Here is a 57671-nt window from a genome sequence, read left to right as displayed (position 1 = left end):
TACTCTAATGAACTCATGAGGCACCTCGCCGTCAGCCTATTCCTTGTTCTCATTCGAGGACTGTACCGACGCTCTGCAACTGATAACCAGGCAATCATGTCGGACGAGCGCATCGTGTCGATTCTGAATCATATTGAGCGAAGCTACGGCGACTGCACGCTCGAAAGCATTGCGAGCGATACGGGTTATAGCACCAGCTATCTCAGCAGCTTGATCAAGCAAAAAACCGGCAAAACGTTTTCGCAAATCAAGCTCAACCAGCAGCTCACAGAGGCGGCATATCTTCTCAACAACACCGAGCGCGGCGTGCAGTATGTAGCCCGAAAAGTCGGCATCTCCAACATGTCATTCTTTTACTCAAAATTTAAAGAAGCATTCGGCGAAACGCCAGGTGCGTTCAGGACGCATCGGTCTAATTAAAGGCGTTATTACTCAGACCGATCAGCTTCGCGCGACACGGGAATGCGCAATCGAAGCAGCGAGCGCATCGCCTCTACCAGCACAAAGCCGGCGATGCCAACCGTGACCACAACGTCGAGCGGTGTGCCCACAAACCACAGCAGCCCCATGAGATACGACCCGGCATTAAACGCAAAGTGCAGCAGAATCGTGTAGCGAAGCTTTCCGGTGGTCACGAGTACCCAACCAAAAATGAGGGCGGCGGCGCCCGCATAGCAGCCCTGCACCCAGTTCATGTGCATAAAGCCGAAGACCGCCGCCTGCAGCACGATTGCCGCGGCGACGCCCCAGGTACTCGGGGCCGCCCAGGGCACTATGGCGCCGTCCTGCGCGTTCGCGCGACGCCGGCGCTTCCAGAGCGAACGGCACTGTGGATTAAACGCACGCAGCGAAAACTCAAAGATGATGCCGCGCACCAGCAGTTCCTCGCAAAACGGCGCGCCGAGCACCGTGGTCAGGACGGCAAGAAGGCTGGTATCGCCCATGCCCGTTTCCTCGACGAGCTCGCTATAGTCTGCCGCGACCTCGGGCAGCAGCGACAGCACGCCGTCGCATAGGTAGCTAATGACCACCTGCATGGATAGGCCGATCACGACAACGCAGACAATGTGCTTCCATGCCGCGCTTGCTCCCCCACCGAGCGGGCGCTCGCCTTGCCGGCGCGCCATGAAGGAGCGGGGCCACAGATAACGCCACCACAGCAGCGCCATCAAAAATGACGCCGTCTGAGCGGCAGCCTGGAACCATTGGATATCGAGATTGTCGATCGGATAGCCCGTCAGCACCGACACGGCATCGAGAACTGAAAACAGAACCACGCTCAGGGCTATATCGGCAGCGACAACGCCAAAACAGGCAAGCGCCCACGCCATCGCATTGAGCATGCCAACCTCCTCAAAACCCGGCACTTAGGGACGTTCCTTAACTGCCGGCAGAAAAAGAACGTCCCCAAGTGCCGGCAGTTTGGAACAGTCATTGTTGATGAGAATCGGGCGCAGCGCCAAAGGCCCCGTTGGGCGAAATGTCGAACGGGAAGGTGCCACAGCGATTGAAAGCGGCGATGAACATGCGGATGGCGTTGGACGGCGTGGTGCCCACGAGCTGGGTTGCCGCCGCGAAGGCCGCCTTTTCCTCGGGCAAAACCTTCGCGACAACCGGGGTCATGTGTTCTGCCATGGCGCTTCCTTCTTGAAACGACGGTGGTGCGGATGGATGCGGGCCACGCGGCTGGGCGACGGGCTGTGAAGGCAACCTGATTGGCCCGCATCTGGAGTTTGTTCTACGGCGTTGGTATTACTTGGTATTCCTAAGTATTACCCCGTAGATAGAATACCATACCCGACCCCATGGGGACGGAGAAAAAACGGATCAATTTGTTGCTGAGTAAGTCTTTAGAGCGTGATGATGTCCGAGATATTGAGGGCCCGAGCGTCAGCGGAATCGTGCGTGGCAAGCAACAGCATACGGCCGTCGAGCAAGTCGAGCACGACCTCGGTGCATGCGTCGCGCGCAGCGATGTCTAGACCGGTAAAGGGCTCGTCCAGAATCACTGCGCCGCCCGGACACAGCAGGGCTCGGGCAATCTCGACACGACGGCGCTGCCCGCCCGAGAGCTCGGCCACGCGGGCATGCACATCGATCCCCGGTACCAGCAGGCGCAACAAGGCAGCGGCACTCGAGGTATTCACGCGTGCATCGGCGCACACCAGCACGTTATCCAAAGCGGAAGCGTCCTCAACCAGGCGCGTATCCTGAAACACCATCGAGCACGGCGCGCACTCCCCCGCTGTCAACGAAAGCAGCGTCGACTTGCCCACGCCTGAAGCGCCCATCACGCAGATACGCCCGCCCGCGGGCACGTTGAGCACCAGACCATCCAGCGCCGGAGCCCAGGGTGCCCGGTCACCCACGGCGAGCGCAAGCTCCGCCGCAGCCCCGCCACCAGCAGAGCCGCCCGCACGCCCGCGCAGTCCATGCCCATGTGCCCGCACGGCCGCGCGCCACGCCACGGGTCCCGAAACCCGCAGCAGCCACACCAGCACGCGCTCACACGCCCACGAGGCGGCAACGACCAGCACGGTCCACGCCAGCAGATCAGCCGTCTCAATCAAAAGCTTTGCCTGATAGATGCGCTCACCCACGGTGCCCACCGCCATGCCGATCAGCTCCGCCGCCACGCCGGCCTTCCAGCTCATGCCAATCACGGCGCGGGAACACGAAAGCACAAACGGCAGGACCTCGCGCCAGGTGTGGGCGCAAAACAGACGCCAACCCCGCACGCCATGCAGACGAAACATCTGCTCCAGCGGCTTATCCACTTGCGCCAAGCCCTCGACCAGCGAAAAATACACGCCCGGAAGTGCCATCAAAAAGACCGCCGCAATGCTCACGCGCGCCGACCCCAACCAAATGAGCAGCAGGACCACCACGCAGGCAACCGGTGTCGCCTTAACAAACGAAAGCGCCGGCGCCACCAAGCGGGCAAACGTCAGCGATCGCACCGAGACTCCCGCCAGTACGCCGCCGCACACCGCGGCAAGCGCCAGCCCGCCCAAGATTCGCGCACCCGAGCCTGCCAGAATCGCCCATGTGCCGGCATCGCATACCAGTCGCAGCAACGCCACCACGACAGCGCCCGGCCCCGGCAAAATCAACGGCTGCGCCACGAAACCCGCCATCAGCACCCACACGGCAAGCCAAAAGGCGGCAACGGCACCTGCTGCCGCCACCGCCTTCATACGCTCTGTCATTTGTCGAGCAAACGCACGCACGGGCTACTCCATGTAGTAGAAATCGTCAGCCGGGAGCTTGCCGCCCACGGCGCTCGCGTCCGCATCGGCCAGCACCTGCAGGTACCCACCGAGCGCCGCCTTCATATCCCTCCCCGTCTGGCACACGAGCATGCACCCGGGAATCGCCTTTTCGGCAATCGCGGCGTTATCCACGATACCCGCATCGACCACGGCCTGAGCCCAGTCCGCCGGCGCCGCGTTCACGGCCTCAACGCTCGCAGCATGGCAGCTCAGGAATTCCGCCACGGCCTCGGGATGCTCCTCGGCAAAGGCACGGCGCACCACGGTCACGCCCGTCAGCAGGCGCGAGCCCGTGTCACCCGCCAGCTCGTCCCACACATCGGTCAGGCTCACCGGTGCCGACAGCTTGCCCTCGCTCTTTGCGATGGCAGCGGTCTTGAACGGCTCGGGTAGCACGCCCACGGCGGACGGGTCGACAAGCAACGCCGACAGCACCTCGGTGGGCTCGCTCTTAAACTCAAGCGCCACCTGGCCGGTCAGGCCCGCGCGCTCCAGCAAGTAGTTCATGACGTACTCCGGCGTGGTGCCCTTGCCCGTCATATAGACGGTATGGCCCGCCAGATCGCCAAACGAGGCCACATTCGCGTCGCCCGTCACAACGTTCAGCACGCCCAGCGTGTTGATGTCGATGACCTGCACCGCGCCCTCGGTCTTGTTGTAGAGCACGCTCGCCACGTTGGCGGGCACCAGGGCGATATCGATATCGCCCTGAATGACCTTGGGCACAATCTCGTCGGCGGCAGTGTTGATCGCAAAGTCGAACTTATTGTCCGTCTCGCCATCGGCAGCCTGGTCCATAAACTGCACCAGGCCAATCGAGGTCGGCCCCTTGAGCGAGGCGACGTGCACCTCGACGGGCTCCGCGGCGGTCGCCGCACCACCGGCAGCCGAGCCCGCGGCAGACCCGGCACCGGCAGCCCCGCCGCCACAGCCCGCGAGCGCAAGCGACAGGGCGCCCGCGGCGAGCGCCGAGGCAAACCCCCGGCGCGACATCTCAAAATCAAACGCGCGCATCGCTAGCACGTCCCCTCGTTAGGCATCGACCAGGCATGATGGTCGGTATGCAGCAACTCCTCGGCCAGCGGCGAGAGCGGCGCGCCCAAAAACTCGCGGTAGCACGCCTGGACATCGGGATTCTCGTGCGAGAAACGAATGTCCGCCTTCGCATCCAGGCTCCACAGCACCTGGCCACGCTCAGCCGCCAGCTCGCAGCCGTCGTGGATGGGCTGACCGCCGCCACCGACGCAGCCGCCCGGGCACGCCATGACCTCAACAAAGTCATATCTCACACGGCCGTCGCGAATCGCGTCGAGCAGACGGGCGGCGTTGCCCAGCCCGTGCGCCACGGCGACGCGCACCTTGGTACCGTCGATATCGGCCACGGCCTCCTTCCAGCCCTCGAGTCCGCGCACGTCAGTGAAGAAGTCGGCATCCGGGTTCTTGCCCGTCACCAGGTAATATGCCGAGCGCACGGCGGCCTCCATCACGCCGCCCGTGGCGCCAAAGATCACACCCGCGCCCGTGCCAAAGCCCAACGGCGTATCGAGCGGCTCCTCGACCAGCGTGTCAACGCTCACGTGGCTCGCGCGGATCATGCGCACCATCTCGCGCACCGTCAGCGCAACGTCCACGTCGGGCGCGCCGCCCTCGCCCATCATGCTCGGCAGCGCACACTCGGCCTTCTTGGCCGTGCATGGCATAACGGACACCACGAACAGACGCTCGGGCTCCACGCCCAGCACCTTGGCGTAGTAGGTCTTGGCGATAGCGCCGAACATCTGCTGCGGCGACTTTGACGTGGAGAGCCTGTCGACAAACTCGGGGTAACGTGCCTTCACAAAGCGTACCCAGCCCGGGCAGCAGCTCGTGAACATGGGCCAGCCGCGGCTGTCACCCTCGCCCTTGGCGGCCTTACCCAGGCGCTCGAGCAGCTCGGAGCCCTCCTCCATAATGGTGAGATCGGCCGAGAAGTCGGTGTCGAACACGTACTCAAAGCCCACGCGGCGCAGCGCACAGGCCAGGCGCTCGACGGTGGCCTCCTCGCGCGGAATGCCGAGCTCCTCGCCCCAGGCGCTACGCACGGCCGGCGCAATCTGCACCAGCACGATCTTGTCGGGATCGGCGATGGCATCGAACACGGTCTCGGTATCGTCACGCTCGCGCAGGGCGCCCGTCGGGCAATGCGTGATGCACTGGCCGCACGCGACGCAATCGGTCTTGCCGATCGGCGCACGCCCGCGGGTGCCCACGGCGGTATGCGTGGCGCGGTTGGTCAGATCCCAAATCCCTAAGCCCTGCACGCTCTCGCACACCTTGATGCAACGCATGCATTTAATGCACTTGTCGTTATCGCGGATGATGGGGAAATCGAAGTCCCAGCCCTCGCGTGCCAGGTGCTGCTCGTACGGCAGATAGAAGATGCCCAGGTCGTTGGCGATGGTCTGCAGGTTGCAGTTAGCACTGCGCACGCAGCTCGTACAGCGCGAGTCGTGTTGGGACAGTAGCAGCTGCACGTTGGTGCGACGCGCCTCGCGGGCCTTGGGGCTGTTGGTGTGGACCACCATGCCGTCGAGCACGTAGTTGTTGCAGGCGGCAACCAGCTGGTCGCAGCCCTCAACCTCGACCACGCACGCGCGGCAGCCGCCGATCTCGTTTAGATCGCGCAGGTAGCACAGGGTGGGAATCTGGATACCGACGGACTTGGCCGCGTCCAGGATCGTGGTGTGCTCGGGCACCACGACCTCGCAATTATCGATAGTGAGCTTGACCATGTTGAGTGCTCCGCTTTCGGTGTTGTCGCTGACAGTGGGGTTGTTGGGCTCTACCATTCCAGGTTCCTCCCTCCGCGGAACGCGCCAAAGCCAAAGTGGTCGCAACGCAGGCAGCGGCTTGCCTCCTGGCGTGCCTCCTCCTCGGTGAGGCCCTGCTCGACCAGATTCCAATCGTGGATGCGCTCGCCGGCCTCGCGCTCGCCCAGCTCGCAGCGGCCGCACTCGTGCTTGCCCTTAAACTGCACGGTCGGCAGCTCCACGTCGAGCTTTATCTTGTGGTCAAAGCCCAGGTAGCGGTCGATGTTTGCCGAAGCAACGCGACCGGCGTTGATCGCCCGGATGACGGTGGCGGGACCGGTCTGGCAGTCACCGCCGCTAAAGAGGCCATCGAAGTCGGGCACGGCGCCATCCGAATCGGTGACGATGCAGCCCCACTTGCAGGCGATGCCCATGTCCTCAAACGGCTTGGAATCGATGTCCTGGCCAATGGCCACAAACACGCGCTCGCAGGGAATGACGCGCTCGGGCGTGGCTGCGGCACGCGGGGCCGGACGTCCACGGCGGGGCTCGCCGATAATCTGCGGCTGCACGCGCAGGCCACTCACGCGACCGTCCTCGCCCGTCTCGATAGCGAGCGGTGCGGTGAGCTCCAGAACCTCGCACCCCTCGGCCTGGGCGCCGGCGATCTCGGCATCCTGGGCCGTCATGTCGCAGATGCGGCGGCGGTAGACGATGCTCACCTTTTCGGCACCGCAACGCACGGCAGAGCGCGCCACGTCCATGGCCACATTGCCGCCGCCGATGACGCACACGCGCTGGCCGCTCAGGTCGGGCAGTTCGTCGTCGCCGATGGCACGCAGCATCTTGACGGCCGACTCCACGCCGGGCGCCTCTTCGCCCGGAAGGCCGAGCTTCTTATCGCTGTGGGCGCCAATGGCTAGGTAGACGGCATCGAACTCGTCGCGCAGGCGGGCAAGCTCCTCGCCGTTGACGGAGTGGTCGAGTTCCACGTCGATGCCGGCGCTCAAGATCCAGTCGATCTCGGCCTGCAGGCGCTCGCGCGGCAGGCGGTAGCTGGGGATGCCGTAGCGCAACATGCCGCCCAAGTGATGACGCTGCTCAAAGATCGTCACCTTATGGCCCATCACGGCCAGATAGTAGGCACAGGAAAGGCCGGCCGGGCCGCCGCCGATCACGGCAATGCGCTTGCCGGTGTTGTCGGCCACGCTGGGCTTGTAATCGTTGAGGTCGCTGTGCTCAACGGCAAAACGCTTGAGGGCGAGGATGTTCATGGGATCGTCGACCATGCCGCGACGGCAGTGCATCTCGCAGGGATGCTCGCACACCAAACCGCAGACGAGCGGCAGCGGGTTGTTCTTGCGGATGACCTTGACGGCATCGGCATAGCGGCCGGCCTCGACCAACGAAATGTAACCGGGAATGTCGACGTGCGCCGGGCAGCCCGAGACGCACGGGACGCGGGCCTCGCGGTCAAAGCCACAGGAGTGCTCGCGGATATGGTGCTCAAAATCATCGCGGAAACCGCGGATGGCGGTGAGTGCCATGGCGCCGGCCTCGTAGCCGATGGCGCAGTCGCTCGAAAGGTAGATGGTGCGGGCCGTGCGCTCAATCAAGTTGAGCGTGGACTCGTCGGCGCGGCCCTCGAGCACATCGGCGAGCAGGTCGCTCAGCGCGCTCAGGCCCACGCGGCAGGGCGTGCACTTGCCGCAGCTCTGGGTGGAGCACAGGTTGACGAGCGCCGCCGTAAACTCGACGGGGCACGGGGCGAGCGAGCTCACCGCCAGACGACGTCCGAGTGCATCGTGCAGGTCGTCCATGACGGCCTGAGCGTGGCTGCGTTCCATTACGTGCAGTCGAGCCATAAGATCCCCTCTCACATGGCAGCCCGGAGGCGAGGCCGGGCGAAATTGCTACACGCACAACACTGACCTAAAAAGTTGTGAGGTCTCCATACGGTTCGGCAGGCGGTATAAAATGTCACCCTCAGCGGTGAAATAGAACATTACCGCAGATAAATGCCATATTTGATAAAACGCGTTACCAAACGACAATGCCCCGCCCACGCAATCACGTGGGCGGGGCATTGCTTCAGGCATGCGGCCAGCGACCCTGTTGCTTTTACTTAAGCTCGGGCCAGTAACCCTTGTTGGCCTCGATCATGTCGTCGAGAACCTCCTTGGCGACCTTCATCGACGGCACGGTCTTGTTGAGCGTAAAGGCCTTGAGCGCCTTCTCGTACGAACCCTCGATCGTAGCCTCGACAATGAGCTTCTCGGAGTTCAGCTGCTGCATCATGAGGCCCTGCTGGAACAGCGGAATGTTGTCGCGGCTGATGACCTCGGGGCCGTTCTTGCCAATGTAGGCAGGCAGCTCGACCATAGCGTCGTAGGGCATGTTGGGGATGGCGCCCTTGTTCTCGCAAATGACCAGGAAGCGCTGCTTGGTGTCGTTCTTCAGAGCGATAGCCAGATCGGCAATCCAGTCGCCGTGGCTGCCCGCATAGAACGTGCTCTCGTCGATCTCGCCCGTCTTCTCGTAATGGTCGATACCATCAAAGAGGTTCTTCTCACGCGTCTCCTCAACCTCGTTAGCACGGGTGCGCTCGGGGTTGGAGTGCTCGACGAACTCCTTCTGCTGCAGGTAGTAGTTCAGATACGTGTTGGGCAGGTACTCCGGGAAGCACTCCATGATCTCGTACTCGCCCTTCCAGACGTAGTACCAGCTGCCCTTGGTGTGGCGGTTCTGCTCGGGGTGCTCGTCGACGGCCTCCTCGGGCTTCTTTGCCATGAGCGAGCCCATGCCCTTGAGGTAAGAGTCGGGCAGCAGAATCTCATGCTCCTTGATGTACTCGCGCAGCTGCGGGAGCACCTCCTCGCCCTTGTGGCGAATCGAGGTGAACCAACCAAAGTGGTTGAGGCCAAAGTAATCGTACTCGACATCCTTCTTGTCGATATCGAGCGCGGCGCAAACCACGTCGATGATCGCGATCGGCATGTCGCAGATGTTGATGATGCGAGCGTTGGGACGCAGCACGCGGCAGCCCTCGGAGACGATGGCGGCAGGGTTGGAGTAGTTGAGAATCCAGTAGTCCTTCTTGGCGTACTTCTCAACGTCATCGATCAGCTCGACCATGGGGAAGATGGTGCGCATGCCGTAGGCAAGGCCGCCGCAACCGCAAGTCTCCTGACCCACGCAGCCGTGACGCAGCGGAATCTTCTCGTCCTGCTCGCGCATGGCGTAGCCGCCCACGCGCATCTGGGCAAACACGAAGCTCGCGTCGGTAAAAGCCGTCTTTTTGTCGGTGGTCACCGTGAGCTTGATGTCCAGGCCGAGGTCCTCGTGCAAAATCCAGTCCACGAGCACGCCGATCTTGCGCTGGCGCTCCTCGTTGATGTCGTACAGACGAATCTCGTCAACGTCGAGCTCGTCCTTGCGCAGGGCGATGGACTTGACGATGCCGGGGGTAAAGGTGGATCCGCCACCACACAGAGTAATGATCATTGTTTACTGCTCCTTCTCAATTGCGTTTTCGACCTTGTCGCGCATCTCGGCGACCTTCATGCCAAAGATGATCTGGATATTATTGCCGTTGCGGTTGATGCCGCTGTTGGGCACGTGGTTGATGAGGTCCTCATTGATGAGGTCCGGGTTCTTAACGTTCACGCGGAGACGCGTAAAGCAGTTCTCGAGCTCCTCGATGTTGTCCTTGCCACCAAGACCTGCAACCAGGTCGGCAATGCCCGCATCGACGCCCTCTGCGGGAGCCGCGGCAACAGCGCCCTGCTTCACCGCGACAGACGCGGCGGCCTCGCCCTCGGCAACGGACTCGGCGAGCTCGGACTCCTCCTCGCGACCAGGCGTGTGGAGGTTGAGCTTCTTGATGAGGAAGGTGAAGAGGAAGAAGTACAGAGCGGAGTTGACGACTCCAAGCAGCAGCATAACCGGCCAGTTGGTCTTGTCGACACCGAGGACCAGGTTGGAAACCACGATGTTGATGATGCCGCCTGCAGTCGAAGCGGGCACGGAGAGGACCTTGAGCAGGACCAGGAAGATGCCGGAAAGAACCGAGTGAACGACAAAGAGCACGGGAGCGGCAAAGACAAAGAGGAAGTCCATGGGCTCGGTGACACAGGAGAGCACGGCGGTGATGATCAGCGGGATGATAACGGCCTTGGTCTTATCCTTGTTCTCCTTGTAAGCGGTGACGATAAAGGCGAGACCGATACCGATGTAGGGCCACAGGTTGTTGAAGGTGTAGCTGTTGAAGTAGGTGCTATCGGAGAAGGGCTGGCCCGTCATTGCCATCTCGGCGACACGGATGGGGTAGGCACCGGCGATAACCTGATCGCCCAGCGTCAGGGTGCCACCCATATCGGAGAACTGGAACGGGGTGTAGATGAGGTGGTGCAGACCGGTGGGAACGAGCAGCTTGTTGAGCATGCCGTAGATAAAGAGGCCGATGTTGCCCGACTCCTTAATGATGCCGGCAACTGAGGAGATGGCACCCTGAACCGGAGGCCAAACGATGCAGAAGCCAGCGCCCATGATCCAGGAAATGATGATCATGATCAGGAACGGGAAGCGAACGCCCGAGAACATCGAAAGGGCAATGGGGAACTGCTTGTTCGAGTACTTGTTGAACACGGCACCGGTGATGCAGCCCAGGATGATGCCGCCAAACACGCCGGTATCAAGCACCTGGATGCCCATAACGGTGGCCTGGCCGGTTCCGGTAAGGCCGAGCATGCCGCTCGCATCGGCAAGAGAGCCGGTGGCGTTGAGCACGATGTTGTTAGCCTGCAGGAACAGGAAGAACGACATCAGGGCGATCAACGAAGCATGGCCCTTGTTCTTCTTTGCCATGGCGCCGGCGATACCCACGCAGAACAGAATCGAGAGGTTGTTGATGATAAACATCAGCGACTGGTAGACAACGGCGCCCACAAGCTGGAACGGACCGGAGCCCAGTACGGGAACCAAAGCGCAGATGGTCTTGTTGGTCAGAATGATGCCCACGATGAGCAGGATGCCGGCAACCGAGAGATACATCATCGGCTGAACGATCGACTTCGCGAACACCTCCAACGGCGCTTTGAAATTGAACTTCTTTTTTGCGGTCATAGCGGTACTCCCCTTCCTTTTCCGCAAATTAAGACAGATGTGCCCTGGACAAGACCGTGAGCCTTGCCTTATATCAATCGATGTGTGGGCACGTTATGCCTAGAGACCAGGTTCTCCAAGCAGGTTAACAATGTGATATGCGAGATAACTCTTCTCGGCATCGGTAACGACAACGTTATAGGTAGACGACAAGTGGGCGGCTATGGCGTCCGCGCACGAGAATGCGCACGGATACGCCGTTTCATCGATTCGGAACAGCGCGTCTCCGTTGATTTGCCCGGCCGTAGGATCGAGCGTTCGCCGTGCGAAAAACTGCAGGTGACGAACGAAACGTTCGTAAGGCAGCGAGGTGTCATCGAGGGTCGTAGCATAGCGCTTGGAAACAATCGCGAGCACGTCGCGAACAAGCTGGACCGAAACAATCAAACGATCGGAGCGTTGCGGCATGGTGGCGTTGACGATATGCAGCGTAATAAAACCCTGCTCTTCTTCGCTCATCTGGATGCCCATATACTCCTTGATAATCTGCAGTGCACGGCCCGCAAGTGCATACTCCTTGCGATAGAACTGCTGGATCTCGAGCAGCAACGGATTCTCACAGGAGATGCCCTTGCGCTCACGCTCCAAAGCAAGGCTGATATGGTCTGCGAGAGCAATGAGAATCTTGTCGTTGATGTCGACATTGAGCTCTCGACGAAGCATCTGAACGATGTCCTCGGAAATCACGAGGTTGACGGTGGGGATGGACTCCAAAAGATGTGCCAAGCGGTCAATCGTACGCGAGTCCTGAGAAGTTCCCTCCTGCAACGCGTAGGTCTTTTCGACCGACGCCTCATCGATGGCATCGCCGGCATGACGGCCAAAGCAGAGGCCTCGACCGATGACGATGAGCTCGGAGCCATCGTCCGAAGTGACCATTGCGACGTTGTTGTTAAAAACTCGCTTGATAACCACGGCACCCACCACAAGAATTTACTCGGAAAGCCAGATAACAGGCTCTTTAACAGCAACAGGGCCGGAAGCATGCTCACGAAGAGTCGAGTTCTCCGAACGCTCGCACACGATAACGAAGACCGTGGGATCGAAGCCGGCGGCGCGGACCGCGCCGAAATCGACCTCGACGAGGGGCTGGCCCGCGTCGACATGGTCACCCTGGGCAACAAGCGCATGGAAGCCCTTGCCCTCAAGCTTAACAGTGTCGATTCCGATATGCAGCATCACCTGAGCAGAGCAGTCGTCGGACATGATGCCCAGCGCGTGCTCAGTCGGAAACAGCGCCGCGACGGTGCCGGAAACAGGAGCGCACACCGTTCCCTCTTGGGGAACCACGGCAACGCCATCGCCCACGGCACGGCTGCTAAAAGCAGGGTCATTGGTATTTTCCAGATGAACAAGCTCGCCGGAAACGGGAGCGAGGATTTCGAACTCGGAAGCCGCAGTCGTCTGCTCATCCGAACCGCCCATCAGGCGAGAAAAGAAACCCATGGTGGCATGTCCCTTCATAAATATAGCCCAACCAAAATCAATCGAATGCACCCCTTGAGACGCACGCGATCAAAGACTTTGGTTAGGCCCACGTCCAAGGGACTCGGTAACCTTCCGCATTTCTTTTCACTGAGGTTATTGTAGACAAGCCCAAAGCCGGAACAATCATTATGACCGGCGAACGGTATTTTTTCTCCGATAAACGGTATTTATGCGGCACTTAGGGACGTTCCTTTTCTGCCGGCACTCGGGGACACTCCTCACTCTGGTGCATTGGGGACAGGTTTGTTTGCACCAGGTTGGTGCAGATTAGCCTGGTCCCATTGCACCAATTTCGTATGCGCTAGATGAAGAGCTCGCATTCCTTCCGCACGGCGCAGACCTTGCTCAGCATCTGGGAAACAGCGGATAACTTGTTGGGATCAAGCTTGCGAGCGCCTCGCGGACATACGGCGATGCAGCGCATGCAGGAGATGCACGCCTCGCCAGCTGTTCGCTTGGGGTCGCCCTTTTCGATAGCACAAACGGGGCACGCCGCGGCGCATGCACCGCAGGAGACGCAATCCTCTGTTGCCTCGGGTGCCATGCGGTGACCTCCAGCTTGTTTATAAGGACGATTGCCGGGGATAGAGGGCTCGGACGCATCCTCAGCCAACAGCTTTTGCTGAATTTGCTGCACAAACTCTGCGAGCTGCGCCGCATCCTGCGCATCCGGACGACCGGCAGCAAACTGTCGCGCGATGGAATGTTCTGCAATGGCTGCAACTGCCGCGATCACCCGGAATCCCGCATGCTTCGCAACGTCCTCCAGCTCTACGAGCGTGTCCTCAAACGCGCGGTTTCCGTATACACAAACCAAAACTGCCCGAGCCCCGTTGCCTCGCACCATGCCCAACCGGTCAGCCACCACAGCCGGGATTCTACCGGCATACGCCGGCACAGAGATTACGGCCACGTCGTCCTCAGTCATCGAGACAGCGCTGAAATCTAGCCCGCTATCGGTAAGATCGACGGTAACGGTATTCTTGCCCAGTGCCCCGGCCACAAGGCCAGACACCTTCCGCGTTCCGCCCGTCGGACTAAACACAATTTCGAATACGTTCATCTAGACACCCTCCCCCTACGCCTGGCAACGCGTCAAGCCGCTTTCACATCCAGCCAGAGTATACGGCACGTGGGGTCCCCGTTTTGATGCACCAAGCACCCCAATGCACCCACCCTACGCTGTCTGCCTCTTCGTTTTGTATAAATTACGGTACAAATTGTATATATTTACGGGATACCGCTGTGTTCTCCTGGGGTACCCCATCCTAGCCCGTGCAAAAAACGGAGTATTCTGCAACGTAACCACGCCAGCACCGCCGCGGGTGGGCAAAACTGTAGGGCGCCGTATCATTCTAAGTCCCGATATGGCGAGAATGACGCGCCCCTGCTCCGGAAAACGGCGAAATCTGACTCAGAACGCTCGCCAGGGATATCCGAAGGCCACCGTTGGCGACGTCGGATCATATGCAGACAACTCGAACTGCAGAATACTCCAAAAAATGCACGGCGCACCCCATGGGACCCATTGCCGCATGGCAGAAAACAGGTCCACGGCATCCTCTAGATGCATTCCCGAGGAAATCACATTTGAACTAGCGATCGGATACGACAAACAAAAAGGGCCCCGAGCGTAGTTGCTCGGGACCCTTGGTTCACCTCGCTCTAGCGGGCGATGCGTATGTTACTTGCGCTTGCCGCCGCCGTCACCGGGACGACGGGAGCTGCTACCACGCTTGCCGCCACGGCTGTTGCCATAGCTGCCGCGGTTATCGCGACCGCCGGCGCGGCCGCCACGGGAACCGGCCTGGTTGCCGCCGCGACCACCACGGTAGCCGCCGCGACGCTCTTCGCGGGTATCGTCGTAGTTGCGCCAGTCATCGCGACGATCGCGGCTGGCACGCGGATCACGACGGTCGCGCAACTCGTTAGAACGACCAGCGCCGCCGCGGCCGCCATTGCCGCGAGCACCCTCGCGACGCTCGCCGCCGCGGCTACCGCGCTCTTCAAAGCGCTTGCCGCCACGGGACTCACCGCCACGGGCAGCACGCTCACCACGACCCTCGCCGCCGCGACGCTCGTCACGGCCGCCGCGCTCGTCATCACGACCGGAACGACGGCGGTCGCCCGAACCGCGCTTGCCACCGCGCGAACCGCGGCCCTCGTCCTCGCGCTCGACACGACGACGGCCACCGCGATCCTCGTCCTCGCGGCGGCGGCGATGTGCCTCGCCCTGGAACTGCTTGGCACGACGCTCGGCACGGTTGCCACGCGGGGCCTGCTCGACAGCACCGCCGCGCTCCTCGGCAGCCACCTCGCGGGCCACGCTCTCAACAGCCTCGTCCACGCGAGCCTGAACGCCTTCGCGCACGCGGGTCTTGCCGCCGCGCTTGGGACGGCTCGGACGCTCGCCATCGCCGCGACGCTCGTCGCGACCGCGGTTGGAACGACCGGCCACATCGCCGTAGTCATCGCCGTTGCGTTTGCCGTCGCGACGCGCCTGCTCAAGCTTCTTCTTGCTCTTGGACTTGCCGCGCTTGGTCTTCTTCTTCACCTTAAAGGCCGCAGGATCGCGCTCGGGGTCAACCGCGGGCGGATTGGGGCCCACATGCAGGTCGCCGGCCTCGTAGATGTCGGCGGTCTTGTCCATGAGCTTCTCGATCTCGTAGAACTCATCGACATCCTGCTCGGTCACAAACGTGATGGCCCAGCCCAGCTCGCCGGCACGACCCGTACGGCCAATACGGTGGATGTAGTCGGTCGGCTCGGCCGGCACGTCAAAGTTCACGACGTAGCGCACGTCGCTGATGTCGATGCCGCGGGCGAGCACGTCGGTCGCCACCAACACGTCGACGGTGCCGTCGCGGAAGGCCGAAAGGGCACGCTCGCGCTGGGCCTGGCTGCGGTTGCCGTGAATCGCGGCGGCCTTGATGCCCTTGCGCTCCAGACGACGGCAGCAGCTGTCGGCGCGGTGCTTGGTACGCATAAAGACGATGGTGCGCTCCGGGCCCTCCTTTTTGAGGAACTCGGGCAACAGGTTATTCTTGGCCTCGATGGACACCGGGAACACAAACTGGTCGACGGTGTCGGCGGTCGACGTGGCAGGTGCGATCTCCACGCGGGCCGGGTCGCTCACCAGGTCGGTGATCTCGCCCACGGCCTCCTCGTCGAGGGTCGCCGAGAACAGCAGCGTCTGACGCTCGGCCGGCGTCTCGCGCACAATGCGCCGGACGGCGGGCAAAAAGCCCATGTCGAGCATACGGTCGGCCTCGTCGAGCACCAGGACCTTAACCTCGTCCAGGTGGCAGGCGCCCTGCTCGATCAGATCGACCAGACGGCCCGGCGTTGCGACCAGGATGTCGCAGCCGTACTTAAGTGCCGCGGTCTGCGGCTTGTAGCTCACGCCGCCCACGACGGTCACGGCAACATGGCCGGTGACGTCGGCGATTTTGCTTGCGACCTCGTCGATTTGCTGGGCAAGCTCGCGCGTAGGGGTGATGACGAGCATCACGGGGCCGCGACCGTTGCCCTCGGGCTTTTTAGCACCGCGACGACGGTTGCGGCCGCCGCGCTCGCGCACGGGTTTGGGAGGAGCGATGTGCTCCAGATTGTTCATGGTCGGCAGCAAAAAGGCGGCCGTCTTGCCGGTGCCGGTCTGAGCGGCGGCAAGCAGGTCGCGGCCCTCGAGCACCACGGGGATGGAGCCGGCCTGCACGGGCGTCGGCGCCGTGTAGCCCAGGTTCTCGATAGCACGAAGCATCTCGTCGGAGAGGCCCAGCTCGTCAAAGGCGGGCAGGCTCTCGGTAGCGGACTCGACGGCCTGGGCAGCATTGGCCTCATCGGCGGCATCGAAGGCAGCCTGGGTCATGGCCTCGCGGGTCTCGTCCAGAATCTCGGCGTCCGTGACGTCGGATACAGAATTACGCATATGTCGTTGTTCCTTATCTGCACGCGTTATGGGCACGGCATGCGGCCGCGCGGGCGTGCTTGGTAGTGCGCTAATACATACAAAAACGGGTGCGCACAGAGAGGACGTTGCTCAGCACGCTGGCGATCGCTTTGGCAGCCCTATCACGCGCCGTCCAGACGCAGCAGCTCTAAGCGATGGAGCAGATTCGCCGCCGGTTAGTATACCCGTGCTTCGCATGCCCCCACGTAAACCACAGATGACGAGGCGGACGGGGCGGGCCTGGCTGATTGTCTCAATCTGTAACATCTACAGGGCAAATCTTCCTCTACGTGTTACAGATCGAGACAAACGGTCGACACGGCTCACAAACGTCTCAATCTGTAACAGTTAACGAGTAAAATCGGCCCTAATTGTTATAGATCAAGACAGAGGGGGATTTCCGTTCAATCCAAACCAAATCTCTCGGTCTTCCTGCAATTTCGAACATGTGGCCTATAATGTTGCTTTGGTTACGCTATATATTGCGCAACCATTTAATACGTCGCCCACCGGGGGCCATTAATTCCTATCGCCATATTGGCTAGGAAGCAATCAAAGGAGGTATCCGTGGCAGCAGAGACGCCTTGCTCGGTCCTCTATAACGATATTCGCTCGTTCGGCGGTCTTAAACATCTCGAGATCGCCCGAATGCTCATCAATGGAAACTCCTATCTCGGCAGTACCCTGCTCGAGAAATGCTCTTCCAACCGCTCGTATCTCACCCGTTACATCGTCCATCGCAAGCCTGACCAGTGCGCGCCCGCCATCTACAGCGACTTTACCGTCACCACGCTCAACCTTTCCGCGGCAATCTGCAGCAAGCTCGGCGGCGGCGAGTCCGCCTATCAGGCAATCGCCGAGCACTATCGCGGTCCGGCCGCCAACGAAATGATGTCGGCTCTCGCCAGCTACAAGCTGGACAGCCGCCTATATGCAAATGCCCTCAATCGCATCGACAACTTTGACGGCAATGCCGTGCGCGAGAAAAGCACGCTTTACCTTATGCTCTTTGTGGCAACGGGAGCGCTCGCCGATCCCGTTCAGGGCGTGGCCACCGTCGAGCGCTTTTGCGACAGCAAGACGGGCGGGCACTTTGGCACCACCGAAACTACCGTCGGACGTGGCTTTATGAGCAGCCTGGAGCAGCCGCACACCGTCGCTCCCAACCTCGGTCTGCTCAGAACCCATGCCGACAACTGCGCCGACATGCAAATCCATTCCCTCACACGCGATCCGCGCGGCACCGTGATTGGTTCTTTGCCCAAAACCTCGCCCAGCATCACCGATGTAGGCGCCGACGCCTCGCGCGAGCATCTTCGTATTTGGCTCGAGGGTGAGCACTGGTACGCCCAGGGCCTTGGATCGACCAACGGCACAGTGCTCGAATCGGGCGCGGGCGACGGCGATATTGTGATTGAGCCGCCGCGCGACCAACGCGAACCCGGCAAAGTCTATCCCCCCGTGGAAATCGCCAACAGCGACAGGCTCCATCTGGGTCTCTACACGACATTCCTTGTCATTGTGGACTAGCACGGACGGCGATCGGAAGACGGTCGCCGTCCGTCTTTCGTCTTCTACCTTCTGCGTCGTAAACGACAATACTCAGCGGCATACGTGGGCAGTGCGGCTATCATGGTTCTTTACCGATATCCGCACTGCTCACGTATACGTGCGGCAACCCATGCCAGACAAAGGAACGCCATGGATACTACCGATAGCGCCTATGGCGACAAACTCATCCGTCTTGACACGTTCGACACCGCCGTGGCGGTCGACCCCAGCGCCGAGGACGAGGCCAAGCGTCGGTTTATGACGCTTATTCTCCAGACGGCCCACCGCAACAACGGCAACATCGGGCACGTGCTGCGCGCGACCAACACGAGCGGCGAGGTCTTTGCCGTCAAGCTACTCAAGGACAACGCCATCCTTTCCGGCCAAGCCCCCGACCGCTCCGCCGAGCAATCGGCAGCGCACCTGGCCAGCACCGCCGCGCTGTTCGAGGAGTACCGTCATCTGTGTACCGTCTCGCACCTGCGCGGATTTCCGCGCGTCTATGGCTACGGATCGTGCGAGGATGACCCTCTCATCCTCATGGAGTGGGTCGAGGGCACCTCGCTCAAGCAGGCGCTGCCCCTGCTTCCGCACGACGCCTCGGGCGGGCTGACCACCCAGATGGTCGCCGCCGTCGGAAACGCCGTGCTTCGTGCGCTCTTGATGACCCAAGGCCTCGTGAACCCGGTCATCCATCGCGATCTGTCGCCCGCCAATATCATGTTCCGCACCACCAGCCGAACGCTCGAGCAGCAGATTGCTGACTGCTCCTTTGACCCCTGCCTCATCGACATGGGCTCCGCGACCATGGCTCTCGGCGACGACACGATCACCCGGCGCGCCGACATCTGGCGCTTTGCCACGCCCGCATACGCCGCGCCCGAGATGCTCACGCAGGATATCGAAGGCATCGCGGCCCTTCGCCGTTCGCCGGCAATCGATGTCTACGCGCTTTCGAGCATTCTGTACCAGCTCTACAGCGGTCGCAAACCGTTTGACTTTGAGTCGACGGACGCCGCTGCGACCGGCTCGTTCTATCTCGTAAAGACCAAGACCAAGCCGGCGCCGCTCGAGCCGCGCTGCGAGGGCGATGAAGCGCTCGTCCAAATCATCATGAAGGGTCTCTCAGTCGAGCAGTGCGATCGTCCCACCGAGCAGCAGATGCTCGAGGTGCTCTCGGCATACCTCACTGATGCCGAATCCGAGGGCCGCGAAGGCACAGGAGACGAGGCCGCGATTGATATCGATTCTGGCACGCACCTTAAGGTCGACGTCGCCGGCGAGCGCGCACGAGAGATCCTGAATCAGGCCCGCCACGATGCCATGACCCGCCGCCGCTTTATTATCGGCGGCGCTATCGCAGCCGTTGCGGGGCTCAGCGTTATCGGGGCGGCAACCCATGGCTTTGGCATCCCCGACTACCTTGACGGCATCCGCGGTTCACTTGACGACTACACCTGGGATCAGCTGCAGGAGATTTCGCTCAAGATTAAGGCCGCCGAGACCCGTAGCGAGGCACGCGAGATTGCCAAGCGTTACCACCTGCTCGACGCTGATGGGCATATCCCCTATCCGTGCACCAAGCGTGTCACGCTCACCAACGGGCTGGAGGTCGGCGCGCAGCTTGTGGGCATCCGTCACGATGAGCTTCTGGACGGTACGGGCAAGGCCGGGCTGACGTTTATGTTCGACGCGGGTATTGCCGAGCGCAACGCTGCAGCTGAACCGCCGAGCGCCGGCTGGGCAGATTGCGAGCTGCGGAAATGGCTCAACGGCGACGGCCTTAAGCTGCTGCCCAACGAGTTGCGCGCACTCATTAAAGGGGTCAAGAAGGTCTCGAACAATGTGGGCGCCGCCAACAGCGCATCGTGCCTGAGCGAGTTGCCCGCAACCCTTTGGCTGCCCGCCATGGTCGAGCTGTGCGGTACGCAACCGTCCGATTCGTTTGCCGAGGACTATCACTACCTGGCAGACATCTACAACGGCGAGGGCAAGGAGTATCAGCTCTTCCGCGAGCTCAAGGTAAGTCCGTATACCACGAACGAGATGCTGGTTCGCCGGTGGAAGGGCAAGGACACCTGCTGGTGGGAGCGCACGGTGAGCCCCGACTCATCGGAGAGCGAAGGCACGCTCTATATGAACCGCGTGGGACACGACGGCGACGTCTTTACGTACGCAACGCCTGCGGAAAAGCCAAACAAGCTAACCTGTGTGATCCCCGGGTTCTGTATCTAGGCGGCGAGCGTCTTGCCGCAACGGGACCCCTCCCCGGCAATTGTCTCGATCTGTAACAGTTAGAGGTCATTTTCCCTGCTAGATGTTACAGATTGAGATGATTGGTTGGGACGGTCCATCGGCCAACCATCCATCCTCATCTGTAACGAAATCTCATATATTATTTCTGTACTGGACACCCCCAGGGGGTATGGGTGTATAGTATCGGTAGGTTAACAATTCCAACACCGAACTACAGAAAGGAGAAGCCATGGCTCAAGATAAGTTCGACGTGGGCGGCATGACGTGCGCCGCCTGCCAGGCGCATGTTGACCGCGCCGTGAGCAAGCTCGACGGCGTCCAAAGCGTCGCGGTCAATCTACTCGCCGGTTCCATGCTGGTGGACTACGACCCCGCGCAGGTCAGCCCCGATGACATCTGCACCGCCGTCGATCGCGCGGGCTATTCGGCCTCGCCCGTCAGCACGGGCACCGATGCCGCCGGCTCAAGTGGCAGCGCGCAAGCCAGGTCCGGCGCCGCCCATATGGAGTCGCCGACCAAAAAGTTGGAGGCCGCTGCCTCTGCCATGCGCACCCGCCTCATCGTCTCGATCGCATTCCTCATCCCACTGTTCTACATAGGCATGGGGCACATGCTCGGCTGGCCGCTGCCCGGCATTTTCACCGACCATACCCACAGCATGACGCTCGCCCTCACCGAGCTCGTCCTGCTCATCCCCATCGTTTATGTCAACGACGCGTACTTTATCAACGGGTTTAAATCGCTCGCGCACGGCGCACCCACCATGGACGCCCTCATCGCCGTGGGCGCCACCGCCTCCATCGCCTGGTCGCTCTACGCCATGTTCATCATGGCCGACCAGCTAGCCGCAGGTCAGGTGCACGAGGCCATGATGACGAGCATGGACAACCTGTATTTTGAGAGCGCTGGCACCATCCTGTCGCTCGTCACCGTGGGCAAATACCTCGAGACGCGCAGCAAGTCCAAGACCGGCGGCGCTATCGAGGCGCTCATCGACTTAGCACCCAAGACCGCGACCGTCGTGGCAGAGGACGGCAGCGAGGCCACCGTCGACGTCGATGCCATTCTGCCCGGCCAGGTGCTGCGTGTGCGCCCCGGCGAGTCCATCCCCGTCGACGGCGTGGTACTCGAGGGCAGCTCGGCCGTGGACGAAAGCGCGCTCACCGGCGAATCCATTCCCGTGGAGAAGACCGCCGGCGACACTGTCAATGCGGCCACGGTCAACCGCACGGGCTCGTTTACCTTCCGCGCCACGCGTGTGGGTGCCGACACGTCGCTCGCCAAGATTATCCAGCTCGTCGAGGACGCCAACGCCACCAAGGCGCCCATCGCCCGCATGGCCGACAAGGTCGCCGGTGTGTTCGTGCCCGTGGTGTTCGTGATCTCGGCCGTGACCTTTGCGGCGTGGATGGCACTGACCGGCAGCATAAACGAGGCGCTCACCTCCGCCGTGGCCGTGCTGGTGATCAGCTGCCCGTGCGCGCTGGGCCTGGCCACGCCCGTCGCCATTATGGTCGGCACCGGCAAGGGCGCCGAGATGGGCATTCTCTTTAAGAGCGCCGAGGCGCTGGAGAACCTGCGCAGCGTAGGTACCGTGGTGCTCGATAAGACGGGCACGGTCACCCGCGGCAAGCCTGCTGTGACCGATATCGTAGTAGCCACGCGCGCCGACGGCTCGCCCGCCATGAGCGAAAAAGCGCTGCTCAAGCTGGCCGCCGCGCTGGAGCGCTCGAGCGAGCACCCGCTGGCCGAGGCGATTATGGCCGAGTGCGAGACACGCGGGATCGTCGCGCGCATGGTCGAAGACTTTACTGCCGTGCCCGGTCGTGGCGTTACGGCGCACGAGGGGCAAAACGCCATTGCAGCCGGCAACGTACGCCTGATGGACGAGCTGGGCGTTACCGTGCCCGCGGGTCTTGCCGAGCAATTTGCCGCCGAGGGCAAGACGCCGCTGTTCTTTGCCAAGAACGGCGAGCTTGCCGGCACCATTGCCGTGGCTGATGAGGTCAAGGAGACGAGCGCCGGGGCCATCGCCGCATTGCGCTCGCTTGGCGTCGACGTGCGCATGCTCACCGGCGACAACCGCGTGACGGCCGAGGCAATCGCCCGCCGCGTGGGACTGAGCAGTAAGCAGGTCATCGCCGACGTCCTCCCCGCCGACAAGGAGCGCCACATGCGCGAGTTGCAGGATGCGGGCAGCAAGGTCGCCATGGTGGGAGACGGCATCAACGACTCCCCCGCCCTGGCGCGCGCCGACGTGGGCCTTGCGATCGGCACCGGCGCCGACATCGCCAAGGAAGGGGCGGATGTGGTGCTCATGCGCAGCGACCTCATGGATGTTGCGCGAGCCATCGAGCTTTCGCGCGCCACGATTCGCAACATCAAGCAAGACCTGTTCTGGGCGCTGTTCTACAACGGCATCGGCATTCCGCTCGCCGCGGGCGTGTTCTTCCCCCTCACCGGTTGGCAACTCTCGCCGATGTTTGGCGCCGCGGCCATGAGCCTGTCGAGCGTCTGCGTCGTAAGCAATGCGCTGCGCCTAAAATCCTTTAAGCCTAAAGTGGCAAAATAGGCTCACCATTACGTCCATTTAGAACGGATTTTCCAGGTGCCCGAGATTGACCTGAAAGAGGAGCGACGCGTACTTTGGTACGCGAGCGACGGCTTGAAGGTCAAGGTCGGGTGGTTGAGAAAGCCAACACGACAGAGAGGGATACCCATGCGTTACACAATCAAAACTTCCGGCCTCATGTGCGGCCACTGCGACGCCACTGTCGAGACGGCACTGCTCAACGTGGTCGGCGTGACCGACGCCGACGCCGATCACGAGACCCAGGCCGTCCAGGTGGAGTGCGCCGACACCGTGACCGCCGAGCAGCTCGCCGCCGCTGTCGAGGCCGCGGGCGAGAAGTTCCACGCCTTGTCCGTGGCCACCGCGTAGCAGCTACCAGAAGCATTCGACCCCATCGACCAGAAACGAGGACCCGCTATGATGGCAGACCATAAATCGGTGACCCGCATGCTCAAGACGGCACGCGGTCAGATCGACGGCATCCTGCGGATGGTCGATGAGGACCGCTACTGCGTCGATATTTCCACGCAGCTCATGGCCACACAGGCGCTCCTCGCGCGCATTAACGCCGACGTGCTCAAGGCGCATATCGAGGGCTGCGTGACTTCGGCAATCGAATCGGGCGACGAAGACCTCAAAGCCGCCAAGCTCGCCGAAATCGAACGCGTCGTCGACAAACTCTCCAAGTAATTGGGGCATTGGGGACAGACTTCTTTGCACCGTCTTGGTATTCCGGGGACAGGTACGTTTGCACCACATTGGTGCAGATTAACCTGTCCCCCTTGCTCTAAATCGGGTATAAAGGCGTGCGGCATATCGAATGAAAGGCAATTTGCATGAATGACTTTATGAAGGGCCGCAATGGCGCTGACGAACTCACCATCGTGATGGGCTTCGCAGGCATTATCATCGCCATGATCGGTTCGATGGCTCGTATCCAGTGGCTCAGCTGGATTGCCATCGCCGTAATCGTGATTGGCGTGCTGCGCGGCCTGTCCAAAAATATCGATGCACGTCGCAAGGAGAACGAGGCCTTTGTCGCCGCGACTGCAAACGTACCCGGCTTGGGCAAGTTTGTAGCTAGCTTGGGCGGCGGAGCTGCAGCGGCCAACGCCTCGCGCGCAGCCGGTACTAGCAAGGAAGACTTTGAACGTGCCAAGCGCACAGCCAAGAAGATGTGGAAGGGCCGCAAGACCACGGCCTATCTCAAGTGCCCCAACTGCGGCCAGATGCTCTCCGTTCCCAAGGGCAAAGGCAAGATCCGCGTCACCTGCCCCAAGTGCCATGCCAAGATGGAGACGCGCTCATAGCCGCCATACCATGGGACAAATAAAAGCCGAGGCCTCGCACTGGGACCTCGGCTTTTTCTGATTATGACAAAAGGATTGTCCCTTTGTCGCATCGCCATATCGCGCGCTTACGCCACGCCATCGCGGGCAAGCTCCTCGGCCAACGCCTCGGCAGGCATGGCCATAATCGCGTCGAGCTCGGCGTCCACCTCGGGAATACGCTTCACCTTGAGTTTGCGCACCAGATCACCACGGCACATCACGTGCATCGGCTCACGCAGTGCGCACAGGTCATCGAGCGGATTCTTGCGCGTCACCAGGATATCGGCGGCCTTGCCGCACTCGATTGTGCCGGTCTCGCCGCCCAGCCCCAGCAGCTCGGCATTGACCTGCGTGGCCGTATGCAGCGCGAAGGCGTTACTCACACCCACGTACTTGGCAAAATAGGCCACCTCACGCCACATGTCGTACTGCGTCACGAACGGGCAGCTCGAGTCCGTGCCAAGGCCCACCTTAACGCCAGCTTCCAGTGCGGCACGGGCGCTCTCGATGATGCCCGAGCACACGATGTCGCCGTTCTTCTTTTGTGTATCGGTCGAATGGGTCTTTTCCGGGTCGAGCAATACAAACGGCAGCGCCGGGCTGATAGTGCAGGTAACGCTGGGCGCACGCCCCTCGAGCTGCGTGCCCGCGGTGCCACGGTACAGCTCCAGAATCTCGGACGTCAACGGAGCGCCGTGCTCAATCGTGTCAACGCCGGCCTCAAGCGCAACCTTCACACCCTCGGTACTCTCGACATGGGCCATGACCGGAAGGCCCATATCGTGCGCCGCCTTGCACGCCGCCGCGGCAACCTCCACCGGCATACGCAGCACGCCCGGCTCGCCCACCTCGGTCGCATCGAACACACCGCCCGTTACGAACAGCTTAATGACGTCGGCACCGCGCGCATACAGGTCGCGCACCTGTTCGGCTGCCTCGGCGGGACTGTTTGCCACCTGGGCGAACAAGCCCGCACCATGGCCGCCCGGCACCGTGACGCCCGTTCCCGGCGCCACCAGGCGAGGACCTTGATACTTGCCGGCGTCGATGGCATTACGAACGGCGATGTCGGCAAACAGTGGGTCGCCCGCGCCGCGCACCGTGGTCACGCCGCTTGCCAGTTGTTGTTGGGCGCTGCCCTTAAGAATATGGCGCACGATGGCGCGCCCCACGGGATTATCGAGCTTCTTCATCAGCGCGCCCGCATCGCCCGCCGAAACCGGCTTGCCCGAACCGCACAGATGCACATGCATATTGATGAGACCGGGCATGAGATACGCACCTGCCAGGTCGATGACCTCGGCACCTGCAGGTGCCTGCGCCACAGCACTCGGCCCCATCCACGTGATGACACCGCGCTCAACAGTCACGGCCATATCGGGTTGCGGCTCCATATGCTCCGAACCATCCAGGACGGTCGCATTGATAAACAACGTGGAACGATCGGCAGACGCCATATCGAGCTCCTCCCTCGCAATTAACTTGAACATTTGTCCATTATCACCTAATGCAGCGAACTAAAGTCAAACATATCGGTTAACGGAGGGAAGAGGGGATGTGGGGGACGGAATACGTTGCAGCCCCATCCCAGCAACATCAGGGGAATGTCTCGAACTGTAACAGGTACAGGGTTATTGGGCCCCTTGATGTTACAGATCGAGACATTCGGTCGACGTTTCAGCGGTTTGTCTCGATCTGTAACAGTTACGAGCTCAAATAACCTCTAAACGTTACAGATTGAGACAAAACCTCTCAGCGCCCATACCACCGGCATCTCCATTCCTCAGCCAAATCAGCCCGTCGCGGAATACCCGCCAGCCTCATTTTCTCGACCAGCTTCCCCGGGTCTTTGAGTTCGTTAAACGTAAACCGAAGCACCTTATGCCCGAGCATTGTCAGATGGGACTCCCGTTGACGTTCTGCCACGAATGGGTCGACCGACTCCCGACCCTCGCCGTTCTGCAAGGTGTACTTCCCCTTTCCGTCGAGCTCGCCGATGACACACGTCCCGTTCTCGAGCCGCCAAAAATAGTCGACGCGAAACACCTGGCTCGGATCGAGCGGGTCGCGAAACTCCACCTGCAGCTCCGGAACCGGAAAGCCGTACGCAATAAAGAACGCTCGGAACCGAGACTCGCCGCCGTTTTCGGACAGCCCGTCCGCATACGACGCAATCACCTGTGCCCTGCGATACCCTCGCCTGCCCTTACAATCGACGCGGAGGCGCTCGCACAAATCCCCACGCGATACGCCTTTCGCCCGCAGTGCAGAATCGGCAATCGCCAACCCGTAGGAGAACGGCGCACGCAGCAAGCAATCATCTACCGTGCGCCAAAACGGCGTCGCCCACACGCCGTCGACTTGTTCAAGCGCACCCGCCGCCTGCGGACGCAACAGCCGACATCCTGCACTCAGCGGCACCGAGCAACCTGTCTTAACAAGATAACGCGGCCCGAGCAGATCATTCGGCACCTCCAGACCCCATATCAGTGCGGCGTCATATCCCCAAAACGCCCAATCGGGATGAAATTCCGCAAGCCCTCTGATAGTCCTCAGTGCTCGCTCCGTCAGCGTCAATGCATCCCAATCATGCTGAAAACAGAACAGGTACGGCTCGGGCTCCGCAATATCGTCGGTTCCAACATGGCGTCGCAACCACATGAGCTCGGTATTGTCATGCGTTGCGAGCAGCGTACCTTGCTCGGTCGCCTCCGTGAGCCGCGCGAGCATCCTGTTCCGCGCCAACGTGTTGCGAGTCGCATGTTTGTGTTTGAGAACGGTATTAGACACTTTCATCACCACCACGTCAGACAAATGGACCATCGTCACCGTTGCCTCCGCTGACAAATGTCTTGATCTGTAACAGGAAGACCGATTTTTGGCCGCTAGATGTTACAGATCGAGATCTTTCGACACCGCGTCCAACCTTTGTCTCAATTTGTAACAGGTAGGTCGAGTTTTGGCCTGTAGATGTTACAGATTGAGACATTCCCCCCAACCAGGTGCCAAACGTCTCGATCTGTAACAGTTAGACGTTCTCCAGGGCCCTAAACGTTACAGATTTAGACAAATCAGCAGCGCCCAAGCATTCGTCTCGATCTGTAACAGGTAGACCGGTTTTTTGTCCCTAAACGTTACAGATCGAGACAAATAGACACGCGGCGGCGCTGCGACAGCCCATCCCTTACTCCCACTCCTGCTCGTAGATGTTGAGCGACTTTACGTACCGCCCCTGGGCGCCCATGATGTCGCGGACCAGACGCAAGAAGAAACTGATGCACGAGGTGTCAAAGCCATCCTGCAGGTCCTCCGGATGCACCGCACCAGGCCCATCGACCGCCGTGTCACTCAGGCGTGCGATGTCATACAGATAGAGTTGTCCCGCCGTCAGCCAGACATCGTCGACGCAGGCGAGGCGCACCGCAATCGCTCCGTCGCTCCAATGCTCCTTTTGCACGATATGCGGATCGTAGACGTCAAAGCGACGGTCGGTGCGTGTGTCCTTCAGCGCGACCATACCAGTCGCAGGATCCTTGTCCAAAATGCCAAAGCGCGAGAAATACTGCGTGTCGCGTACCTGCTCGAGCCGCTTGAGCGAGGCAGGCGAAAGCGATGCCGGCGGCTCATCAACATACAGCTCGAGCAGCGTCTTGCCATGGCGATAGGGGCGCTCGAAGAGCAGCCAATCGGTAAATGCCATGTTGTAGGCCATGATTTCGTTTTGGGAAGGCTCGGTGCAATAGCCGAGCCACGGGTCGACAATGATCTCGAACTGCTCGCGCGCCGGCTCCAAAAACTGAAACTTCCGCAGCATCCAAAAATGGGCCATGTCGGCAATATCGTTACCGACGGCTTCGGCCAGATGCGCTCGGTCTAAAACGTGGTCAGTCACGGCATCCTCCTCAAACTGATGAACCTCAATTTGAGCTTACGAGGAGGGTGGGCAGCCACTGTCAGCACGGACAAAATAGGCCTCCGGCTGCAAACCAACTGCTGACCAAACACTTGACGGGATGCTTGACCGAAAATGCGCACCGCAATAAAACCGCAGGTAAACATAGACGGCCAACCCGCCCTTTTGAGCCATATGCCCACAGCCACCACAGAAACAACAGGTGACCACAGCTCAAAAAGACGCCGAATGGACACTCGCGCGTCGACAAACGAACAAATCGGTCGCAAACCCGCAAGAAGTGTCCCCGAATGCCGACCCAAAAGGAACGTCCCCAGCATGCCGGCACTTGGGGACGCTCCTTATGTGCCGGCAGTTGGGGACAGCCCTTGACGATTCAATTGTGAACAGCCGCCTTACAGCTCCAGCGCCTCGGCGACTTCGGCAGCGCAGGCCAGGGCGTCGGCCATGGCGCTTACCACGAGCGAACTGCCATTGCGAGCATCGCCGGCCACGTATACCGGTGTGGCGCCCGCGGCGACGCCGTCGACACGCGCCGCAAGATGCGAGCCCTCGGCAGCCATCACAGGCAGCGGACGACCAGCAGTGGCAACGGACACGCCAACGGCGTCGAACACACCGTGCTCCGGGCCCGTAAAGCCGCAGGCGATGAGCACCAGCTGCGCCGGCACTTCGCGCTCGGAGCCCGCAATGCGTTCAGGCTTGCCGGCCGACCAATCCAGATCGACCACGCGCAGGCCCGCTGCCGCGCCCTTCTTATCCAGCAGTACCTCGAGCGTATCCACGCCCCAGGCACGCATCTCGCCATCCATCGCAGCGATAGCCTCCTGCTGGCCGTAGTCGGTCTTCTTCACATTGGGCCACTGCGGCCAGGGGTTGCTCGCCGCGCGCTTATCGGGCACAGCCGGCAAGAACTCAAACTGGCGCACGCTGCGCGCGCCTTGGCGCACCGCGGTACCCACGCAGTCGTTTCCCGTATCGCCGCCGCCAATGACCACAACGTCCAGGCCGCGCGCGTTCACCGCGGGCTCACCACCATCGAGCACCGAGACGGTCGAGGCCGTCAGGTAGTCCACGGCATACACCACGCCCGGGGCATCCACATTCGTAGCCGAAAGCCCGCGCGGAGCACGGGCACCAGCAGCCACCACAACGGCGTCAAAGCCATTGAGCTTGGCTGTTACCGCAGGGTCCGTCACGTCGGCGCTCAGCTCAAACACAATGCCCAGCTCGCGCATGAGCGCCACGCGACGCTCGACCACGGACTTCTCGAGCTTCATGTTGGGAATGCCGTACATGAGCAGGCCGCCCGGGCGGTCGTCACGCTCAAACACCGTCACGCGGGCACCGCGACGCGCGAGCTCCCACGCAGCCACCAGGCCAGCAGGACCGGAGCCCACCACGGCGACCGTGGGCGCGTCCTCTCCCGCCGGCTCAAAGCGACGCGGACCGCCATTTGCCCACTCATGGTCGCTGATCGCACGCTCGTTGTCATGGATCGTCGTGGGCTGGCCATCGACCGAACCCAGGTTGCACGCGGCTTCGCACAGCGCCGGGCACACGCGACTCGTGAACTCGGGCATGGGCGAGGTGAGCGACAGACGCTCGGCAGCCTCGTCCCAGCGGCCGCGGTACACCAGCTCATTCCACTCGGGAATCAGGTTGTGCAGCGGGCAGCCGCTCGGGCGTGCCTTGCCAAAGCTCGCACCCATCTGACAAAACGCCACGCCGCACATCATGCAGCGGCTCGCCTGAGCGCGACGTGCATCGTCATCGAGCTCCACGTACAGCGGATCAAAATCATGGCTGCGCTCCTCCACGGGGCGAAGCTCGTGGGTCACGCGATCGATATCAAGAAAAGCACCGGGCTTACCCATGGCACTTACGCCTCCTTCTTGGTCGAAGCAACAGAGCCGGCAGCGCCGCCCGCGACATCAAAGCGGGCAACATCAGCAGCGTCGGCGCGACCGGTCACGATGTCAAACGCCAGCTCCTCAGCCTGCGCATGCGTCTTGCCGGCAGCCTCGCCCGCGGCGACAATCGCCAGCACGCGCTCATACTCGGTCGGAATGACCTTCACAAAGTGCTTGCTCATCGTCTCAAAGCTGTAGAGCAGCTTGATGCCACGCGGGCTCTGCGTCGCGTCCACGTGCTCCTGGATGAGCTCGCGAATCTGCGCCAGCTCGCCGGCCGTCGGGGCCTTGAGCTCAACGCTCTCGTGGTTCACACGGGCATCGAGCGTGCCGTACTGGTCAAAGACATAGGCCACGCCACCCGTCATACCGGCAGCGAAGTTCTGCCCGACCTCGCCCAGGATGAGCGCCAGACCGCCCGTCATGTACTCGCAGCCATGGTTGCCGCAGCCCTCGACCACTACGGTGGCACCGGAGTTGCGCACGGCAAAACGCTGACCGGCCAGGCCGTTAATGAAGCCGCGGCCGCTCGTAGCACCAAAGAATGCAACGTTGCCCACGATGATGTTCTCGTCGAACTTGTAGGTCGCATGCGGGTTGGGGCGCACCGACACCTCGCCGCCCGAAAGGCCTTTGCCAAAGTAGTCGTTGGCGTCGCCGCACACGTTGAGCGTAATGCCACGCGGAAGGAACGCGCCAAAGCTCTGGCCAGCCGAACCATCGCAATCGATGGTGATGGAGCCGGCGGGCAGACCCTCGGGATGCGCCTTGGTCACCGCGTTGCCCAGGATGGTGCCCACGCAGCGGTTGACGTTGGCGATATCGGCGCGGAAGCGAATCGGACGCAGGTGCGCACGGGCATCGGCCGTATAGGGCACAAACAACGTGGAGTCGAGCGTCTTGTCGAGCTCGCTGTCCGCGGCCATCTGCGGCAGGAAGTGACGGCCGTCGGCACCCGGAATATGGGCACCGAACTCGCAGGTCGCGCTTGCCAGCACGGGCGACAGATCGAGCAGGTTGGCCTTGCGGTTGCCCGGGACCTCGATCTGGCGCAAGCACTCGGGATGGCCGACCATCTCGTCGACGGTGCGGAAGCCCAGGCTCGCCATGACCTCGCGCAGCTGCTCGGCAACAAAGAGCATAAAGTGCTCAACGTGCTCGGGCTTGCCGCGGAAGCCGCGACGCAGGCGGCAGTTTTGCGTAGCGATGCCGGCCGGGCAGGTATCCTGCTGGCAGTCGCGCTGCATGAGGCAGCCCATGGAGATGAGCGGCATGGTCGCAAAGCCAAACTCCTCGGCACCCAGCAGGCAGGCGACGGCGACGTCGGTGCCGTCCATGAGCTTGCCATCGGCCTCGAGCACCACGCGTGAGCGCAAACCGTTTTGCAGCAGCGTCTGCTGGGCCTCGGCAAGGCCAAGCTCCAGCGGCAGACCCGCGTGCCAGATAGAGTCGCGCGCAGCGGCACCCGAGCCGCCATTGTGGCCGCTGATCAAAATCTTGTCGGCAGCGCCCTTGGCCACGCCGGTGGCGATGGTGCCGACGCCGGCCTCGCTGACCAGCTTGACCGACACGCGCGCGCCGGGGTTGGCGTTCTTAAGGTCAAAGATCAGCTCTGCCAGGTCCTCGATGGAGTAGATGTCGTGGTGCGGCGGAGGCGAGATCAGGCCGATGCCGGGCGTGGACTGACGGACCTCGGCAATCCAGGGGTAGACCTTCTTGCCGGGCAGGTGACCGCCCTCGCCAGGCTTGGCGCCCTGGGCCATCTTGATCTGAATCTCGAAGGCGCTGCACAGGTAGCGGCTCGTCACGCCAAATCGCGCACTTGCTACCTGCTTGATCGCGGAGTTCTTGGAGTCACCGTTAGCCAGTGGGGTCTCGCGACGCGGATCCTCGCCGCCCTCGCCGGAATTGGAACGGCCGTGCAGGCGGTTCATGGCGATGGCCATGCACTCGTGCGCCTCTTTGCTGATGGAGCCATACGACATGGCGCCGGTGTTAAAGCGGCGGACGATATTGAGCGCAGGTTCCACCTCGTCGAGCGAAACCGGGGTGCGGCCGCTGGCATCAAAGTCGAGCAGGTCGCGCAGGCGCACGGCACGGCCGGTGCGGTGCAGGCGGGCGCTGTACTCCTTAAAGGTGTCGTAGCTGTCCTCACGGCAGGCGGTCTGCAGCAAGTAGACAGTCTGCGGATCGATGAGGTGATCCTCGCCGCCGAGCGGGCGCCACTTAGTCAGACCCAGTGTGGGCAGCTGATCGGGAGCCGGGCTCTTAAGGATAGCGAGCGCGGCGTCGTAGCGCTCATTCTGCTCGCGCTCGACGTCCTCGACACCCATACCGCCCACACGGCTCACCGTGCCGGCGAAGTACGCGTTGACGAACTCCGGAGTGAAGCCCACGGCCTCGAAGATCTGCGCGGAGTGGTAGCTCTGCACCGTGGAGATGCCCATCTTGGACATGATGGAGACGATGCCGGCGGTCGCAGCCTTGTTGTAGTTGGCGATGCCCTGCTCAGCTGTCACGTCCAGATCGCCGTGCGTCGCCAAGTCGCGAATGCACGCATGCGCGTTGTACGGATAGATGCCGCTCGCGGAGTAGCCCACCAGCGCCGCAAAGTCGTGCGGGGACACGGCGTCGCCACACTCCACCACGATGTCGGCAAAGGTACGCACGCCGGCGCGGATCAGGTGGTTGTGCACGCAGCCCACGGCGAGCAGCGACGGTACGGGCACCTCGCCCGCAGCGGCGCGATCGCTCAACACCACGATGTTCACGCCGTCGCGAACCGCGGCCTCAACGTCCTCTGCAAGCTGCTTGAGCGCAGCCTGCAGCGCACCCTCGCCGGCATCGCGGCGGTAGACGGCACGGAAACGGCGGGTCTTAAAGCCCACGCGGTCGATGGCGCAGATACGCTCGAACTCCTCCTCGCTCAGCAGCGGACGCTCCAGGCGCACCAGCTGGCAGGCCGTACGGGAGTCCTCGAGCAGGTTACCGTGGTTGCCCAGGTAGAGCGTGGTCGAAGTGACCATATGCTCGCGCAGGGCGTCGATCGGCGGGTTCGTGACCTGAGCGAACAGCTGATAGAAGTAGTCGAAGAATGAGCGCGTCTTCTTGGACAGGCAGGCCAGCGGCGCATCGATACCCATCGAGGCGAGCGGCGCCTTGCCCTGCTGGGCCATGGGACGCACGACTTCGTCAACATCATCCCAGTGATACCCGAGCTTGGCCATGCGCACGGCGGCGGGCACCTCGGTATCCTCGGCGGGCGTGGGCGCGACGGGCTCATCGAGCGCGTCAACGGCCAGCGTCTCCTCGGCAATCCAGTCGCGGTAGGGTTTTTCCTTGGCATAGCGGGCGCGCAGCTCATCGTTGTAGATCACGCAGCCGCGGGCAAAGTCAACCTCGAGCATCTGGCCCGGCCCCAGACAGCCGCTCGTCAGGATGTTCTCGGGGCTCACCTCGATGGTGCCCACCTCGCTTGCCAGCATAAAGCGACCGTCGCGCGTCACATAGTAGCGGGCGGGACGCAAGCCGTTACGGTCGAGGGCGGCACCCAAGGTACGGCCGTCGGTAAAGGCGATGGCCGCAGGACCGTCCCACGGCTCCATGAGCATGGACTGGTAAGCGTCATAGGCGCGGCGCTCCTCACTCAGGCTGTCGTTGTGGTCCCACGGCTCGGGCAGCAGCATGGATGCGGCACGCGTGAGCGGACGACCGTTCATGACCAAAAACTCAAGCACATTGTCCAGAATCGCGGAGTCGGAGCCCTCGCGGTTGATGATGGGCATCACGCGCTCAAGATCGTGCTGCAGCACGGGGCTGTACAGGTTGGGTTCGCGGGCGCGAATCCAGTTGACGTTGCCCTTGAGGGTATTGATCTCGCCGTTGTGGATGATAAAGCGGTTGGGGTGCGCGCGCTCCCAGCTGGGCGTAGTGTTGGTGGAGTAGCGCGAGTGGACGAGTGCCACGGCCGTTTTGACGGCGGCGTCGTTGAGGTCGATGAAGAAGCGGCGCATCTGCGTGGCAACAAGCATGCCCTTGTACACGATGGTGCGCGAGCTCATGGAGCACACATAGAAGATCTTGTCGCGCAGGGCGAACTCAGCGTCGGCCTTCTTTTCGATGGTGCGGCGGCACACGTACAGACGACGCTCGAAGGCGTCGCCCGCCGGCGTGTCGTCCGGACGGCCCAGGAAAGCCTGCAGGATAGTAGGCATGCAGGCGCGGGCCGTCTCGCCCAGGTCGTGCGGGTCGACGGGCACCTCGCGCCAAAAGAGCAGCGGCACGCCGGCCTCGGCGCAGCCCTCCTCAAACACGCGGCGGGCATCCTCTACGCCCTTGTCGTCCTGCGGGAAGAACAGCATGGCCACGCCATAGTCGCCCTCTGCCGGCAGAATCTGGCCGCACTTTTGAGCCTCTTTGCGAAAAAAATGATGCGGAACCTGGAACAGGATGCCGGCGCCGTCGCCGGTGTTCTTCTCGAGTCCCGTACCGCCGCGGTGCTCCAAGTTGACCAGAATGGACAGTGCATCGTCCAGAATCTGGTGATGGCGCTCACCGTTGATATCGGCGAGCGCGCCGATGCCACACGCATCGTGGTCGAATTCGGGGCGATAAAGGCCCTGCTGCTGAGCGGAATCTGCCTGCATCGCGATCCTCCCCTAGATATTTAGTCAGTCAGTTGAATAGGCATACTAGGAGCATCGCCGGCCCGTTGTGTTTCCCACCCGTTTCGAAACAATCGCGTAACGCACGCCCTACGAGTGGGCGCCGCCGACCTCAAGGACGACAACAAGGGCCCCAAGTTCGGTCTTCAAGCTCACCGCTTCAAACATCTCAATCTGTAACAGGAAGACCCAATTTTGGCGCCTAGATGTTACAGATTGAGACGTTTTTGAGAAACGGCTCCGAATGTCTCGATCTGTAACACGAAGGGCCGGTTTTTGCAGCTAACTGTTACAGATCGAGATTTTCCATAGGACCATTTCTTCCTGTCTCGATCTGTAACACCTAGGTCCAATTTCCATCCCTAGTTGTTACAGATCAAGACATTTCAGCAATCCCCTTTCACCATCCTATTCAAATACAACAATTTTGTTAGTCTTGGTTAACTTTTTAGCCTAAAACGGGTATCCTTTGCGGCGTCAAACAAACGGCACGCATGCCGTGCCACATTAAGGAGGCCCCTATGGCAAACCAGACAGACCAACAGACGATCCAACTCGTCCTTATCCGCCACGGAGAGTCGGAGTGGAACAAACTCAACCTGTTCACCGGCTGGACCGACGCAGAGCTCACCGACACGGGCCGCGAAGAAGCCGCCGCAGGCGGTCGAGCCCTCAAAGAAGCCGGTTTCGACTTTGACGTCTGCTACACTTCGCGCCTCAAGCGCGCGATCCACACCCTCAACATCGTGCTCGGCCAAATGGATCGCGAGTGGCTGCCCGTCATCAAATCCTGGAAGCTCAACGAGCGCCACTACGGCGCGTTGCAGGGTCTCAACAAGGCCGATGCCGCGGCGGAGCACGGCGACGAACAGGTGCTCATCTGGCGCCGCTCCTTCGATATCTGCCCGCCGGCACTCGAGCCGAACGACGCGCGCGATCCCCACACCCAGGAGCAATACCGTGATGTCGCACCCGACCAGCTGCCCTACACCGAGTGCCTCAAGGACACGATAGCCCGTGCCTGGCCTTATTTCGAAGACGAGATTCGCCCCCAGATGCTCGCCGGCAAGCGCGTACTCATCGCCGCACACGGCAACTCCCTGCGCTCTCTCGTCATGAAGTTCGAGCACCTCACGCCCGAGGAGATCCTCAAGGTCAACATCCCCACCGGCGTGCCGCTCGTCTACACCTTCGATGCCGATTTCAACGTCCTCGACAAGCGCTACATCGGCGACCCGGCGACCATCGCCGCCAAGATCGACGCCGTGGCCAACCAAGGCAAGGCGCACAAGTAGCCCAAACCTAAACCCAGGGCGTGGCGCCGCGCAACCCAAGTGCAGCGCCACGCCACCCCAACGTAGGAACCAGCCATGCTCAACCATCTCAAACAACACTTTGGCTCGCACCGCACCGGAGGCCACGGAGGTCTGGATATCGCCCGGCATATCGGCCCCGGACTGCTCGTGACCGTCGGCTTTATCGACCCGGGCAACTGGGCCTCCAATATGGCCGCGGGCTCGCAGTTTGGCTACGCGCTGCTGTGGATCGTCACGCTGTCCACGATCATGCTCATCGTGCTGCAGCACAACGCGGCGCACCTGGGCATCGCCACGGGCGCCTGTCTTGCCGAGGCCACGACACGTTACCTTCCCCGCTTCGTTGGGCGCACGGTGCTTGCCAGCGCCTACCTCGCGACCATCGCCACCGCCATGGCCGAAGTCCTGGGCGGTGCGATCGCGCTCCAGATGCTCTTTGGGCTGCCCGTGCGCGCGGGCTGCGTCATCGTGGCGACAGTATCGATGGCGATGCTCATGACGAACTCCTACAAGCGTGCCGAGCGATGGATCATCGCCTTCGTAGGCGTGGTAGGACTCTCGTTTTTGGCCGAGCTCACGCTAGTCAAGGTCGACTGGCCGATGGCCGCCGCAAGCTGGATCACACCCAGTATGCCCACCGGCTCGGCCGCGATTATCGTAAGTGTCCTAGGCGCGGTCGTTATGCCCCACAACCTCTTCCTGCACTCCGAAGTCATCCAATCCATGCACTTCGAAGGCCAAGGCAAGCAGGTTATCGAGGAACGTCTGCGCTACGAGCTCTTCGACACGCTCTTTTCGATGGGCGTGGGCTGGGCGATCAACTCGGCCATGGTCATCCTGGCCGCAACGACCTTCTTTGCGCACGGCATGGTCGTAGACGACCTCGCCGTCGCAGCGGCCACGCTCTCCCCCATTCTGGGCCCGGCAAGCTCGACCATCTTTGCCGTGGCGCTGCTATTTGCGGGGCTCTCGAGTAGTGTGACGGCGGGCATGGCGGCGGGCACCATCACCGCGGGCATGTTCTACGAGGAATATGACATCCACGACCGACATTCCTCGATCGGAGTGGCGGCCTGTTTCGTCGGCGCAGTGGCGGCGTGCCTGGTCGTCCCGAATCCTTTTGAGGGTCTCATTTGGAGTCAGGCGCTGCTGTCGCTTCAGCTGCCGATTACGGTCTTTGTGCTCATACGGCTCACCAGCTCAGCCCGCGTTATGGGCAAATACGCCAACTCGCGCCCGCTCAACGCGCTGCTCGTAGGGATCGGCGTCATCGTGACGATTCTCGACATCGTGCTGCTAACGGGGATGTAATTGGGATGGCGTGACTGTCCAGATATAACGTCTTAATCTGTAACACGTGAGACCGGTTTAAACCGTCAGATAAATCAAAAGGGTCCCGGCCGAGAATTCGACCGGGACCCTTGGACAGAGCTATGTTCGGCTTTCGCCGTGTGCCTGCGAGTTACTCCTCGACGAGCTCAAACTGATCGGGACCGACGCCGCACACCGGGCACACGTAGTCCTCGGGCAGCTCGGGCGTGTCGACCTCAACCTCGTAACCGCAAACGGTGCACACAAACTTATACGTCTTCTTCTCCTCAGCCATGATGTTCTCCTCTCGAACGTGACTGCTGGTGTACTTACTTATTAGTATATATTCTCAATAACATAATGCAAGTATTTTTAGAACATTTCTAGCCTTGATACGACGAGGCTTTGGGCGGCGTCTTGCCCTTTAGCACCTTGTGATAGTAGTCGTACGTCAGCGGCGTCTCGTCGCTCAGGCGCTCGGCATCCTCGACCTCGCCAATAAACAGCAGATGCGTGCCCACATCCACAGTGTCGATCAAACGGCAGCTAAACAGGGCCGCCGCGTGCTCGGGCACATAGGGCATGCCCAGAGCCGTCTCGCGGGTCTCGTATTTGGCAAACTTGTCATAATCGCTGCTGGTGCGGAACCCAAAGTTTCCGATGTAGAGCATGTCGGCGGTCTGATCGATCACGGTCAGCGCGAACGCTTTGGCCGATGCGATGACGCCCGAGGTGACATTGTCCTTGTTCACGGCAACCGAAATACGCGGCGGCATGGACGTCACCTGCACCGCAGTGTTGATGACGCAGCCGGCGCGCAGCCCGTCTGCCGCGGCGCTCACCACGTACAGGCCACTCGGCATGGTAAAGAACGCAGTTTTGTCCATAACGATCACTCCCCTAGCTCGGGTTGGAACCTCATGAATGTATGTACCCACAAAAAAGGCGGCACCCATAACGGACGCCGCCTTTGAGACATATGTGTCAGAACAGTAAGAAAGATAAGACGCCCGCAGTTGCGGTGAAATAGGGACTGAATAGCCCCTCAAACAGGCAAAACAGTCCGTATCTCACCGCAACTTATATAGAGCGCCTACCGGTTGCGTTCCTTGAGGGCGCGGTCGATCTCGCGTTGGACATCACGCTTGGCCATGTCCTCGCGCTTGTCGTAGAGCTTCTTGCCGCGACCCAGACCCAGCAGCAGCTTTACGCGGCCGTCGGTATTAAAGTAGAGCTCCAACGGAACCAGCGCATAACCACGGTTGCGAAGTTTGCCGTCAAGAAAGTCGATCTCCTTGCGGTGCAGCAGCAGACGACGCCGACGGTCGGGATCGCGATTCCACACGCCACCATGGCTATAGGGGTGGATATGCAGGCCGACGAGCCAGCACTCCCCGCCGCGGATCAGCGCGAAGGTATCGGTGATCTGGCAGGCGCGCTCGCGAATCGACTTGACCTCGGTGCCGCTCAGTTCAATGCCACACTCAAATGTCTCATCGATAAAGTACTCGTGATGCGCCGAGCGATTCTTGGAAATGAGCTTGCGCTCGCGCTTACTGGGCATCGCCGGCCTCCTTGGCGCCATCGGCGTTTGAGCCCGCAGCCTCGCGCTTTGCCTTGCGCTCGGCATTGAGCTCGGCATCGCTCTCGCGCACCAGTTTAATAATCGCCGCGCAGGCCTCCTCGCCCACCAAGTCGCGAGCACGTACCGTCAGGCGCGTCGCCTCCTGCTTGTCGCCGTCGCTTGCGGCATCGGTCGCGCACATAATCAGGCAGATGGCAATCTCGGCCGAAGGCGAGGTCGGAACGCCTTGCAGGGCCAGTTCACCCATCACGTGCTCGTCGCTCTCATCGGCGGCATCCGGATAGGTGGTATGGATCTTGTTGAGCAGGCGCGTCGTATGCGCATCGTTGGGCGCCAGGCGCAGCGCCAGACGCGCGCAGCCCACGGCAGCCGAAACGTTCTCGGTCTCGGGCTCCAAGAAGTACTGACCTAGATTGGCGTAAGCACGGGCGGCGCACTTGCCATCACTTGCACGCTCCAGCACCGAGAACGAGAGCGATGCCCATTCCTGCTTGTCCTCGAGTGCGCGGAACAGCTCGGCCAAATCCAAGCGATAGTTGCAGTTCATGGGGTCCCAACGCACAGCCTGCATCAGGGCATTACGAGCGCTCACATAATCCTGCTGGCGAATGTAGGCAAACGCCATGTCAGAGTACAGGCGGTCAAACGGCACCTCGACCTGCACGAGCTCGCGCGGATCCTTCTCCACGCGGCGATAGGCCAAGCGCTCAAACTTGCTATCGAAGCTAAAGAATTGGCGCTTCTCCTCCGTCTTGCACTCAGCGTCGATATACTCCTCGGCGAGCTCCACCAGACGCTCCAGCAGCGGCGTCGCCGTAGCCAGGTCGCCCTGCGCCAGATAGTTCTCGGCATACGTGATGTCTTGCAAGCTGATGGGCAGATCCATGGCTACTCCTCGATCTGAGCGAAACACGGCAGGCGCCGTATATACGGTCAATACACAAAACCCGGGTCTCTTACGAGGCCCGGGCGTTCAATTTTGGTAGCCCGTACCAGATTCGAACTGGTGATCTCCGCCTTGAGAGGGCGGCGTCCTAAACCGCTAGACGAACGGGCCATATGTAGCAAATGCAATGGCTGGGATGGAGGGAGTCGAACCCCCATTGACGGAACCAGAATCCGCTGTCCTGCCATTAGACGACATCCCAATGACTGCATCGCTGCGCTCGGCTGTGCCTTTGCGCAAGAAAGAAATATACGGGAAGTCTCGCCGTGACGCAAGCCCCAATTTTGACTTTTTTGAAATTCAGTCAAATTGGCCTAATTTAGTCCAACCCGTGAAGGACCTGTGAAGCACCAGCAACACCTACGGCGTCAAAGCCCGTAAAACATCCCACATCTACCGCTGGTAGATTACAACAATGCAGCACTCACGGCTGATGGCACAATCGAACCGTCATCATTGCACGGATATCGAGGCACCATGGACGAAGAGCTTGATTACCTATGGGAGACCCTGGGCCTCGAGATCACTGCTGACCTTTGGCCCGAACGGGACAAAATCCATCCCACACTGCGCCCCGCCATCACGGTGATGCAGGCAAAATACCGCCGTGCATCCTTTTTGATCATGCGGGTGTCATGGCACGCGGGACTCCCCGACCTTAAGCGAATCCAGGCAAGCCTCGTCGAGCTGTCCGGTATGCCGACCGTCATATCCGAGGCGCACCTGGAGCAGCGCCAGCGCGAGCGACTGCAACAGCAGCGGATTCCCTTTATCTGCCCCGGCGTTCAGGCATATCTGCCCTTTATGGACGAGGAGTACTGGAGCGGCAAGCCCAACAAGCACGTAAAGATCTACGATCCGCACGAATGGGCACAGCTTGAGGATTAGCGCATATGCCCGCCAACCGGAAAGCTCATCCCGGAATTTACGTCCAGAACGGGACGCGCTTTCCCCTAGAGGCCCCAAACGGAAACCGTATCCCAGATTTCGCGCTCAAACTGGGATACGGTTTCCGCTAGCCCCTTCAACCGGAAACTGCGTCCCGGAATCCGAGCTCAAAACGGGACGCACTTTCCGCAGCCGCTACAGCAACGCCTCGGCCCAAGCCGATTCCCTAAAGCCGGGAATCGCAAAATCGTCGCCCACCAGCAGCGGACGCTTGACCAGCATGCCGTCGGTCGCCAGCAGCTCGTAGCACTCCCGATCCGTCATGCCCGCATCCAGACGCGCCTTCAGGCCCAGCTCTCGATATTTCATGCCCGACGAATTAAAGAAGCGCCGCACCGGCAGCCCCGAACGAGCAATCCAGGTCGCAAGTTCATCAGCCGTGGGATTGTCCAAAACGATATCGCGATCGATATACTCTACCCCATGTTCGTCCAGCCATGCCTTGGCCTTCTTACAGGTCGAGCACTTGGGATATTCAACAAACAGTACGGTCATGGGATTTCCTTTCTTAGAGAAAACAGGTGTCTGGAAAACTGCACATCGACGACCACTCGCGATTGCAGCCGTTATTGTAGTCAATGTCGAAGCATAGGCAGTCGCGATGTCTCGTCTTAAGGCTAGTGCCTCGCATGGGCGCCGATCGGCCGAATCGCATGGCGCACCAACGCCGCTGCCAGCAATACCAACAGCATGGCGGTGACATAGCCCGCAGCATCGAATCCTAAATCGATAACGTCGAAATGTCTGCCGGGAACAAAGATCTTATGTATTTGATCGCCAACGGAGCAGGCGGCGCAAAAGAGCAATACGGGCACGCAACGGGAGCATACGCTCCACGGACGCCTGGAAAAGCAAACCACGACCACGGAGGCGAATAATCCGACGAAGAAAAACTCTACGGTATGGGCAACGCGACGGACGTTTGTGCCCACCCACATGCGAATGGAAGCAAGTCGGCCAGACCGGACATTCGAGGCAGCCGAATCGGCGCCCCCGGTCATTCCGTTCTCCGTCTGGGCTTCACCCGTGGCATCGGCAGCCTTGACGCCCGTAGCCTGACCCTCCACCACACGCGCGGTGGACTCGCTCAGCAACGACGTCTCCGCCGCATTTTGCTCCGTCAGCACCCAGATGCCCGCCAGCGTTGCAACGAACAGAACAATCGCGGTCCATCCGATTATTTGTTTTACGCGCGCCAAGGGCCAACCTCCTTTTTTGAATACCAGCGAGTGTACCCCAAATGACATCGTCACCGTATCAAAATTTGAATCGCAACAGGAAGCGACAAAGCGACGCAAACCCCTACCCCGCCTCGCGCATCCAGCGATCGAACGTCCCCACGCACACGCCCAGGCACTTTGCTGCCTGGCTGCGGGTAATATCGCCCGCCTCATAGCTATCGCGCACCAGCTCAAACTGAGGAGGGCACGGCTTGCGAGGTCGACCGAAACGGACCCCTCGCGCCCGCGCCGCTGCAATTCCCTCCGCCTGGCGCCGATGGATATTCTCGCGCTCCACCTGCGCCACGTAGCTCAGCAGTTGCAGCACAATATCGGCAATCAGGGTGTTGGTCACATCCGGCGCGCCGCTGGCCCTGACGCGCGTGTCAAGCAATGGCATGTCCAACACCACAATGGCAACCCCGAGCTCCTTGGTAATGCGTCGCCATTCCTCAAGAATCTCGGAGTAATTACGACCAAGTCGGTCGATAGATAGCACCACCAGTACGTCCCCGTCTCCCAGGACGTGCAGCAGCTCGCGATAACGCGGTCGATCGAAGTCCTTGCCGCTCGCATGGTCGGCATAAATATTCGCCGAGCCCACGCCATAGGCGCCCAGCGCATCCAGCTGCCGATTAAGGTTCTGATCGCGCGAACTCACCCGCGCATAACCGTACACCGTCGCCATCTCATCCCCGCTTTCTTGTAAACCTGCCAAAAAGGGACAGGTTTATTTTGGTAGGTTTTACCTCTCAAATAGCAGGTAAGCGGGCGGCCGAGCAGACGGCAAGGTAGCCACGATTCAAATGCGGAGGGCGGTCCCAAAAGGCCGCCCTCCGCTCCCCCACCATCAGTCGGGATTTGGCTAATGGATAAGCTTGAAGTCCAAGTGCCCACGCGTGGTATTGACGCGCGAGACCTCGATGATCACGCGCTGCCCCAGCTCGTAACGGGTGCCCGTGTCGGCACCCGTGAGCGTTAGCGCGTCCTCGTCGAACTCGAACCACTCGTTGCCCAGGCTCTTGATCGAAACCAAGCCTTCGACCTGCGTCAGGTCCAAGCGCACAAAGAGGCCCATGCTGCTAACCCACGAGACGGTTCCGGCATAGCGCTCGCCTAGACGGTCCTCATAGTACTGGGCAATCTTGATCTTTTGCGTCGCATGGCTGGCGGCATCTGCCGCGCGCTCGGCATCACTGCATGCGCGGCAGATCTGCGGCAGAATGCGCGGCAGCGACTCGCGTCCCTTGCCGATCAGCCGCGACGTACGGACCAAGGCGTCCTTGCCGCCGAGCTGCTCATAGGCCAACTGCAGCTTGAGTACGCGGTGCACCACCAGATCGGGGTAGCGACGGATGGGACTCGTAAAGTGGCAGTAGCACGGCGCGGCGAGCGCAAAGTGACCCTCGTTGCGCGGCTTGTACAGCGCGCGCTGCATGCTGCGCAGAAGCAGCGTGTTGACGAGCGGCGCGCTAGCCGTACCGGCGGCAGCATCAACTGCAGCCTGCAGCTCATCGGGACTTCCCAAGGCAATACCGGCTGCGCGGCGGTCATCGATAATACCCAGCTGAGCCAGTGCCACGGCGGCGCCGTGAAGGCTGTCAGGGCTGGGGTCATCATGCACGCGGTAGCAGGCCTCGATATCGCGGTCGGCCAGCCACTCTGCAACGCACTCGTTGGCGAGCAGCATGGCTTCCTCGATAAGCGACGTGGCACACGAACGCTCACGCGCCACAATCTGCACGGGCACTCCGTCCTCATCCAATAGAGCGCGAATCTCGGCCGTGTCAAAATCGACTGAGCCGCGGGCGCGACGAATACGACGGCGAAGTTCGGCGAGTTCGTTAGCGGCGACAAGGAAATCGCCGAGGTCGATGTTGTAGCCGCGGGCAGTCTCCTCGCACGCAAGACCGCGCTCAAGCGCTTCCTCGCGCGAGGCCTCGGCAGCCGCAACATCCTCGGCCGCACCCTCCAGCACCGAATACTCAACCGCACCGGCACGCACCAGCAGCGCCTCGGCGCCGTCATAGTCCATACGCACACGCGAGCGAATCACGCTGGGGTACGGATCATAATGCCGCACGCGGCCCTGCGCGTCGAGCTCAATGTCGACGGTAAACGCCAAGCGGTCCTCGTCGGGACGAAGCGAGCACAGGTCATTGGACAGGCGTTCGGGCAGCATGGGAAGCACGCGATCGGCCAGATACACCGATGTCGTACGATGGCGAGCCTCAAGATCGATATGCCTGTCCCAAGCCACATAGTGTGAAACGTCGGCGATATGCACACCCAGCTTGTAGCCACCCTCGGGCGTGCGCTCCAGCGAAATGGCATCGTCAAAGTCGCGCGCGTCGACCGGGTCGATCGTGATGACAAAGCGGTCACGCAAATCGCGGCGGAGCGGGTCCTTAAGCGCCGCGGACACATCGAGCGAAAGCCCCTCGGCCTCGTCCAGCGCGGCCTCGGGATAGCTATCGGTATAGCCGTAACGCGCCATCACATATTGAACGCCCAAATCGGGCGCGTCATCTCCGCCAATGCGGCGTTCGATCGTCACGGTGCCCGATTCCAGGCGCGTCGGGTAGGTCAAAATGCGCGCAACAACAGCATCACCCGAGTGGACACCCAGACGATCCGCCGAGGTATCCTCGGGCAGAATGAAGAAGTCGGCCTTCAGACGCGAATCGAGCGGCTCGATCACACCGAGCGGACCGGCGGTCTGGTACGTACCCACCACGCTTATGGCTGCGCGCTCAACCACGCCTTCGATCACGGCGCGCCGCTCACCGTGCGGGCTGTTCTTAATGCTCACGGCAACGGTATCGCCATCCATGATCTCGCGCTTACCACGGCCCATGACCTTGTAGTCGCCGTTTTCGGTTACAACGTAGGCGCTATGCTCATGGAGCTGCACGCGCCCGGTCAGGCTCGGACGGCGTTCGCTGCGCACCGGCCCGCGCTTATTGCGAGCTCCACGCTTATGCTTGTTATTGCGCCCCATGGCGCCTCCTAACTATCGATTGCGAACTCCAAAGAGTCTACCCAAATGATTCGCTTTCCTGCCGTCCCCTAGGAATCAAAAAACGGGCCGCCCCATAGGAGACGACCCGTTGGAAGGGATGAATTCCAGACATGCCTACACGCGCAGGTAGCGGCGCATGGCGATGGCAGAACCAAAGAGACCAATAATCACGCCGACCAGAATCAGCGCAGCATAGGTCACCAGGTAGTACTGCATCGGCAGGGCAAACGACATCCAGCCGATGCTCTCCTGCAGACGCGGAATCATCAGATTGCGCAGCAGCTCCAGAACGCCGATGGAAAGCAGCGAGCCCAAAATGGCCTGCAGCACGCCCTCGGTGATAAACGGGCCGCGAATGAAGCCGTTGCTGGCGCCGACCAGACGCATAATCGCAATCTCACGACGACGCGCCGTGATGGACAGGCGAATCGTGTTGTTGATGAAGATGAATGCGATAAAGGTCAGAAGGCCAACGAGCACCACGGCGGCGATGCGGATGTAGTTGGTCACCTGGAACAGACGGCTCACTTCCTCCTGGCCGTACAGCACGCTCGCGTTGACGTCGCCGTCATCCGCGATCTTCTGGAAATCGGCATCCTTCTTGAGCTTCTCTGCCGTGCTCTCGACCTTGGACGGATCGTCCATCTCAATTGCAAACGAAGCCGGCAGCGGGTTCTGGCCATCGAGTGCGCTCATGGTGGCGTCGGCGTTGCCCGACATCTTGCTCGTATACTCGGCCAGCGCGTCGTCCTTGTCCTTATAGGTCACGGACTTGACGTTATTCCACGTCTTAAGCTCGGCCTCAAAAGCCTGAACATCGGCCTGATCGGCGTCATCACTAATGAACGCGTTGATGACAACCTGATCCTCGACGGTGCCGATCACGGAGTTCAGCATCGCGGAGCCCATGATGAACAGGCCGATGATAAACAGCGAAAGGAAGATCGTGATGACGGCGCCGAGCGAGGTAGTCCAGTTACGGAAGAAGTGGCTGATTGCCTCTTTGAAGGAGTAGCCCACGTTAGTTGGTGCCATAGTTGCCGTAACCTCCCCTCTCCTGATCGCGGATAACGTGGCCGCCCTCGAGGGCGATCACGCGACGGTGCATGCTATCGACCATCTCGCGGTCGTGCGTGGCGACGATCACGGTGGTGCCAGTGCGGTTAATACGCTCGAGCAGCTTCATGATGCCCAGCGAGATCGCCGGATCGAGGTTACCCGTGGGCTCGTCGCAGATCAGCAGCGGCGGGCGGTTGACCATAGCGCGGGCGACGGCAACGCGCTGCTGCTCGCCACCGGAAAGCTGGTCGGGCAGCGAGTCCATCTGATCGGCCAGGCCGACCAGACGCAGCACCTCGGGCACCTGGCTGCGAATGACGCCCTTGGGCTTGCCGATACACTGCAGGGCAAACGCCACGTTTTCGTAGGCGGTTTTTTGCGGCAGAAGCTTAAAGTCCTGGAACACGGCGCCAATCTGGCGGCGCAGGAACGGAACCTTGCGGTTCTTGATCTTCATGAGGTCCTGACCGGCAACCAGGATGCGACCGCTCGTCGGCTTGACGTCACGGTTGAGCGTCGACAGCAGCGTGGTCTTACCCGAGCCGGAGTGACCGACCAGGAAGACGAACTCGCCCGGATAGATCTCGATGTTGATGTCGTCGAGTGCAGGCTTGTTGGGCTGTGCCGGATAGATCTTGGTGACATGCTCCATAAGGATGACGGGCTCGACACCGGCCTGCTTGGCCATCTTCTTGCGGCTGGCCTGCGGATCGATGGGTGCAAACACCGACGTAAAATCGGGGTTGTTGAGCGCGTTATCGAGGCTTGCGACCTCGGCGGCCTGATCGCTCTCGACCACCGGGGCAGCAGGCTGCGTGGGGTCGGGAATAGCGGCAAAGAGACCGGACTGCGCAGACTGAGGAGCCGGCGTCGCAGGGGCCATGGGGTCGGGAATGCCGGCCATGGTAGGCTGCGGCGTGGCGGCGCCAGCCTGAGGCTGCTCCACGCGAGCGGTCACGGCCTGAACGGGCTCAAAACCCGCCGTGCCGGAAAGCGCGACATCGCTGGTTGGATTGTAGGCAAAGGGATCGGATGCCGGCTGTGCCTGATCTGCCGGCTGAGCGGGGGCCTGAGCAACAGGCTGGCCCTCTGAATCCGGAGTGGCGAAACGACTGCCCTGGACGCCTGCCTGCGTCTTGGGGGCATCATCGCCCGCACCGGAGGTACGGAAGTGGTTACCCACTGGTGCTCCTTATCGTCGTGCGTTTAAACTACATGAGCGCTTTGTATTTTAGCAGCATTAGCTTTGCTGCACATAAGAAGCATGGCGTGCTTAGGGATCCCGTCGGCCGGGCACAGGGTTACTCTCGAAATCGTCCTCGGACATGTCGGAGCCCCCGCTGCGCGCTTCGCGCGGCAGGGGCTCCTCCGTCCTGCGGAAAGATTTGGAGAGTAACCCTGTACGCGGCCTGCGGCTACTAAGGGGCCGCCGCGTTTATCTTGGGGTGCTGCATATACAAAGTTGGAAGGGTCTGAATTGCACTTTGCCGATATATGCCCTTTTCCCTGATGGGACCGTGCTTGAGGGGCGTCTTCATAAGTTGCGGTGAAATAGGGACTGTTGAGCCTTTAAGCTTGCAAAACAGTCCTTATTTCACCGCAACTGAAACAGGGGCGCTCTCCAAGAGAGCGCCCCTGCCGGGTTTCCATAGTACTGGCGAAACAGTTTTATAGTTCTGGCGAAGCAGTCCTTGAGATCCGCCTTGCCTTATGCCAAGAACTCCTTGGTGGTCGCCACGATGTTGGCGGCATCCAGGCCATACTTGTGCAAGAGCTCGGCACCCGGGCCAGACTCACCGAAGGTGTCGTTGACGCCGATCTTCTTGAGCGGCGTCGGGCACTGCTCGCACAGGACGTCGGCAACGGCGCTGCCCAGGCCACCGATCACGGAGTGCTCCTCGACGGTCACGACGTGGCCGGTCTTGGTGGCGCTCTTGACGATCAGGTCGGCATCGATGGGCTTGATGGTGTGCATGTTGATGACCTCGGCGTCGATGCCCTCGGCAGCGAGCTGCTCGGCGGCCTCGAGAGCCTCGCCGACCATCAGGCCGCAGGCGATGATGGTCACATCGGCGCCCTCGCGCATGACAATACCCTTACCCAACTCGAACTTGTAGGTCTCGGGATCGTTGATAACCGGCGAGGCCAGACGGGCGAAGCGCATGTACACGGGGCCGTCGCACTCGTAGGCGGCGCGCGTCACGGCGCGGGCCTCCACGTCGTCGGCGGGAACAATCACGGTCATGCCGGGGATAACGCGCATGAGAGCGATATCCTCGCAGCACTGGTGCGTGGCGCCGTCCTCGCCCACCGAGATACCGGCGTGCGTGGCACCGATCTTAACGTTAAGGTGCGGGTAGCCGATGGAATTGCGGACCTGCTCAAAGGCGCGGCCGGCGGCGAACATGGCAAAGGTGCTCGCAAAGGCAACGCGACCGGTGGTTGCGATACCGGCGGCAACACCCATCAGGTTGCTCTCGGCAATACCCACATCGAAGAAGCGGTCGGGGCAGGCTGCCTTGAACTTGCCGGTCTGCGTGGCGGCGGCCAGGTCGGCGTCGAGGACCACAAAGTCATCGTGCTCGTTGGCGAGCTCGACGAGGGCCTCGCCGTAGCTTACGCGCGTGGCGATTTTCTTGACGTCTGCCATCCTAGAGCTCCTCTCCGGCGGCCGTGAGCTCTGCCATGGCCTGCTCAAACTGTTCATCGTTGGGGGCCTTGCCGTGCCAACCCACCTGGTTCTCCATAAAGGAAACGCCCTTGCCCTTCATGGTCTCGGCGATAATGGCGGTCGGCTGACCCTTGGTGGCGCGGGCCTCGGCAAAGGCGGCGCGGATCTGATCGAAGTCGTTGCCGTCGGCGAGCTCCACCACATGGAACTTAAAGGCGCGGAACTTGTCGGCGAGCGGCATGGGGTCGTTGACCTCCTCGACGGGACCGTCGATCTGCAGGCCGTTGTGGTCGACGATCACGCAGAGGTTGTCGAGCTGCTGGTTGCCGGCAAACATGGCGGCCTCCCAGACCTGACCCTCCTCACTCTCGCCATCGCCCAGCAGGGCGTACGTGCGGTAAGTATCGCCCCAGTGCTTGGCGGCAACAGCCATGCCCACGGCGGCGGAGATGCCCTGGCCGAGCGAACCGGTGGACATATCGACGCCCGGGGTGTCGTTCATGTTGGGGTGACCCTGCAGGTGGCTGCCGATATGGCGCAGCGTCTCGAGATCCTCCTTGGGGAAGAACCCACGCTCGGCGAGCACGGCGTACAGGCCCGGAGCGCAATGGCCCTTGGAGAGCACAAAACGGTCGCGATCGGCCTTGCGGGGGTCGGCCGGGTCGACGTTCATTTCCTCAAAGTACAGATAGGTCATGATGTCGGCAGCGCCGAGCGAACCGCCCGGATGGCCGGACTTGGCAGCGTGCACGCCGGTGACGATGCCCTTCCTTACCTCGTTGGCAACCTTTTTGAGCTCTTCGTCGCTCATTGTGCCTTCCTTTCATCCTCATTAGACAAAATGCGCACGGCACGGAAAGGTAGTCCCAACACAGCCGCAATGCACGTACGTCATTTATTATGCTGGAAACTGATGGCTTTACCAGACTTTTTATCATTATTTGAACAATTGAGCAGGCAGAACCGCTGATGAAACGGTTTACCAATGTGAACGTCTTTTGGATGCGGCAGCTGCCTCTCGCCCCGGCACAAAAATGATCCGTTTCCCTCCGTCCCCTACGGATCACCTGATCCCTTGGGGACGGAGGAAAACGGATCATGTCCGCAAGCCGAAATTCAGTCTACGCGCTAATGTCCTTGAATCCCTCACCGAAGGCTTCCGTAACGTCAGCGACCGTCACAATGGCGTGAGGATCGCGCTCGCGCACGATCGTCTTGAGGGTATTGAGCTCTCGACGGCTCACGATGACCATAATCACCGGCTTCTCGGCACCCGAATACATGCCAGTCGCCTTAAACTTGGTACAACCACGACCCAGGCCATACATGATATCGGCAGCGATATCAGGGAACTTGTCCGAGATGATGAGTACCATACGGCGTTTGTTGCCACCATCGACCACGGCATCGATCACGTAGCCGCTAATGACCATCGAAAGGCCTGCATATAGTGCGTTTTCGATTGAAAAGACCGGAGCCGACAGCGCGCATACGGCAACATCGATCGCCATGACGGTCGAGCCCACCGGCAGCGAGGTGTTACGCGAGATGATTTGGCCAATCGTGTCCGAGCCGCCGGTGTTGGCGCCGGCGCGCAACACCATGCCGTAACCGATGCCCGTAATAATGCCGCCCCACATGGCAGGGAGCATCAGGTCCGCATCCGCCAGAGGTGCTACAAACGGGGCGAACAGATCGGTAAAGAAGCCCAGCAGCACAAAGCCCGTCGCGGTCTGCACCACGTAGAACATGCCGCCCTCGCGCATAACGACCAGCAACAGCAAGGCGTTCATCACGATCGTCTGAATACCAACGGGAAGCGATAGGCCACGCGATGCGCCGACCGCCTGGATAATGGTGGCAAGGCCCGTAACGCCACCGGCAGCAAGGCCGTTGGGAATCAAAAACAGGTCGGTCGCAATAGCGGCCAAGGCACACCCCAACATGATCTGGGGCAGGTCGTGAAAGAAGTTCATCGAAAGAATGCGCTTGATGTCCAGACGATATGCCATGCTGCCTCCCTCAAAAAAGCGCACCCCATCGGATGCGCTTTGAACTTCTTCTTGTATTCGATTCTACCGATTCGCCGGACAAAAACCACCCCTGCGCAGGGTTTATTCTGGATACAAACCCGTCCAACCGTTGGGCTTGGCATCGGCTTGAAGCCACCCGATGTTTTAGACCTCCGAGCCTTCTGCATCGGCGTTGCCGGTAGCCCAGCGATGGTAGCCAATAACAAACGGGTCCAGGTCGCCATCGTCAAGAACAGCCTCGACGTTGCTGGTCTCCACGCCCGTGCGTAGGTCCTTGACCATCTGGTACGGGTAGAGCACGTAGCTGCGGATCTGGTTGCCAAAACCAATCGTGGTCTTGGGTCCGCGAATCTCATCGAGCGCCTCGGCACGCTTCTCGAGCTCAATCTCGTACAGGCGAGCCTTGAGGATCTGCATGCACGCGGCCTTGTTCTGGATCTGGCTGCGCTCGTTTTGGCAGGTGACCACAATGCCGCTGGGGAAATGCGTCACGCGCACGGCGGAGTCGGTGGTGTTGACGCCCTGACCGCCCGGGCCGCTCGCGTGGTACACGTCCACGCGGATGTCATCGGGACTGATCTCGATGTCGATATCATCGGGTAGCACGGGGATGACCTCGACGCCGGCAAACGTGGTCTGGCGGCGCTTCTTGTCGTCGGTGGGGCTAATGCGAACCAAGCGGTGGACGCCGGCCTCGGCGCGCAGCATGCCAAATGCGTCCTTGCCCTCGACGGTAAAGGTCGCGCGGTCAATGCCGATGACCTCGGCCGCGGGACAGTCGTTGATGGTGACCTTCCAGCCGCGACGCTGGCAGTACTTCATGTACATCTTAAAGAGCATGAAGGTCCAGTCCTGGGCCTCCAGACCACCCTGTCCGGGCTTGATGGTCACAATGGCATCGCCGTGATCGAACTCACCGGTAAACCAGCTCGAAAGCTCAAGCTCATCGATGGCCCGGGCCAGGCGCTCAGCCGTGGCTGTAGCCTCCTCGCGAAGGGCGACGGCGTCGGGGTCATCCCCCATCTCCTCGGCAAGCTCCAGCGCAGCGCGGGCATCGGAAAGCTCGCCGCGCGCGGTGTCCACGGCAGCGATATCTTCCTTGGTACGCGCGATCTCCTCCATGGTGGCACGGGCGGCGTCGGCGTCATCCCAAAAGCCAGGGGCAACACTTTTGGCCTCGAGCTCGGTCACGCGCGTGCGCTTTTCGTCCAAATGGAGATACGACTCGACCTCACCGAGCCGGTCCGCGAACGCGTCCAGCTCGGCGGGCGTTACCTCTAAAGCCTCAGCCATTAACGATTCCTGCCGTGGCAGTACTTAAACTTCTTGCCGCTACCGCAGGGGCACGGGTCGTTGCGGCCCACGTTGACGTACGGATCGTCGCTCTCGGACTTGCGATAGGTGGTCACCTTGCCACCGTTGTTGACGGCAGCCGGACCACCCTGGACAGCCGTGCGGGCCTGCACCTGTGCCTGCTTGCGCAGCACCGAATCGCCGTTGTCACCATCGACCTCGGCAGGACCGGAGAAGCGCGCACCCTCGAGCGCGGGCTCCTCCTTGTGCTCCACGGCACGCGGGGCAGCCTTGATCTCGATGCGCAGAACCGTGCGCAGGTAATCCTCATACATGGTATCGACGAGTATCTGGAACGCGCCGTAGGCCTCGGTCTTGTACTCAACCAGCGGGTCGCGCTGGCCAAAGCCGCGCAGGCCGATGCCGGTCTTGAGGTAGTCCATCTCCTGCAGGTAGTTCATCCAGCGGGTATCGATGACGCGCAGCATGACCTGGGTGTTGAGCTCGCGCATCAGGTCCTCGCCCAAGCGCTCGGCCTTCATGTTGTAGCACTTCTCTACGTAAGCCAGGACATCGGCAGCCAGGGCCTCATAATCCTCGTCGGGGAACTTCGGCGTATCGATGTGGCCGGTGAGCTCCACAACCCACTTGCGCAGGCCCTCCAGGTCGCGCTCACCATCGTGACTGTCCTTGGTGCAGAACTCCTGCACGCAACGGTAGACGGTATCGTGCATGACCTCGGTGATGTGGTCGGTCAGGTCCTTGCCGTCCAGAATCTTATTGCGCTCGGCATAGATGACCTGGCGCTGCTTGTTCATGACGTCGTCGTACTCAAGGACGCTCTTGCGCATGGAGAAGTTGATGCTCTCGACCTTGTGCTGAGCGCTCTCGACGGCCTTGGAGATGATCTTGTGCTGGATGGGCATGTCGTCGCCCATGTCGGCCGTGACCATCATCTTGGAGACGCGGTCCATCTTGTCGCCGCCGAACAGGCGCATGAGGTCGTCCTCGAGCGACAAGTAGAACTGGGTCTCGCCCGGATCGCCCTGACGGCCGGAACGGCCACGCAGCTGGTTGTCGATACGGCGGGACTCATGGCGCTCGGTGCCGATAACGGTCAGGCCGCCGGCGGCAAGCACGCGCTCGCGCTCGGCCTTGCAGGTCTCCTTTGCCTCGGCGTTAAACTGCTCGAGCTGCTCGGGCGTCACGCCCTCCATGGTCAGGCCCTCGTACTCCAGGCGCTCGCGCACCAGCTCGTCGGGGTTGCCGCCCAGCAGGATGTCGGTACCACGACCGGCCATGTTGGTGGCGATGGTCACGGCGCCGTAGCGTCCGGCCTGGGCAACGATGTGGGCCTCGCGCTCATGGTGCTTGGCGTTGAGGACCTCGTGTGCGATGCCGCGCTTGGTAAGGGCAGCGGACAGCTTCTCGGAGCTCTCGATGGAAACGGTGCCCACTAGGACCGGCTGGCCCTTGGCGTGACGACGCTCCACATCGTCGGCGACGGCGTTGTACTTGGCCTGAATGGTGCGGTACACCAGGTCCTCGTGATCCACGCGCTGCACGGGCTTGTTGGAGGGGATGACCTCGACGGGCAGCTTGTAGATCTCGCGGAACTCGGCATCCTCGGTAAGTGCCGTGCCGGTCATGCCGGAGAGCTTATCGTACAGACGGAAGTAGTTCTGCAGGGTAATGGTGGCCAGGGTCTGGTTCTCCTCGCGTACGAGAACGCCCTCTTTGGCCTCGATGGCCTGGTGCAGGCCCTCGGAATAACGGCGGCCTTCCATAATGCGGCCGGTGAACTCGTCGACGATCTTGACCTCGCCGTTGGTGACCACGTACTGCTTATCGCGGTGGAACATGTACTGCGCCTTCAGCGCTTGCTGCAGGTGGTTGACCAGCTGGCCGGAGAGATCGGCATAGATGTCATCGATACCCAGGCGGCGCTCGATTTTCTTAAGGCCGCGCTCGGTGGCGGCAATGGTGTGCTTGGCCTCGTCCATGACATAGTCGCCCGTGGGCTCCACGTCCTCGGTAGCGGTGAGCATGTCGTGCGACACGTCCTCGCCGCGCTCAAGGCCACGCACGGCACGCGCGAAGTCCTTGTAGGTACTGGCGGACTTGGTGCCAGCGCCCGAGATGATCAGCGGGGTGCGGGCCTCATCGATCAGGATGGAGTCAACCTCGTCGACGATGGCGTAGTTGTGGCCGCGCTGCACGCGCTGCTCGGGACGGGTAACCATGTTGTCGCGCAGGTAATCAAAGCCGAACTCGGAGTTAGTGCCGTAGGTGACGTCGGCCTGGTAGGCCGGGCGCTTGAGCTCGAGCGGCATGTTGTTCTGGAGCAGACCGACGGTCATACCCAGGTACTTATAGATGCGGCCCATCCACTCGGAGTCACGCTTGGCAAGGTAATCATTGACAGTAACGACGTGCACGCCCTTGCCGGCAATAGCGTTGAGATAGCCGGCCAAGGTGGAGACGAGGGTCTTACCTTCGCCGGTCTTCATCTCGGCGATGTGGCCCTCGTGCAGTGCCATGGCGCCAATGAGCTGCACGTCAAAGTGGCGCATACCCATGGTGCGCTTGGAAGCCTCACGCACGGTGGCAAAGGCCTCGGGGAGCATGTCGTCGAGCGACTCGCCATTGGCGTAACGCTCGCGGAACTTATCGGTCTGGCCGCGGAGCTCCTCCTCGGTCATCTTCTCAAACTGGGGCTCAAGACCGTTGATCTGGTCGACGATCTTGTAGTAGCGCTTAAGGTCCTTATCGGATCCAAAGGACAGCAGCTTTGACATGAATCCCATGTGGTTTTCCTTTTTGGCCATCGCCCACGCCGTGCAGCTGCGGGCGAGTTAAACACAGATGATTGTACTTTAGCCAAACAAGGCGCGGCCTATACAGTCGACCTCGACCGCCACGTAATAACTACGACCAACCTGCCACAATGGGACAGGTTAATTTTGGCAGGTTTTATCTGGCCAAACGCCGCCTCTCTGCCATTTGGTGCAAGCAAACCTGTCCCCTTCGCACCAATCTGGGGGCAGGTTGGTTTGCACCAATAAAAAGAAAAAGGGCCGCGCACCCAAATGGATGCACGGCCCTCATGCCATGAATGCGAGTGATTCCGCGGCGAGCTATTTACTCAGCAGCCTCGGTGGTCTCGGCCTCGGCAGCGGCCTCCTCGACGGGAGCCTCTGCGGGAGCCTCGGCGGCCTGCTTGGCAGCCTCCTCGGCAAACTTAGCAGCACGCTTAGCCTTCTCGGCAGCCTTAGCCTCAGCGGCAGCCTTGCGAGCGGCCTCGGCCTCAGCAGCCTTGGCGGCCTTGGCAGCCTTGGCCTCCTCGGCCTTCTTGAGCTGGGCGGCAGCGGCGCCACCGAACTTGTCGGCGAAGCGCTGGACGCGTCCACCGGTGTCGACGAACTTCTGCTGGCCGGTGTAGAACGGGTGGCACTCGTTGCAAAGCTCGACCTTCATCTCGGACACGGTAGCGTGCGTCTTGAAGGTGTTGCCGCAGGAGCACGTCACCGTGCACTCGACATACTGGGGATGGATACCCTGCTTCATGGTAGGACTCCTTATTGGTCAGGCGCTGGTTACCGATCAGCGCATAAGGCGTCTTGGTTTCCGACCAAGACAACAAACTTGGCTATGGTACCACGGCGCCGCGCGTCCCACAAAAGGTTCACGGTCTTTGTGCAACGCGGCGTGGCCAACCGCAGCGGACACGCACCCTGTCGCCCCTTCACCCATGTTGCAGGCATGTAACGCCGCAGCGAGCGCGCCTTTTTTGCGCCAGACAGGTACAATGATGAACACTGTACCGTAGCGGAGCGCCCCGCGCGCGCCGCAATCACGCGAAAGGGTTTCCCATGGCCGAGATCTCGTCCTCCCGTATCGTCATCACCGTCCTTGGCAAGAACCGCCCCGGCATCGTCGCCGGCGTCACCCGTGTCCTAGGCGAGGCCAACGTCGACATCCGCGACATCACGCAGTCCATTATCGAGGACATCTTCACCATGACCATGCTGGCCGACACCGCCGAGTCCAAGCTCGACTTCGCCGAGTTGCAGAAGGCCCTGGCCGAGGCAGGCGAGCTTTCGGGCGTCAACGTGTCCATTCAGCGCGAGGACGTCTTTAACTTTATGTACCGCCTGTAGCGAACAAGCCGCTCGGGGCAGCTTGACGTCATATCGTCCAAGCGCGCGGCCCCAAAGCGGCCCGGAGAGGAGCGCGCATGGCCTACGACGCCAAGAAAATCTATTACCGCTTCGATGACCACTTGAGCCGACTGGTTCTGGATTACGAAGCAAGCCGCCAGATTTCGTCTGAAAGCGAAAGCCTCTACCACGGCCTGCCGACCGCCCCGTACGACGAGGACCTTTTCGTAGAGCACAACGTCAAGCGCGGCCTGCGCAATGCCGACGGCTCGGGCGTGGTCGCGGGCCTCACTCGTATCTCGGATGTGCACGGCTACAACAAGGTCGACGGAAAGGTCGTGCCCGATCAGGGCAAGCTCACGCTTCGCGGCTACAGCATCGAGGATCTGGTCAACAATGCCCAGGCCGAGAATCGCTACGGCTACGAGGAAGTCGCCTATCTGCTTATCACGGGTTCGCTGCCCAACAAGGAAGAGCTCGACGGCTTTTGCGAGCGCCTGGGCGCCTTTAGACATCTAAGCGACGAGTACGTTAAAGAGTTCCCTATGACCACGGTGTCGTCGAGCATCATGAACGTGCTCCAGCGCGCCGTACTGCTGCTCTACGCCTTCGATGCCGAACCAGACGTGATCACGTGCGAGCACGAAATCGACGTCGCCATTTCCATGCTCGCACGTCTCCCGCGCATTGCCGCCTTCGCACACATGGCCTCGGTCGCCAAGCTTCGCGGCTCCGAGGTTCACGTGCCGCACCCCACGCCCGGTCTCTCCACCGCCGAGACCATCCTACAGGTCCTGCGCGGCGGCATGGCGTTCACCCGCGATGAGGCGATGCTGCTCGACGTTATGCTCATGCTGCATGCCGAGCACGGCGGCGGCAACAACTCCACCTTCGCTTGCCGCGTGCTGTCGTCTTCGGCCACCGACCCGTATTCCGCCTACGCCGCGGCTATCGGCTCGCTCAAGGGCCCGCGCCACGGCGGCGCCAATGCCAAGGTCGTGTCTATGCACGAGGACATCCGCGCGCATGTCTCCAACTGGGAGGACGAGGACGAGGTCGCGGCCTACCTGGGCAAGATCCTCGACAAGCAGGCCTTCGACGGCACGGGCCTCATCTACGGCATGGGCCACGCCGTCTATACGCTCAGCGACCCGCGCGCCGAGGTCTGCCGCCGTTACGCGCGCTCACTGGCAGCCAAGAAGGACTTGGGCGAAGAGTTCGCACTCATCGAGCGCATCGAGCGCCT

45 protein-coding genes and 2 tRNA genes (2 of these 47 cut by a window edge) are annotated in these 57671 nt (G+C 61.2%); 12 read left to right on the top strand and 35 right to left on the bottom strand.

Going from position 1 to position 57671, the window contains the following annotated elements; all coding sequences use genetic code 11:
• On the top strand, positions 1 to 420 hold the 3' end of the coding sequence (locus GPK39_RS05085; protein ID WP_215674137.1) for a helix-turn-helix transcriptional regulator. Its footprint begins 573 nt before the window's first position; the window shows 420 of its 993 coding nt (coding positions 574-993); its start codon lies beyond the left edge, outside the window; it ends in the stop codon at positions 418 to 420.
• An 8-nt stretch (positions 421 to 428) separates the two neighbouring features.
• Here the strand turns inward: GPK39_RS05085 and GPK39_RS09740 are convergent, their stop codons facing one another.
• The 12 genes from GPK39_RS09740 to GPK39_RS05025 all read right to left on the bottom strand — a co-directional run bounded on the left by GPK39_RS09740 (position 429) and on the right by GPK39_RS05025 (position 16640).
• On the bottom strand, positions 429 to 1367 hold the full coding sequence (locus GPK39_RS09740; protein WP_215674135.1) for a CPBP family intramembrane glutamic endopeptidase: 939 nt from the start codon (positions 1365 to 1367) through the stop codon (positions 429 to 431).
• A 64-nt stretch (positions 1368 to 1431) separates the two neighbouring features.
• Positions 1432 to 1635: a type II toxin-antitoxin system RelB/DinJ family antitoxin gene (locus GPK39_RS05075; protein ID WP_055252556.1), complete on the bottom strand. Its 204-nt coding sequence runs from the start codon at positions 1633 to 1635 to the stop codon at positions 1432 to 1434.
• A 215-nt stretch (positions 1636 to 1850) separates the two neighbouring features.
• A complete protein-coding gene (locus GPK39_RS05070; protein ID WP_215674133.1) occupies positions 1851 to 3230 on the bottom strand; it encodes an ATP-binding cassette domain-containing protein in 1380 nt (459 codons plus the stop codon).
• Positions 3231 to 3233: 3 nt separating this feature from the next.
• Complete coding sequence (locus tag GPK39_RS05065; RefSeq protein WP_215674168.1) at positions 3234 to 4286, bottom strand: ABC transporter substrate-binding protein; 1053 nt, start codon at positions 4284 to 4286, stop codon at positions 3234 to 3236.
• 2 nt (positions 4287 to 4288) lie between these two features.
• Positions 4289 to 6100, bottom strand: a complete 1812-nt coding sequence (locus tag GPK39_RS05060) for a [FeFe] hydrogenase, group A (RefSeq protein WP_252204680.1) — start codon at positions 6098 to 6100, stop codon at positions 4289 to 4291.
• Positions 6094 to 7926 (bottom strand): NAD(P)-binding protein, encoded by a 1833-nt coding sequence (locus GPK39_RS05055; RefSeq protein ID WP_215674131.1) that lies wholly within the window; start codon positions 7924 to 7926, stop codon positions 6094 to 6096. The genes GPK39_RS05060 and GPK39_RS05055 overlap by 7 nt, the downstream gene beginning before the upstream one ends.
• 256 nt (positions 7927 to 8182) lie before the next feature.
• A complete protein-coding gene (locus tag GPK39_RS05050) occupies positions 8183 to 9565 on the bottom strand; it encodes a 6-phospho-alpha-glucosidase (protein WP_117769499.1) in 1383 nt (460 codons plus the stop codon).
• Positions 9566 to 9568: 3 nt separating this feature from the next.
• Positions 9569 to 11185, bottom strand: coding sequence for a PTS transporter subunit EIIC (locus GPK39_RS05045; protein ID WP_215674129.1), 1617 nt, complete (start codon positions 11183 to 11185; stop codon positions 9569 to 9571).
• Positions 11186 to 11284: 99 nt separating this feature from the next.
• Positions 11285 to 12139, bottom strand: a complete 855-nt coding sequence (locus GPK39_RS09735; RefSeq protein ID WP_338404393.1) for a PRD domain-containing protein — start codon at positions 12137 to 12139, stop codon at positions 11285 to 11287.
• Positions 12140 to 12157: 18 nt separating this feature from the next.
• Entirely contained in the window at positions 12158 to 12670 is a 513-nt protein-coding gene (locus GPK39_RS05035) for a PTS sugar transporter subunit IIA (RefSeq protein WP_215674127.1), read from the bottom strand.
• Between the two features lie 343 nt (positions 12671 to 13013).
• Positions 13014 to 13775 carry a 4Fe-4S dicluster domain-containing protein gene (locus GPK39_RS05030; protein ID WP_215674125.1) on the bottom strand — a complete coding sequence of 254 codons (762 nt, stop codon included), beginning with the start codon at positions 13773 to 13775 and terminating at the stop codon, positions 13014 to 13016.
• Between the two features lie 621 nt (positions 13776 to 14396).
• Entirely contained in the window at positions 14397 to 16640 is a 2244-nt protein-coding gene (locus tag GPK39_RS05025) for a DEAD/DEAH box helicase (RefSeq protein WP_215674123.1), read from the bottom strand.
• A 588-nt stretch (positions 16641 to 17228) separates the two neighbouring features.
• On the opposite strand from GPK39_RS05025, the gene GPK39_RS09730 reads away from it, so the two are divergent.
• The 6 genes from GPK39_RS09730 (at position 17229) to GPK39_RS04995 (ending at position 24350) form a co-directional block, all read left to right on the top strand.
• On the top strand, positions 17229 to 18191 hold the full coding sequence (locus GPK39_RS09730; protein ID WP_215674121.1) for an FHA domain-containing protein: 963 nt from the start codon (positions 17229 to 17231) through the stop codon (positions 18189 to 18191).
• A 171-nt stretch (positions 18192 to 18362) separates the two neighbouring features.
• Positions 18363 to 20447, top strand: coding sequence for a protein kinase domain-containing protein (locus tag GPK39_RS05015; RefSeq protein ID WP_215674119.1), 2085 nt, complete (start codon positions 18363 to 18365; stop codon positions 20445 to 20447).
• Positions 20448 to 20697: 250 nt separating this feature from the next.
• Entirely contained in the window at positions 20698 to 23040 is a 2343-nt protein-coding gene (locus tag GPK39_RS05010; RefSeq protein ID WP_215674117.1) for a heavy metal translocating P-type ATPase, read from the top strand.
• A 147-nt stretch (positions 23041 to 23187) separates the two neighbouring features.
• On the top strand, positions 23188 to 23409 hold the full coding sequence (locus GPK39_RS05005) for a heavy-metal-associated domain-containing protein (RefSeq protein WP_215674115.1): 222 nt from the start codon (positions 23188 to 23190) through the stop codon (positions 23407 to 23409).
• Between the two features lie 51 nt (positions 23410 to 23460).
• Positions 23461 to 23730 (top strand): metal-sensing transcriptional repressor, encoded by a 270-nt coding sequence (locus tag GPK39_RS05000; RefSeq protein ID WP_229066831.1) that lies wholly within the window; start codon positions 23461 to 23463, stop codon positions 23728 to 23730.
• A 146-nt stretch (positions 23731 to 23876) separates the two neighbouring features.
• Positions 23877 to 24350, top strand: a complete 474-nt coding sequence (locus GPK39_RS04995; RefSeq protein WP_035137389.1) for a hypothetical protein — start codon at positions 23877 to 23879, stop codon at positions 24348 to 24350.
• Between the two features lie 107 nt (positions 24351 to 24457).
• On the opposite strand, the gene GPK39_RS04990 is transcribed toward GPK39_RS04995, so the two are convergent.
• From GPK39_RS04990 to gltB, 5 genes are all read right to left on the bottom strand, one after another.
• Positions 24458 to 25828, bottom strand: coding sequence for an amidohydrolase family protein (locus GPK39_RS04990; protein ID WP_252204678.1), 1371 nt, complete (start codon positions 25826 to 25828; stop codon positions 24458 to 24460).
• A 295-nt stretch (positions 25829 to 26123) separates the two neighbouring features.
• Positions 26124 to 27194: a hypothetical protein gene (locus GPK39_RS04985; RefSeq protein ID WP_052044070.1), complete on the bottom strand. Its 1071-nt coding sequence runs from the start codon at positions 27192 to 27194 to the stop codon at positions 26124 to 26126.
• Positions 27195 to 27555: 361 nt separating this feature from the next.
• On the bottom strand, positions 27556 to 28263 hold the full coding sequence (locus tag GPK39_RS04980) for a hypothetical protein (protein ID WP_215674110.1): 708 nt from the start codon (positions 28261 to 28263) through the stop codon (positions 27556 to 27558).
• Between the two features lie 416 nt (positions 28264 to 28679).
• Complete coding sequence (locus tag GPK39_RS04975) at positions 28680 to 30161, bottom strand: glutamate synthase subunit beta (protein WP_215674108.1); 1482 nt, start codon at positions 30159 to 30161, stop codon at positions 28680 to 28682.
• A gap of 5 nt (positions 30162 to 30166) precedes the next feature.
• Positions 30167 to 34843 (bottom strand): glutamate synthase large subunit, encoded by a 4677-nt coding sequence (gene gltB, locus GPK39_RS04970; protein WP_215674107.1) that lies wholly within the window; start codon positions 34841 to 34843, stop codon positions 30167 to 30169.
• Positions 34844 to 35382: 539 nt separating this feature from the next.
• Here gltB and gpmA point away from each other — a divergent pair.
• Entirely contained in the window at positions 35383 to 36156 is a 774-nt protein-coding gene (gene gpmA, locus GPK39_RS04965; RefSeq protein ID WP_215674104.1) for a 2,3-diphosphoglycerate-dependent phosphoglycerate mutase, read from the top strand.
• Between the two features lie 75 nt (positions 36157 to 36231).
• The gene (locus GPK39_RS04960) at positions 36232 to 37488 is read left to right on the top strand and encodes an Nramp family divalent metal transporter (protein WP_215674102.1); all 1257 of its coding nucleotides are present in this window, start codon (positions 36232 to 36234) and stop codon (positions 37486 to 37488) included.
• Positions 37489 to 37639: 151 nt separating this feature from the next.
• Here GPK39_RS04960 and GPK39_RS04955 read toward each other — a convergent pair whose 3' ends face one another.
• From GPK39_RS04955 to GPK39_RS04930, 6 genes are all read right to left on the bottom strand, one after another.
• Positions 37640 to 37783: a rubredoxin-like domain-containing protein gene (locus GPK39_RS04955; protein WP_035137395.1), complete on the bottom strand. Its 144-nt coding sequence runs from the start codon at positions 37781 to 37783 to the stop codon at positions 37640 to 37642.
• Between the two features lie 88 nt (positions 37784 to 37871).
• A complete protein-coding gene (locus GPK39_RS04950) occupies positions 37872 to 38375 on the bottom strand; it encodes a flavin reductase family protein (RefSeq protein WP_117746556.1) in 504 nt (167 codons plus the stop codon).
• A 206-nt stretch (positions 38376 to 38581) separates the two neighbouring features.
• On the bottom strand, positions 38582 to 39052 hold the full coding sequence (gene smpB, locus GPK39_RS04945) for an SsrA-binding protein SmpB (RefSeq protein ID WP_006235325.1): 471 nt from the start codon (positions 39050 to 39052) through the stop codon (positions 38582 to 38584).
• On the bottom strand, positions 39042 to 39959 hold the full coding sequence (locus GPK39_RS04940) for a tetratricopeptide repeat protein (RefSeq protein ID WP_215674100.1): 918 nt from the start codon (positions 39957 to 39959) through the stop codon (positions 39042 to 39044). The genes smpB and GPK39_RS04940 overlap by 11 nt, the downstream gene beginning before the upstream one ends.
• Positions 39960 to 40053: 94 nt before the next feature.
• Positions 40054 to 40130: transfer RNA gene (locus GPK39_RS04935), tRNA-Glu, on the bottom strand.
• A 17-nt stretch (positions 40131 to 40147) separates the two neighbouring features.
• Positions 40148 to 40221: transfer RNA gene (locus tag GPK39_RS04930), tRNA-Gln, on the bottom strand.
• A 275-nt stretch (positions 40222 to 40496) separates the two neighbouring features.
• On the opposite strand from GPK39_RS04930, the gene GPK39_RS04925 reads away from it, so the two are divergent.
• On the top strand, positions 40497 to 40907 hold the full coding sequence (locus GPK39_RS04925) for a hypothetical protein (RefSeq protein ID WP_055285677.1): 411 nt from the start codon (positions 40497 to 40499) through the stop codon (positions 40905 to 40907).
• A gap of 195 nt (positions 40908 to 41102) precedes the next feature.
• Here the strand turns inward: GPK39_RS04925 and GPK39_RS04920 are convergent, their stop codons facing one another.
• The 12 genes from GPK39_RS04920 to rpmE form a co-directional block, all read right to left on the bottom strand.
• Positions 41103 to 41462 (bottom strand): arsenate reductase family protein, encoded by a 360-nt coding sequence (locus GPK39_RS04920; protein WP_118226386.1) that lies wholly within the window; start codon positions 41460 to 41462, stop codon positions 41103 to 41105.
• A gap of 122 nt (positions 41463 to 41584) precedes the next feature.
• Positions 41585 to 42166 carry a VanZ family protein gene (locus GPK39_RS04915; protein ID WP_215674098.1) on the bottom strand — a complete coding sequence of 194 codons (582 nt, stop codon included), beginning with the start codon at positions 42164 to 42166 and terminating at the stop codon, positions 41585 to 41587.
• 103 nt (positions 42167 to 42269) lie between these two features.
• Entirely contained in the window at positions 42270 to 42875 is a 606-nt protein-coding gene (locus GPK39_RS04910; RefSeq protein WP_035137411.1) for a recombinase family protein, read from the bottom strand.
• 177 nt (positions 42876 to 43052) lie between these two features.
• Positions 43053 to 45188 carry a ribonuclease R family protein gene (locus GPK39_RS04905; protein WP_215674096.1) on the bottom strand — a complete coding sequence of 712 codons (2136 nt, stop codon included), beginning with the start codon at positions 45186 to 45188 and terminating at the stop codon, positions 43053 to 43055.
• A 135-nt stretch (positions 45189 to 45323) separates the two neighbouring features.
• The gene (gene ftsX / locus GPK39_RS04900; RefSeq protein ID WP_006235311.1) at positions 45324 to 46244 is read right to left on the bottom strand and encodes a permease-like cell division protein FtsX; all 921 of its coding nucleotides are present in this window, start codon (positions 46242 to 46244) and stop codon (positions 45324 to 45326) included.
• Complete coding sequence (gene ftsE / locus GPK39_RS04895; protein WP_271739717.1) at positions 46231 to 47451, bottom strand: cell division ATP-binding protein FtsE; 1221 nt, start codon at positions 47449 to 47451, stop codon at positions 46231 to 46233. Before ftsE ends, ftsX begins: the two co-directional genes overlap by 14 nt.
• A 525-nt stretch (positions 47452 to 47976) precedes the next feature.
• Positions 47977 to 48918, bottom strand: a complete 942-nt coding sequence (locus GPK39_RS04890) for a transketolase family protein (RefSeq protein WP_006235309.1) — start codon at positions 48916 to 48918, stop codon at positions 47977 to 47979.
• Position 48919: 1 nt separating this feature from the next.
• Positions 48920 to 49750 carry a transketolase gene (locus tag GPK39_RS04885; protein WP_006235308.1) on the bottom strand — a complete coding sequence of 277 codons (831 nt, stop codon included), beginning with the start codon at positions 49748 to 49750 and terminating at the stop codon, positions 48920 to 48922.
• Between the two features lie 310 nt (positions 49751 to 50060).
• Positions 50061 to 50951, bottom strand: a complete 891-nt coding sequence (locus GPK39_RS04880) for a YitT family protein (RefSeq protein WP_035137417.1) — start codon at positions 50949 to 50951, stop codon at positions 50061 to 50063.
• Between the two features lie 165 nt (positions 50952 to 51116).
• The gene (prfB, locus tag GPK39_RS04875; RefSeq protein ID WP_161159997.1) at positions 51117 to 52265 is read right to left on the bottom strand and encodes a peptide chain release factor 2; all 1149 of its coding nucleotides are present in this window, start codon (positions 52263 to 52265) and stop codon (positions 51117 to 51119) included.
• Positions 52265 to 55072, bottom strand: coding sequence for a preprotein translocase subunit SecA (secA, locus tag GPK39_RS04870; RefSeq protein ID WP_215674094.1), 2808 nt, complete (start codon positions 55070 to 55072; stop codon positions 52265 to 52267). Before secA ends, prfB begins: the two co-directional genes overlap by 1 nt.
• A 334-nt stretch (positions 55073 to 55406) precedes the next feature.
• On the bottom strand, positions 55407 to 55832 hold the full coding sequence (rpmE, locus tag GPK39_RS04865) for a 50S ribosomal protein L31 (protein ID WP_006235303.1): 426 nt from the start codon (positions 55830 to 55832) through the stop codon (positions 55407 to 55409).
• A gap of 305 nt (positions 55833 to 56137) precedes the next feature.
• On the opposite strand from rpmE, the gene GPK39_RS04860 reads away from it, so the two are divergent.
• Both GPK39_RS04860 and GPK39_RS04855 read left to right on the top strand, forming a co-directional pair.
• Complete coding sequence (locus tag GPK39_RS04860; protein ID WP_006235289.1) at positions 56138 to 56425, top strand: ACT domain-containing protein; 288 nt, start codon at positions 56138 to 56140, stop codon at positions 56423 to 56425.
• A gap of 77 nt (positions 56426 to 56502) precedes the next feature.
• Positions 56503 to 57671, top strand: partial view of a citrate synthase gene (locus GPK39_RS04855; RefSeq protein ID WP_215674092.1) — the 5' portion only. 250 nt of this gene lie beyond the right edge of the window; 1169 of the gene's 1419 nt are visible here — the first part of the coding sequence; its start codon is at positions 56503 to 56505; its stop codon lies off the right edge, out of view.

Origin of the sequence: Collinsella aerofaciens, from assembly GCF_018785245.1 — a bacterium.
GTDB lineage: Bacteria > Actinomycetota > Coriobacteriia > Coriobacteriales > Coriobacteriaceae > Collinsella > Collinsella aerofaciens_AD.
Note: the sequence above shows the minus strand (reverse complement) of the source record. Positions and strands in the feature narration are given on the sequence as shown.

Excerpts from the sequence above, each read along its gene's own strand:
- GPK39_RS05060 (WP_252204680.1), bottom strand. The coding sequence starts at position 6,100 with ATGGTAGAGCCCAACAACCCCACTGTCAGCGACAACACCGAAAGCGGA.
- GPK39_RS05005 (WP_215674115.1), top strand. The coding sequence starts at position 23,188 with ATGCGTTACACAATCAAAACTTCCGGCCTCATGTGCGGCCACTGCGAC.
- GPK39_RS04990 (WP_252204678.1), bottom strand. The coding sequence starts at position 25,828 with ATGGCGTCTGCCGATCGTTCCACGTTGTTTATCAATGCGACCGTCCTG.
- GPK39_RS04950 (WP_117746556.1), bottom strand. The coding sequence starts at position 38,375 with ATGGACAAAACTGCGTTCTTTACCATGCCGAGTGGCCTGTACGTGGTG.
- GPK39_RS05030 (WP_215674125.1), bottom strand. The coding sequence starts at position 13,775 with ATGAACGTATTCGAAATTGTGTTTAGTCCGACGGGCGGAACGCGGAAG.
- GPK39_RS05025 (WP_215674123.1), bottom strand. The coding sequence starts at position 16,640 with ATGCGTAATTCTGTATCCGACGTCACGGACGCCGAGATTCTGGACGAG.
- gltB (WP_215674107.1), bottom strand. The coding sequence starts at position 34,843 with ATGCAGGCAGATTCCGCTCAGCAGCAGGGCCTTTATCGCCCCGAATTC.
- GPK39_RS05010 (WP_215674117.1), top strand. The coding sequence starts at position 20,698 with ATGGCTCAAGATAAGTTCGACGTGGGCGGCATGACGTGCGCCGCCTGC.
- rpmE (WP_006235303.1), bottom strand. The coding sequence starts at position 55,832 with ATGAAGCAGGGTATCCATCCCCAGTATGTCGAGTGCACGGTGACGTGC.
- GPK39_RS04890 (WP_006235309.1), bottom strand. The coding sequence starts at position 48,918 with ATGGCAGACGTCAAGAAAATCGCCACGCGCGTAAGCTACGGCGAGGCC.
- GPK39_RS04920 (WP_118226386.1), bottom strand. The coding sequence starts at position 41,462 with ATGACCGTACTGTTTGTTGAATATCCCAAGTGCTCGACCTGTAAGAAG.
- GPK39_RS04955 (WP_035137395.1), bottom strand. The coding sequence starts at position 37,783 with ATGGCTGAGGAGAAGAAGACGTATAAGTTTGTGTGCACCGTTTGCGGT.
- GPK39_RS05050 (WP_117769499.1), bottom strand. The coding sequence starts at position 9,565 with ATGATCATTACTCTGTGTGGTGGCGGATCCACCTTTACCCCCGGCATC.
- GPK39_RS04975 (WP_215674108.1), bottom strand. The coding sequence starts at position 30,161 with ATGGGTAAGCCCGGTGCTTTTCTTGATATCGATCGCGTGACCCACGAG.
- secA (WP_215674094.1), bottom strand. The coding sequence starts at position 55,072 with ATGGGATTCATGTCAAAGCTGCTGTCCTTTGGATCCGATAAGGACCTT.
- gpmA (WP_215674104.1), top strand. The coding sequence starts at position 35,383 with ATGGCAAACCAGACAGACCAACAGACGATCCAACTCGTCCTTATCCGC.
- GPK39_RS05075 (WP_055252556.1), bottom strand. The coding sequence starts at position 1,635 with ATGGCAGAACACATGACCCCGGTTGTCGCGAAGGTTTTGCCCGAGGAA.
- GPK39_RS04925 (WP_055285677.1), top strand. The coding sequence starts at position 40,497 with ATGGACGAAGAGCTTGATTACCTATGGGAGACCCTGGGCCTCGAGATC.
- GPK39_RS04940 (WP_215674100.1), bottom strand. The coding sequence starts at position 39,959 with ATGGATCTGCCCATCAGCTTGCAAGACATCACGTATGCCGAGAACTAT.
- GPK39_RS05015 (WP_215674119.1), top strand. The coding sequence starts at position 18,363 with ATGGATACTACCGATAGCGCCTATGGCGACAAACTCATCCGTCTTGAC.
- GPK39_RS04910 (WP_035137411.1), bottom strand. The coding sequence starts at position 42,875 with ATGGCGACGGTGTACGGTTATGCGCGGGTGAGTTCGCGCGATCAGAAC.
- GPK39_RS04885 (WP_006235308.1), bottom strand. The coding sequence starts at position 49,750 with ATGAGCGACGAAGAGCTCAAAAAGGTTGCCAACGAGGTAAGGAAGGGC.
- GPK39_RS04905 (WP_215674096.1), bottom strand. The coding sequence starts at position 45,188 with ATGGGGCGCAATAACAAGCATAAGCGTGGAGCTCGCAATAAGCGCGGG.
- GPK39_RS04880 (WP_035137417.1), bottom strand. The coding sequence starts at position 50,951 with ATGGCATATCGTCTGGACATCAAGCGCATTCTTTCGATGAACTTCTTT.
- GPK39_RS04995 (WP_035137389.1), top strand. The coding sequence starts at position 23,877 with ATGAATGACTTTATGAAGGGCCGCAATGGCGCTGACGAACTCACCATC.
- prfB (WP_161159997.1), bottom strand. The coding sequence starts at position 52,265 with ATGGCTGAGGCTTTAGAGGTAACGCCCGCCGAGCTGGACGCGTTCGCG.
- GPK39_RS05045 (WP_215674129.1), bottom strand. The coding sequence starts at position 11,185 with ATGACCGCAAAAAAGAAGTTCAATTTCAAAGCGCCGTTGGAGGTGTTC.
- GPK39_RS05000 (WP_229066831.1), top strand. The coding sequence starts at position 23,461 with ATGGCAGACCATAAATCGGTGACCCGCATGCTCAAGACGGCACGCGGT.
- GPK39_RS05065 (WP_215674168.1), bottom strand. The coding sequence starts at position 4,286 with ATGCGCGCGTTTGATTTTGAGATGTCGCGCCGGGGGTTTGCCTCGGCG.
- GPK39_RS05055 (WP_215674131.1), bottom strand. The coding sequence starts at position 7,926 with ATGGCTCGACTGCACGTAATGGAACGCAGCCACGCTCAGGCCGTCATG.
- GPK39_RS04985 (WP_052044070.1), bottom strand. The coding sequence starts at position 27,194 with ATGGTCCATTTGTCTGACGTGGTGGTGATGAAAGTGTCTAATACCGTT.
- GPK39_RS04960 (WP_215674102.1), top strand. The coding sequence starts at position 36,232 with ATGCTCAACCATCTCAAACAACACTTTGGCTCGCACCGCACCGGAGGC.
- GPK39_RS05035 (WP_215674127.1), bottom strand. The coding sequence starts at position 12,670 with ATGGGTTTCTTTTCTCGCCTGATGGGCGGTTCGGATGAGCAGACGACT.
- GPK39_RS04860 (WP_006235289.1), top strand. The coding sequence starts at position 56,138 with ATGGCCGAGATCTCGTCCTCCCGTATCGTCATCACCGTCCTTGGCAAG.
- smpB (WP_006235325.1), bottom strand. The coding sequence starts at position 39,052 with ATGCCCAGTAAGCGCGAGCGCAAGCTCATTTCCAAGAATCGCTCGGCG.
- ftsX (WP_006235311.1), bottom strand. The coding sequence starts at position 46,244 with ATGGCACCAACTAACGTGGGCTACTCCTTCAAAGAGGCAATCAGCCAC.